The sequence below is a fragment of the Pseudomonas panipatensis genome (assembly GCF_900099785.1).
In the GTDB taxonomy this organism is placed as follows: domain Bacteria; phylum Pseudomonadota; class Gammaproteobacteria; order Pseudomonadales; family Pseudomonadaceae; genus Pseudomonas; species Pseudomonas panipatensis.
Window position 1 is genome coordinate 389,651 of sequence record NZ_FNDS01000005.1, and the last position, 53,108, is coordinate 442,758.

Below are 53,108 nucleotides of genomic sequence, written 5' to 3' on the forward strand. Positions count from 1 at the left end.
CGGTTGACCTGTAAGGGGTGTAACCGTATAATTTCGCACCAGCTTTGACGCGGGGTGGAGCAGTCTGGTAGCTCGTCGGGCTCATAACCCGAAGGTCGTTGGTTCAAATCCAGCCCCCGCAACCAGTTTTGGCAGAGCCCCTTTTCAGGGGCTTTTTGCTAGCTGGACAGTCTGCGCCGCCAGTTAAGGGCGGTCACTTAGGGATGGGCGTTTCGCCCATTTTTTGTTTCTACGGCATACGCGAGGCGATCAGGTGTCGAGCAAGCTAGAACAGTTGCAGGCCTTGTTGGCCCCTGTGGTAGAAGCGCTCGGCTATGAGTGCTGGGGCCTGGAGTTCATTTCCCAGGGTCGCCATTCCCTGCTCAGGGTATATATCGATCGCCCTGAAGGGATTCTGATCGACGACTGCGAGATCGTCAGTCGCCAGGTCAGCGGGGTTCTCGACGTCGAGGACCCGATCAGCGGTGAGTACACCCTCGAGGTGTCGTCGCCGGGCATGGATCGACCGCTGTTCACCCTCGAACAGTTTGCTCGCTACGTCGGTGAGCAAGTGAAGATCAAGCTGCGTACGCCCTTCGAGCGGCGACGCAACTTCCAAGGCATTCTCCGTGGTGTGGAGGAGCAGGATGTGGTGGTCCTGGTGGATGATCACGAGTACCTGCTGCCGATCGATTCGATCGATAAGGCCAACATCATTCCCCGATTTGAGTGAGCCGCGAGACTGCGGATTCCAATGGATTGAAAGGCGAGGCGTACGATGAGCAAAGAAGTACTGCTGGTTGTTGAGTCGGTATCCAACGAAAAGGGTGTACCGCCCGGCGTGATTTTCGAAGCGCTGGAACTGGCTCTGGCGACTGCCACCAAGAAGCGTTTCGAAGACGAGGTCGATCTGCGCGTGCAGATCAACCGCGCCAATGGCAACTACGACACCTTCCGCCGTTGGACCGTTGTCGAAGACGAAGACTATTCCAACCCGGCGGCTGAACTGACCGTCGAGGACGTCCAGGAACAGCACCCCGGCATGAAGGCCGGCGAAGTCATCGAAGAGAAGATCGAGTCCATCGAGTTCGGCCGTATCGCTGCGCAGACCGCCAAGCAAGTGATCGTGCAGAAAGTCCGCGAAGCCGAGCGCGCCCAGGTGGTCGACGCCTACCGCGAGAAGGTTGGCGAAATCATCTCCGGCACCGTCAAGAAGGTGACCCGCGACAACGTCATCGTCGACCTCGGCAACAATGCTGAAGCACTGCTGGCCCGCGATCAGATCATTCCGCGCGAAACCTTCCGCGTCGGCACCCGTGTGCGGGCCCTGCTCAAGGAAATCCGCAGCGAGAACCGTGGCCCGCAACTGGTGCTGTCGCGTACTGCCCCGGAAATGCTGATCGAGCTGTTCCGCATCGAAGTACCGGAAATCGCCGAACAGTTGATCGATGTGATGGCCGCCGCCCGTGATCCGGGTTCGCGCGCCAAGATCGCCGTACGCTCCAAGGACAAGCGCATCGACCCGCAGGGTGCCTGTATCGGTATGCGTGGATCGCGTGTCCAGGCCGTGTCCGGCGAACTGGGCGGCGAGCGTGTGGATATCGTCCTCTGGGATGACAATCCTGCGCAGTTCGTGATCAACGCCATGGCACCGGCCGAAGTGGCGGCTATCATCGTCGACGAAGATACCCACACCATGGATATCGCCGTCGCCGAGGACAACCTGGCCCAGGCCATCGGCCGCAGCGGGCAGAACGTTCGTCTGGCCAGCCAGCTCACCGGCTGGACCCTGAACGTGATGACCGAGTCCGACATTCAGGCCAAGCAACAGGCTGAAACCGGCGACATCCTGCAGCGCTTCGTCGACGAGCTGGATGTCGACGAGGAACTGGCCCAGGTACTGGTCGAGGAAGGTTTCACCACCCTGGAAGAAATCGCCTACGTACCGATGGAAGAGATGCTCAACATCGACGGCTTCGACGAGGACATCGTCAACGAGCTGCGCTCGCGCGCCAAGGACCGTCTGCTGACCAAAGCCATCGCAACCGAAGAAAAACTTGCCGACGCTCAACCGGCCGAAGACCTGCTCAGCCTTGATGGCATGACTAAAGAGCTGGCCTTGGACCTGGCGCTGCGTGGCGTAACCACCCGTGAAGATCTTGCCGAGCAGTCGATTGACGACTTGCTCGACATCGACGGCATGGACGAAGAGCGTGCCGGCAAGCTGATCATGGCCGCCCGGGCCCATTGGTTCGAGTAAGCATTCGCGGCCTGAGGAGAGAAATGCATGACGCAAGTCACGGTGAAAGAACTGGCCAAAACGGTCGATACGCCGGTCGAGCGCCTGCTGCAGCAGATGCGCGAGGCGGGACTGCCGCACAGCAGTGCCGAGCAGGTGGTAACCGATACTGAGAAGCAGGCTCTGCTGGCATACCTGAAGGGTAGCCATGGCGATCGCCTGGAAGAGCCGCGCAAGATCACTCTGCAGCGTAAGACCACTACCACTTTGAAAGTGGCTGGCAGCAAGACGGTGAGCGTCGAGGTTCGCAAGAAGAAGACCTACGTCAAGCGCAGTCCGGATGAAATCGAAGCCGAACGTCAGCGCGAGTTGGAAGAGCAGCGCGCCGCCGAAGAGGCTGCCCGCCTTAAGGCCGAGGCTGAAGCTCGTCAGAAGGCTGAAGCTGAAGCCCGTCGTCAAGCCGAAGAGGCTGCGCGTCGCAAGGCTGAGGAAACCGTGCGTCAACCTGCTCAGGCTGCTCCTGCTGCCGAGGCTGTAGTCGCTGCGGCGGCGGTTGAGGCTGCTGCCGCTGCACCGGTTGCTGCTGCTCCGGCTGCCACCGATGAGCGCAAGAAAGAAGCCGAAGTGCGCCGTCCGGCCAAGCGCGAAGAGGAAGACGAGCGTCGCGATCGCAAGCATGCCCAGCATCGCCCGTCGATCAAGGAAAAGGAAAAGACTACTGCTCCGCGCGTCGTTCGCACTGGTGTAGATGACGAGGACAGTTTCGGTCGTCGTGGCGGTGGTCGCGGCAAGGCGAAGCTGAAGAAGCGTAACCAGCACGGGTTCCAGAACCCGACAGGACCGATTGTGCGCGAAGTAAGTATCGGCGAGACCATCACCGTGGCTGAGCTTGCTCAGCAGATGTCGGTGAAGGGTGCCGAAGTCGTCAAGTTCATGTTCAAGATGGGCACCCCGGTGACCATCAACCAGGTCCTCGACCAGGAAACCGCTCAGCTGATCGCCGAAGAACTCGGTCACAAGGTCAAGCTGGTCAGCGAGAACGCCCTGGAAGAGCAACTGGCCGAGTCGCTGAAGTTCGAAGGCGAGGCTGTACCGCGTGCGCCGGTAGTGACCGTGATGGGCCACGTCGACCACGGTAAGACCTCGTTGCTCGACTACATCCGTCGTGCCAAGGTCGCTGCTGGCGAAGCCGGCGGCATTACCCAGCACATCGGCGCTTACCACGTGGAAACCGACCGCGGCATGGTCACCTTCCTCGATACCCCCGGTCACGCCGCGTTCACCGCGATGCGTGCTCGTGGTGCCCAGGCCACCGACATCGTCATTCTGGTGGTAGCGGCGGACGACGGCGTGATGCCGCAGACCCAGGAAGCCGTCCAGCATGCGAAAGCGGCTGGTGTTCCGATCGTGGTCGCGATCAACAAGATCGACAAGCCGGATGCCAACCCGGACAACATCAAGAACGGCCTGGCCGCTCTGGACGTGATTCCGGAAGAGTGGGGCGGTGACGCACCCTTCGTACCGGTGTCGGCGAAGCTGGGCACGGGGGTCGACGAACTGCTCGAAGCCGTGCTGCTGCAGGCCGAAGTGCTCGAACTGAAAGCCACTCCTTCGGCTCCTGGCCGTGGCGTGGTGGTCGAGTCCCGTCTGGACAAGGGCCGCGGCCCGGTAGCCACTGTGCTGGTTCAGGACGGTACTCTGCGCCAGGGCGACATGATTCTGGTCGGTGTCAACTACGGCCGTGTCCGCGCCATGCTCGATGAGAACGGTAAGCCGATCAAGGAAGCGGGTCCGTCGATTCCGGTCGAGATCCTCGGCCTGGATGGCACTCCGGATGCCGGCGACGAAGTGACCGTGGTCGCCGACGAGAAGAAGGCGCGCGAAGTTGCGCTGTTCCGTCAAGGCAAGTTCCGCGAGGTCAAGTTGGCCCGCGCACACGCCGGCAAGCTCGAAAACATCTTCGAGAACATGGGCCAGGAAGAGAAGAAGACGCTCAACATCGTCCTCAAGGCCGACGTCCGTGGTTCTCTGGAAGCACTGCAAGGCTCGCTCAGCGGTCTGGGCAACGACGAAGTGCAGGTGCGCGTGGTCGGTGGCGGCGTCGGTGGTATCACCGAATCCGATGCCAACCTGGCCCTGGCTTCCAATGCCGTGCTGTTCGGCTTCAACGTGCGTGCCGATGCCGGCGCGCGCAAGATCGTCGAAGCCGAAGCTCTGGATATGCGTTACTACAACGTGATCTACGACATCATCGAAGACGTCAAGAAAGCCCTCACCGGCATGCTCGGCAGCGATGTTCGCGAGAATATCCTGGGTATCGCCGAGGTTCGCGATGTGTTCCGTTCGCCGAAGTTCGGCGCCATCGCCGGCTGCATGGTCACCGAGGGTCTGGTGCACCGTAACCGTCCGATCCGCGTACTGCGCGACGACGTGGTCATCTTCGAGGGCGAGCTGGAATCCCTGCGTCGCTTCAAGGACGACGTTGCCGAAGTCCGTGCCGGCATGGAGTGCGGTATCGGCGTGAAGAGCTACAACGACGTTCGCGTCGGCGACAAGATCGAAGTGTTCGAGAAGGTCCAGGTCGCTCGCAGCCTCTGATGGGGTGAGTGCAACCACAGCGCCCGGGTCGGCAATTTCGCCGCCCCGGGCGTTTGTCGCTTATTTGTCCGGTGGCTGCGGGCTACCGGAGGCAGGTTAGGAAAATGGCAAAAGAATATAGCCGCACCCAGCGGATCGGCGATCAGATGCAGCGCGAGCTGGCCCTGCTGATCCAGCGTGAGATCAAGGATCCGCGCCTGGGCCTGGTGACCATCACTGGCGTCGAGGTGGCGCGCGATCTGTCCCATGCCAAGGTGTTCATCACCGTCATGGGGCAGGACGACAACGCGGAAGTGATCAAGCAGAACACCTCGATCCTCAATGACGCCGCAGGCTTCCTGCGCATGCACCTGGGCAAGGCAATGAAGCTGCGCACCGTGCCACAACTGCATTTCAGCTACGACGCAAGCATCCGTCGCGGTGCCGAGCTGTCGGCGCTGATCGAGCGCGCGGTGGCTGAGGACCGTCGTCACGGCGGCGATTCCGAGGAGTAAGGCGTGGCCCAGGTTAAACGCATCCGCCGGGCGGTCAACGGCGTGCTGATACTCGACAAGCCGCGCGGCATGAGTTCCAACCAGGCGCTGCAGAAAGTGCGCTGGTTGCTCAACGCGGAAAAGGCCGGGCATACCGGCAGCCTCGACCCGTTGGCCACCGGCGTCCTGCCGTTGTGCTTCGGTGAGGCGACCAAGTTCTCGCAGTACCTGCTGGATGCGGACAAAGGCTACGAAACCGTGGCTCGGCTGGGTGTCACCACCACTACCGGCGATGCCGAGGGCGAGGTCATCGAGGAGCGTGAGGTTACCGTCGGTCGGGAGGCGCTGGAAGCCGTGCTGCCACGTTTCCGTGGCGAAATAGAGCAGGTTCCGCCGATGTACTCGGCGCTGAAGAAAGATGGCCAGCCGCTTTACAAACTGGCCCGCGCCGGTGAAGTAGTGGAGCGCGAAGCGCGTTCTGTTACTATTGCGCGCCTGGATTTGCTCGCATTCGATTCGCCCTGCGCAACCTTGGCCGTGGCCTGCAGTAAAGGTACCTATGTGCGTACCCTGGTCGAGGACATCGGCCGCGAGTTGGGCTGTGGCGCGCATGTCGCCGCATTGCGTCGGACCCAGGCCGGTCCGTTCGGGCTGGACCAGGCGATCAGCCTGGAGGAACTCGAACGAGTCCATGCCGAGGGCGGCAACGAAGCGCTCGATCGATTCCTGATGCCGGTGGATTCCGGCCTCGAACACTGGCCGCTGCTGCAGCTATCCGAGCACAGCGCCTACTACTGGCTGCACGGACAGCCGGTGCGCGCGCCCGAAGCGCCGAAGTTCGGCATGATGCGCGTGCAGGATCACCAAGGTCGCTTCATCGGTATCGGTGAGGTGACGGACGACGGGCGAATCGCCCCGCGTCGACTGATTCGGTCGTAAGGCCGGAAATCCGAGGATGGCTGTCAACAGGCACGGTCACTCCTCTTTTATGAACACAGGGAGAAGTCCCTGGCCTGTTACCTCAGAGGAAGCCCCATCATGGCACTGAGCGTCGAAGAAAAAGCCCAGATCGTTAACGAGTACAAGCAAGCTGAAGGCGACACCGGTTCCCCGGAAGTGCAGGTTGCCCTGCTGTCCGCCAACATCAACAAGCTGCAGGATCACTTCAAGGCCAACGGTAAAGACCACCACTCCCGTCGTGGCCTGATCCGCATGGTTAACCAGCGTCGTAAGCTGCTGGACTACCTGAAGGGCAAGGATACCTCTCGTTACAGCGCCCTGATCGGTCGCCTGGGCCTGCGTCGTTAAGACGGCAAGCCTGAAGTGGGAAGCTGGGAGTCTGGAGCAGAAGGTCGGTGTAAACCGGTTTTCGGCTTCGGGCTCCCGGCTTCTCGCTTTTTCAGGGAATGACAACGGGTCCGACTCCCGGCATTTCCACGATTTCCCCCAAGGCAACACAAAGAGAAGGTAAAGACACCGTGAACCCGGTAATCAAGAAATTCCAGTTCGGTCAGTCGACCGTCACCCTCGAGACGGGCCGCATCGCCCGCCAGGCCACCGGTGCTGTTCTGGTCACCATGGACGACGTTACCGTCCTGGTCACCGTGGTCGGCGCCAAGTCCCCGGCTGAAGGCCGCGACTTCTTCCCGCTGTCCGTCCACTACCAAGAGAAGACTTACGCCGCCGGCCGCATCCCGGGTGGTTTCTTCAAGCGTGAAGGCCGTCCTTCCGAGAAGGAAACCCTGACCTCGCGCCTGATCGACCGCCCGATCCGCCCGCTGTTCCCGGAAGGCTTCATGAACGAAGTGCAGGTCGTCTGCACCGTCGTTTCGACCAACAAGAAGTCCGATCCGGACATCGCGGCCATGATCGGTACCTCGGCCGCCCTGGCTATCTCCGGCATTCCGTTCGCCGGCCCGATCGGCGCTGCCCGTGTCGGCTTCCACCCGGAAATCGGCTACATCCTCAACCCGACCTACGAGCAGCTGCAGAGCTCCAGCCTCGACATGGTCGTGGCCGGTACCGAAGACGCCGTGCTGATGGTTGAATCCGAAGCCGACGAGCTGACCGAAGACCAGATGCTGGGCGCCGTGCTGTTCGCCCACGACGAATTCCAGGCCGTCATCCGTGCGGTCAAGGAACTGGCTGCCGAAGCCGGCAAGCCGGCATGGGACTGGAAAGCCCCGGCCGAGAACACCGTTCTGGTCAACGCCATCAAGGCCGAGCTGGGCGAAGCCATCTCCCAGGCCTACACCATCACCATCAAGCAGGATCGCTACAACCGTCTGGGCGAACTGCGCGACCAGGCCGTGGCCCTGTTCGCTGGCGAGGAAGCAGGCAAGTTCCCGGCCAGCGAGGTCAAGGACGTCTTCGGCCTGCTCGAATACCGCATCGTTCGCGAGAACATCGTTACCGGCAAGCCGCGTATCGATGGCCGCGACACCCGCACCGTCCGTCCGCTGAAGATCGAAGTCGGCGTACTCGGCAAGACCCACGGTTCCGCGCTGTTCACCCGCGGCGAAACCCAGGCTCTGGTCGTCGCCACCCTCGGCACCGCGCGTGATGCCCAGCTGCTCGACACCCTGGAAGGCGAGCGCAAGGACGCCTTCATGCTGCACTACAACTTCCCGCCCTTCTCGGTGGGCGAGTGCGGCCGTATGGGCAGCCCGGGCCGCCGCGAAATCGGCCACGGCCGTCTGGCCCGTCGTGGCGTCGCCGCCATGCTGCCGTCGCAGGACGCGTTCCCCTACACCATCCGCGTGGTGTCGGAAATCACCGAGTCCAACGGTTCCAGCTCCATGGCTTCCGTCTGCGGCGCCTCCCTGGCGCTGATGGACGCTGGCGTACCGGTCAAGGCGCCGGTCGCGGGCATCGCCATGGGTCTGGTCAAGGAAGGCGACAAATTCGCCGTTCTGACCGACATCCTGGGTGACGAAGACCACCTGGGCGACATGGACTTCAAGGTCGCCGGTACCGACAAGGGCGTTACGGCCCTGCAGATGGACATCAAGATCAACGGCATCACCGAAGAGATCATGGAGATCGCCCTGGGCCAGGCCCTGGAAGCTCGCCTGAACATCCTCGGCCAGATGAACCAGGTCATTGCCCAGCCGCGCGCAGAACTGTCGGAAAACGCCCCGACCATGCTGATGATGAAGATCGATTCGGACAAGATCCGCGACGTCATCGGCAAGGGCGGCGCGACCATCCGTGCCATCTGCGAAGAGACCAAGGCTTCGATCGATATCGAAGACGACGGCAGCGTGAAGATCTACGGCGAAACCAAGGAAGCCGCCGAGGCCGCCAAGCAGCGCGTTCTGGGCATCACCGCGGAAGCCGAGATCGGCAAGATCTACGTCGGCAAGGTCGAGCGCATCGTTGACTTCGGTGCCTTCGTCAACATCCTGCCGGGCAAGGATGGTCTGGTGCACATCTCGCAGATCAGCGACAAGCGCATCGACAAGGTCACCGACGTGCTGCAGGAAGGCCAGGAAGTCAAAGTCCTGGTGCTCGATGTGGACAACCGTGGCCGCATCAAGCTGTCCATCAAGGACGTTGCCGCCGCGGAAGCCTCTGGCGTCTAAGCGAGCGCAACAAAAAAAGAGAGGGCCCCTTGCGGGCCCTCTTTTTTTGCCCAGAGAATGGCGCCTTGCCAGCTCGGAAGGAACCCACGCGGCCATGGACAAGACCTACTGCCACTATCACCCTGCGCAGCCCGCCACCTGGCATTGCGCGCCCTGCGATCGGCACTTCGGCGACTGTTGCGTGCCGCTCAATGCCGAGGCGCCGGAGTACGCGCCGGCCTGTCCGTTGTGCCGAGGCGCCTTGCGTTACCTGGGCGCCGCGAATACCGCGCAACCCTTCTGGGAACGCCTGCCGAAGTTCTTCGCATACGCTCTGCAACCCGGCCCATTGCTGTTCGCCGCCGTGTTGGCCCTGGCCAGCTTGTTCATGCCCAGCATGATCGTGTTGTGGCTGGCGTTGTTCAGTGTGGCGACCAAATACCTGCACTCGGTGATCGAGTCCGTCAGCCTCGGCAGCAGCGAGGCGCCGAGCCTGGGCGAAGCCTTCCAGGGCGCCAGTTTCACCGCCTTCGTGCAGCAACTGGCGGTGTTCCTGGTCGCTTTCCTGCTGCTCTGGCTAGCCGCCGACTTCGACAACGAGGCGCTCTACTGGACGGTCAACGTGGCGCTGGTCCTGGCGCTACCGGCCAGCATCATTCGTCTGGCGCTGGATAAGTCGCTGGGCGCCGCTCTCAGTCCGCTGGAAGTCGGCCAGGTCATGCGCGCCATGGGTTGGCGCTACCTGATTCTCTGCGTGTTTCTGTTCATCCTTTGGCAATCGCCGACCTACCTGGCCTGGTTGCTCGCCTACGGTCTGCCGCGGGTGGTGTTGATGCCGATCCTGGTTCTGCTGCTGGGGTATTTCGGTGTCGTGATGTGCGCCATGATGGGCTACGCGGTGTTCCAGTATCAGGGCGCGCTAGGCTATGCGGTGGCCGACGACGAAGGTACACAGGGCTTCCCGGAGGCCGAATGGCGTCGGCGCAAGGCACTGGCCGAGGCCGAGGTGCGGGTCAAGGAGGGGCAGGGCGGCGCCGCCGTGGAAATCCTTAGCGCGGCGTTACGTCAGGACCCGGAGGACCTCAAGCTCAACGAGCGCTACCACCAGTTGCTGTTCGTGCTCAACGAGCGCGTTGACTGCCTGGCGCACCTGCCGCGCTATCTGCTCCTGGCCAGCCGCTTGAATCCGCAGCTGGCTGCCAACGCACTGCTCAATGCTCGCCAGTTGCACCCCGATTATCTCCCGGACGACCCCCAGGTTTGCGAGCAGGTCGCCGCCGTGCTGTTGGCGCGGCACAAGACGCGTGAGGGACTGAGCCTGTTGCGCAACCTGCACCAGCGCTTTCCGCAGTATCCGCATATTCCCCGGGCTTACCTGCTGGCGGCACGCGGTTTTGCCGAAGGGTTGGGGCAGTTGGAACCGGCGGGCAAACTCTTGGCCTTCATCCGCCAGCGTTATCCGGACAGCCCTCTGCTCGACGAGGTGACCAGCCTGGAGCGGGTGCTGGCCAAAATGGCGGCGCAGGGTTCCTGAGCACCTGGCCAGGCGCACGGCGGGCACGCACCGACGGCCAGCGGGCCATCGGTTTCCCGGTTTCCGGCCGGGCGATTCGAGCGGCGTGCCCGTTCAGCAAACGCCCGCCGCCGAGCGTCACCGGCGAGCACCACCAGGACGGTGGTGCGTCAGCGGGCCAGGCTCTGCTGGTACAGGGCCAACTGGCGGGTCTGCTCTGCGTCCGGATAGTGCGTGCGCAAGAACGCAGCGAGTTCCGGCAGGTTCCGGTTATCGCGCTGTGCGCTCAATTGCTTGGCCAGCAGCAGGGTCAGTTGCGGCAGTTGCGGCGGCCGTTGAGCACCCTGCGCAAGGCGCTGCCAGGCGGCCAGGGAGCGTCCGCCATCACTGGCTTGCAGCAGTTTCTGCAGCAGGTGCAGTTGAATCGCCGGGTGCTTGAGCAGGCGCTGTTCCGCTGTGGCGCTGTCGTCGGCCACGCGTTTCAGCAAGGCAGTGCCCTGCTGCTGGGGCAGGGCGAACAATTGTTTGAGCAGAGCGCTCATCAGGGGGGCGTCCTGGCGCGATTTCGCCACCCCGTAAAGGCGCTCGATCAACAGGAGGCGGCCGGGATAGCGTGCCAGCAGGTCCGGCCCCCGGAGCGCCGCCTGATCCAGGGCGAAGCGTCCGATCAGCTCATCCAGCGCGGCCAGTTCGCGCTTGAAGGGCGCATCCGGGTCTTCCTTGGCCAGGTAGGCCTCGTCGACCTTGATGCGATTGAAACGCCGCGGTAGCCAGACCATCAGGAAACCCGAGGCCAGCCCGCCGAGGTGGGCGTAATAGTTGACGTGATCCGCGGCGCGCAGCAGGCCGTAGAGTTCCTTGCCCATCCACAGTGGCAGCACCCAGAGCGCCGGTGCCGTGAAGTAGCCGATCAGCGGGCCCAGCCAATAGAAGAAGCGGATGCGCTTCAGACCATAGACGCCGATGTACATGCCCATCAACCCGGAAATCGCCCCGGAGGCACCGACGCCGGTCACCCACACTGGGTCGAGCGCCCACCAGAGCAGCCCGGAGCAGATGCCGCTGATCAGGTACAGGGCAAGGTACAGCGCGCGGCCCAAGGCCACTTCCAGGGCGAAGCCAAAGAGGAAGAGGAACACCATGTTGCCTGCCAGGTGCCAGAAGTCGCCGTGCAGGAACATGCAGCCGATCAGGCCTTGCAGGGTGAATTTCGCCGGAATGAAGCCGAAGCGCTGGGCGCTGATCTGGTCGCGCGCGGCTTCGGCCTTGGCCCGGGCGGCCTGCCACAGCGGGTCCTGCTGGTAAGCGGGGAGCTGGCGCAGCTCCTGGCCGAACTCCATATCACGCAGGATCAGCCAGGCCAGTTGTTGCCGGCGCAGGGCTTCCACGCTGTGCTTCTGGGATTCGTCGAGCTTTTCGCGGCGGCTGAAGGATTCGGCGAACAGTGGCCGTTCACGGCTGAGCAGGTCTTCTTCGAGGTAGACGCTGACCGCGTGCTCTTGGCGGGCGCGGTCACCGCTCTGGTAGCCGAAGTAGATCAGGCAGTTGAGCAGGATCAGCAGCAGGGTAACGACCGGCGGCTTTTTCCAGTCCAGCGGGTGTTCGGCGGGCACGATGAGCATGGGCGACCTGTCCTTGGCGGCAACGGTGGCGCGAGCCTATCACCGGTGCCTCTGGCTGTCAGTTGCTGCGCTTGCTCTGGATGGAGTCGAGGCGATTGCCCTGGAAACGCACGAAATACAACATGCCGTTCCAGGGCCCGTAGATCCATTCCTCGACCCGGACCTCTTCGCGCTGGCCCCAGTCTCCGACCACGATGCGGGTGCCCAGGTAGGAGCGGTCGACCGGAGCGCCGCAGCGCTCCAGGGCGTCATTGGTGGTGTCGCCGCTGCTGATCAGGCGGCTGCCGCAGCGCAGGCTGTCGGCCATGACCGGAGCGCCGGCGAGCAAGAGCAGGGGCAGTAGAGCGGCCGCAAGGCGCATGGGGACTCCGCAGGATCAATCGCGCTTGAATTCGATGCGCTTGAGACGGTTGGCCTCGAACGTGAGGATGTAGGTCGCGCCGTTGCTTGGGCCGTAGACCCACTCCTCGACCCGGTACTCGCGGTGGTCGTAACCCGCGAGGGTATAGCCGACTTCGTCGCGGTGGGCCGGTGCACCGCATTTCTGCTCCACTTCCCACTCGCGGTCGCCGACGCTGACCAGCGAGCTGCCGCAGCGCATGGTGTCGTCGGCGTGGACGGCGCCGCTACAGAGCAGCAGGGCGCCGGTCAGGAGGGGGAGGGATTTCATCGCGGGTAACCTCATTCGCTGTCGAGGTGGAGTTGCGTGGCGACCTCGCCGTTTTTCTCCGCCTCGCCCAGGCTGACATCGATCAGGTAGATGCGATCATCCCCCAGGCCGCCCCTGGATACCAGATAGTCCTTGATCCGCGCACCGCGTTCCTGGGCCAGCTTGCGGAGCAGCAACTGGCTCTGGCCCCAGGATTCGACCACTGCTTGTTTCAGCTTGGCCGTGCGCTCGTCTTTGCTGAGCTTCTGCCACTCGTCTGGTGGTTGCTTCTTCAGGCGTACCCGGTAGATGCCTTCGAGCAGCGCCGGTTGCAGGTCTTCTGGGACTTCCAGCTTGCTGGCATCGCTGGGCACCTTGTCGCCGCGGCGCTGCAGCATCTTGTAGTAGTTGTCGCGGTATTCCTGCTGCAGGCGTTGCTCGGCCAGCAGCGGGCCGTCGCTCGTGGCGGCGCTGACACCTTCGACTTCCAGCTTCAAGGCCGGCCGCTGCTTGAGCGCCTCGGCGAGTTTGTCCAGGCGGCCTTGGGCGTCGGGCGTCAGTTCGCTGGAACCGGCGGCGAAGGTGACATTGCTCAGGTCCGGCCCCTCGCCGCCACCGGCCAGGCCGGCGATGAACTTGAAGGGCGCCTGCACGGCGCGCAGCACCAGGTTGCGCAAGGTCTGCCAGACGATGGGCATGACGCTGAACTGGGGGTTGTTCAGGTCGCCTTCCACCGGCAACTGGATGTCGATGTTGCCGTTGGTGTCCTTGAGCAGGGCGACCGCCAACTTCACGGGCAGGTCCACGGCATCCGGACTGTCCACCTTCTCGCCGAGCTGCAGGTGTTCGAGCAGGACTTTGTTATCCGCTTTCAATTGCCCCTGGGTGATCTGGTAGTGCAGGTCCAGGTTGAGTCGGCCCTTGCGGATGCGGTAGCCGGCGAATTTGCCGGAGTAGGGGGTCAGGGTGGTCAGCTCGACGCGCTTGAAGCTGGTGGCGATATCCAGTTTCTCCAGCGGTGAGAAGGGGTTGAGGCTGCCCTTGATGCTCACCGGGGCGTACTTGTCGACCTTGCCGGTGATGTTCACCGCGGCGGGCTGCGGGTTGCGGTTGTCGATGCTGCCGATCTCACCGCTGAGTTGCTGGATCGCCGTGGCGAAGTCCGGGCGCAGGGTCAGGTCGGCGAAATTGGCCGAGCCATCGTTGATGCGGATACCGCCAATGTGGATACCCAGTGGCTTGCCGGACGCGCCGCTGGCTTTGCTGCCGCTGTCCTTGGCGGCCCCCGGTTGCGCTTGCGCGACCAGCAGTTCGCTGACGTTGGTGGTGCGATCCTCGTTGATGATGAAGCGCGCGTAAGGCTGCTCGAAGGTCACGCTCTGGATCGCCAGGCTGTCGCCATGCCGGTAGGCCAGGCCGTTGACGGTCACCTTCTGCCATTTGACGAAGTCGCGGCTCTTCAGCGTGTCCAGGGTGTGCAACTGGCTGACCTGGGCGCTGCCGTTGAGGCTGAAGGCCAGTGGATCGGTGCCTTTGAGGTCGACGTCCAGGTCGCTGGAAAGGAAGCCGCTGCGCAGCTCCAGGCGAATGAACGGCTCGATGTACGACTGCGCCAGGCGCAGGTCGATGTCGTTGGTCGCGACTTTCAACCTGGCGCTGACCGGACGCAGGCTGAGCTGGCCGCTGGCCGCCAGTTGACCGTGGTTGCCGAGGCCGGTCTTGAGGTTCAGTTGCAGCGGGCTGGCCAGCGAGCTGTCGATACCCTGCAGGTCGAGGTCCAGAGGACCGACGTCCAGGGTAACCGCCTTGGCTGGAGCGTGGTCGGCCAGGTGCGCCTTGTAGCCGCGCAGTTGCGTGTCACGCAGCAGCACATGCCAGGGCTTCTGCGGCTCCGTGGGCGAGGCTGGCGCCGGGGGCTGAGTGCTGGCGCTGGGCTGTCCGGCGGGAGCGGCCTCCTGGGCTGGCGTCGGCGCCGGCGTTTGCGGCTGCGCGGCTGCCGCGGCGGGCGTGGCCGTTGCGCTGAGCGGGGTTGGTGCCGCGCCCTGTGTCACCTTGGCCGGCACTGGCGCGACCGCTGCTGCCTCGTTGCCGATGGCCATTGCCGTAGCGGCCTTGCGGACCGGTGGCTTGAAGTTGGCGAACAGCTCCTGCCAGTCGAGTTGGCCATTCTTTTCGCGGGCGGCCCAGGCCTCCAGGCCCTGGCTGCGGATCTGGCCGACCAGCACTTCGCGCTTGGCCAGATCCAGGCTGGTGTCGGCCACATCGAGGCTGGCGAGGTTGACCAGGGGTTGTCCGGTCGGGCCCTTCAGGGCGATATCGCGCACCGACAGCGCGGCGTTCTGCAGGAGCAATTGGGTGTCCTTGCTCAGGTCCAGCCGGTAGTCCGACGACAGTTCGAGGGTGCCTTGCTGCAGCTCCAGCGGCGCGTTGTCGCGCACATAGGGCCACCATGCCCTGAGCGGAATGTCCCAGACCTTCAGGCTGCCCGACGAGGTGATCGGGGTCAGGCTCAGGCTGCCCTTCCAGTCGAGTTTGCCGCCGTTCGGACCTGTCGCGCCGAGGGTCATCTGTGCGCCGCTGTCCGGCTGGGTGCTGAGGTTGTGCAGTTCGAGGCTCAGCGGGTCAAGGACGAAGTCCACCGTCTCGCTCGGGCGATTGTCCTGGAAGTGCACGCTACCCTGGTTCAGGGCGATGCGTTCGATGCGCAGGGGGAAGGGTTTGCTGGGCGGCTGGTCTTTGCTCGGTGCGCTGGGCGGCAGTTTGAACAGGCGGGTCAGGTTGAGGCTGCCGTCTTCGGCGAACAGGACCTCGCCGTGCGGAGCGTCCAGCTCGACATCGCGCAGGTGCAACTGACGGGTCCAAAGGCTGTCCAGTTCGAGGTCGGCGTACAAGCGCTTGAGGCTGATCTGCTCCTGCCCGGCGTTGCCGATGCGCAACCCCCAGACAGTCAACTCCAGGTTGAGCGGGTTGAGTTCGATGCGCTCGATGTGCGCCGGCAGCATGGCGTATTGCGCCAACTGCTGGTTAGCCACGCGCAGAGCGATCCCGGGGAGGATCAGGAAACCCAACAGGCAATAGAGCAGGAACAGGAACAGCAGCGTGCCAATCGCACGAATCAATCCTTTGGACATGGTCAGCGTCGTCTTCCATCGTGGCGTGCCTAGGAGTATGGCACGGCTGTGAAGTTCCAGAATTTGCCCCGGAGCACGTGTGCGAACGGCGTCGGCGTCAGTTCGGCTCGCTCACTCGTGCAGATTGTGGCTGCGGGCGAACTCCACCAGATCCACCAGACTTTCCAACTGGAGTTTTTCCAGGATGCGGGTCTTGTAGGTGCTGACGGTCTTCTGGCTGAGGAAGAGTTCTTCGGCGATCAACTTGTTGCTCATGCCGCGCACCAGACTGCGCAGCACCACCAGTTCGCGTGGGGTCAGCGCCGCCACCGGGTCGTCGCCGGAAACGCCGCTCGCGCCCAAGGGCCGCTCGGGGAAGCAGCGGTAGCCGGAAACCAGCATGCGCGCGGCGTTGAGGATGGCGGTGGTGTCTTTGTTCTTGCTGACGAAGCCGTGGGCGCCGGCTGCCTCCACGCGATTGGCGTAAAGACGCTCGTCCTGCGAGCTGAGCACCAGCAGGCGGATGTTCTCGTCGAAGATGTGTACCCGCGCCAGCAGGTCCATGCCATCCAGTCCGGGGAGGTTGAGGTCGAGGATCACCAGGTCGGGGCGCTCCTGGCGGACCAGATTGAGGCCGGAATGCCCGTCCGCCGCCTCGCCGACGATCTCGAACTGTGGATCCTGCGAGAGCAGCGTGCGAATGGCCAGGCGCATGGCCGGGTGGTCTTCGACCAGTACGACACGCTTATTCATTGGCGACCCCCAAGTTCCTGAATATGTCCTTGAAGATAGCCCAGATGGCGCGCCCGTGGCGGAGGCGCGCCGGTCTTTCAGGGATTGGCCAGGGACTCAGCGCTCGATGGCCAGCGCCACACCCTGACCGCCGCCGATGCACAGCGTGGCCAGGCCTTTGCGGGCATCGCGGCGGATCATCTCGTGCAGCAGGCTGACCAGAATGCGGCAACCGGACGCACCGATGGGGTGGCCGAGGGCGATGGCGCCGCCGTTGACGTTGACCTTGGCCAGGTCCCAGCCAAGTTCCTTGCTCACCGCCAGGGCCTGGGCGGCGAAGGCCTCGTTGGCCTCGATCAGATCGAGGTCGGCCAGTTGCCAGCCGGCTTTTTCCAGGCAGTGGCGGGTGGCGGCTACCGGACCGATCCCCATGATCGCCGGATCGACGCCGGCGTTGGCGTACGCGGCGATGCGCGCCAATACCGGCAGGCCGAGTTCGCGGGCTTTGTCGGCGCTCATCAGCAGCACGGCGGCGGCGCCATCATTGAGGGTGGAGGCGTTGCCGGCGGTGACGCTGCCGTCCTTCTTGAAGGCTGGCTTGAGCTTGCCCAGCGATTCGGCGCTGGTGCCGGCGCGGACCTGTTCGTCGACCGCGAAGCGCAGCGGCTCGCCCTTGCGTTGGGGAATCTCGATGGGGGTGATTTCGGCGCTGAAGCGCCCGGCTTCGATGGCCGCGGCGGCCTTGCGCTGCGACTCGGCGGCGAAGGCATCCTGCGCCTCGCGGCTGATGCCGTATTTGTCCACCAGGTTCTCGGCGGTGATGCCCATGTGGTAGTCGTTGAAGGCATCCCACAGCCCGTCATGGATCATGCTGTCGACCAGCTTGGCGTGGCCCATGCGCAGACCGCTGCGCGCGCCCGGCATGACGTAGGGCGCCAGGCTCATGCTTTCCTGGCCGCCGGCGATCACCACCTGGGCATCGCCGCAGCGGATCGCCTGGGTCGCCAGGTGCAGGGCCTTGAGGCCGGAGCCGCAGACTTTGTTGATGGTCATCGCCGGCACGCTGTGGGGCAGGCCAGCCTTGAGCGCGGACTGGCGCGCCGGGTTCTGGCCGCTGCCCGCGGTAAGGGTCTGGCCGAGGATCACTTCGTCGACGCTCGCGGCGGCCAGGCCGGTCTGTTCGAGCAGGCGACGGATCACCGCGGCGCCCAGTTCGGGGGCCGGGATGGCGGACAGGGAGCCCTGGAAACTGCCGATGGCGGTACGGGTGGCAGCGACGATGACGACATCTTGCATAACGCGGTTCCTCTGGAAATGGCGGCGCGGGCCGTAGCGAGCGGCATGGTTGCACAGGCGGCCGCGGCCGACCACTAGCCGAACCGCTGAGTCACGCACCTAGCGCAGGGGCGGCAAGCCCATGCGTCGCCGCGCGCGATGCAGCGATCCATTGCGCACCGCCCAGCGCAACAAAGGCACGCTGCGCTTGACGCTGGCGCGGATCAACTGGCGTTGCAACGGGTGCAGCGACAGCCCGAGCATATCGGCGGCCCAGTCTGGCAGCAGGTCGATGCCGGCGCGCATCATCAGTGCGCCGAAGGGCTTGGCCAGCGAACTGGGGGCGGGCGCGGCCAGGAGGATCTCGACCACCTCGCGGGTGCGCGCGTCATAGCGCAATTGCGGGCGCATGCGCTCCAGGTAGTCGGCCACCGCCTGCCGCGAGCGCGGCACATTGCGTGCGCCCAGGCGTTCGGCGATCAGGGCGATCTCGTCGTAGTAGCGGTCCTGTTCGCTGCCGGGTAGCTCGGGATTGAGGTAACGCAGGTGCGACTTGAGGAAGCAGCTCACCTCGGCCACATGGACCCAGGTCAACAGCTCCGGGTCGCTGGCCGCGTAGGGCGTGCCGTCGGGCAGATGGCCGGTGACGCTCTCGTGGATGTGCCGCACGCGGGCGATCAGCTTTTCCGCGTCGGCCACCGAGCCGTAGGTGGTGGCGGAGATGAACTGGCCGGTGCGGCGCAGGCGCCCCAGCATGTCGTCGCGGAAGTTGGAGTGATCCCACACGCCACCCAGGGCGGCCGGGTGCAGCATCTGCAGGAGAAGGGCGCTGATACCGCCGATCAGCATCGAGCTGAAATCGCCATGGACTTTCCAGCAGGTCGAGTCGGGGCCGAACAGGCCGGGGTCGCCCTTCGGCGATTCGAAATCCACGCCACCCAGGGCGAGTCCGGTCAGGCTGAGCACCTGGCGTTCGATATGACGGCGAACAGCTTCCATGGGGGTAACGGCGAGCCTCTGGCGCAAAGCCTCAAGTTAGAGCGCGGTGGTCTCAGCTTACCCGCCCGCGGCTTCCCTTGCAGCTTGCGCCAGTGCTCCGGTCGCCGCGTTAGCGGTTCAGGCGCTTGTCGATCAGCCCCTGGACCACGCTGGGGTCGGCCAGGGTCGAGGTGTCGCCGAGGCTGTCCAGTTCGTTGCAGGCGATCTTGCGCAGGATGCGCCGCATGATCTTGCCCGAACGGGTCTTCGGCAGGCCCGGCGCCCACTGCAGCAGCTCCGGCCTGGCGAAGTTACCGATTTCCTTGCCGACCAGGGCCAGCAGTTCCTGCTTGAGCGCGTCGCTGGGTTCGATGCCGTTCATCAGCGTGACATAGGCGTAGATGCCCTGGCCTTTGAGGTCATGCGGGTAACCCACCACCGCGGCTTCGGCCACCGCATCGTGCAGCACCAGCGCGCTTTCCACCTCGGCGGTGCCGATGCGGTGGCCGGACACGTTGATCACATCGTCGACGCGGCCGGTGATCCAGTAGTAGCCATCTTCATCGCGGCGGGCACCGTCGCCGGTGAAGTAATAGCCGGGGTACGGCTTGAAGTAGGTATCGATCATCCGCTGGTGATCGCCGTAGACGCTGCGGATCTGGCTCGGCCAACTGGCCTTGATGGCCAGCACGCCGGCGCCGGGACCGTCGATTTCCTTGCCCTGTTCATCCAGCAGCACCGGTTGCACGCCGAAGAACGGCCGGGTCGCCGACCCCGGCTTGAGCGCGGTGGCGCCCGGCAGCGGGGTGATGAGGATGCTGCCGGTCTCGGTTTGCCACCAGGTATCGACGATCGGGCAGCGGGTCTCGCCGACCACGTGGTAGTACCACTCCCAGGCCTCCGGGTTGATCGGCTCGCCGACCGAACCGAGCAGGCGCAGGCTTGCGCGCGAGGTCTTCTTCACCGGCTCCTCGCCTTCGCGCATCAGCGCACGGATGGCGGTGGGTGCGGTGTAGAAGATGTTCACCTGGTGCTTGTCGATGACCTGCCAGAAGCGCGAGGCGTCCGGGTAGTTCGGCACGCCCTCGAACATCAGGGTGGTGGCGGCGTTGGCCAGCGGGCCGTAGACGATGTAGCTGTGCCCGGTGACCCAGCCGACATCGGCGGTGCACCAGTAGATGTCGCCGTCGTGGTAGTCGAACACGTATTTGTGGGTCATGGCCGCGCCCAGCAGGTAGCCGCCGGTGGTGTGCAGCACGCCCTTGGGTTTGCCGGTGGAGCCCGAGGTGTAGAGGATGAACAGCGGGTCCTCGGCATCCATCGGTTCCGGCGGGCAATCGTCGCTGGCTTCGCGCAGGGCCTCGTGGTACCAGAGATCGCGCCCCTCGACCCAGGGAATCTCGCCTTGGGTGCGCTCGACCACCACCACGGTGGAGACGTTCGGGCAGTCCAGCAGGGCTTTTTCGACGTTCTTCTTGAGCGGGATGTACTTACCGCCGCGCACGCCCTCGTCGGCGGTGATCACCACGCGGCAATCGGCGTCGAGGATGCGATCGCGCAGGGCGTCCGGGGAGAAGCCACCGAACACGACCGAATGGATGGCGCCGATGCGCGCGCAGGCGAGCATGGCGTAGGCCGCTTCGGGGATCATCGGCATGTAGATGCACACCCGGTCGCCCTTTTCCACGCCGCGGCTTTTCAGCACGTTGGCCAGGCGGCAGACATGGTGGTGTAGCTTGCGGTAGGTGATATGCGCGGACTCGGCAGGGTTGTCGCCTTCCCAGATGATCGCCACCTGCTCGCCGCGGGTTGCCAGGTGACGGTCGATGCAGTTGTAGGCGACGTTCAATTGGCCACCCTTGAACCAACTGGCCTGGCCACGGGACAGATCGCCGTGGTGCACCGATTGCCAGGGTTTGAACCAATCGAGCAGGGCCTTGGCTTGTTCGCCCCAGAAGACTTCCGGTTGCTCGATGGACTGGCGGTAGAGGCGCTGGTAGCCCTCTTCGTCCAGGTAGGCACGCTGGCGAACGGCATCCGGCACCGGGTGAACGGTGATTTCGAACATGACGGTGTTCCTTGTTTTTATGTTGTAGCGGAGAAAACGTCTGGTCCAAGACTGGGCCAATGCGCCGCCCGGTTCAAGTCCCGGAGGTACGACCGGAGCTGTCGTCGCGGCCAGAAACGACGAGCCCGGCGCAGGGGCCGGGCTTGGGGTGGGAGGCAGGGTTTCAGCCGCGGTGACGGCCGCGGAAGTAGTCGATCAGGCCCTGGGTCGAGCCGTCCTCGGCGGGCATCTCTTCGCTGCCGACCAGGCGTCCGTAGACCGCCTTGCCCAGTTCCTTGCCGAGCTCCACTCCCCACTGGTCGAAGGCATTGATGCCCCACAGGATGCTCTGCACATAGACCTTGTGCTCGTACATGGCGATCAGCGCGCCGAGGCGGCGGGCACTGATGCGTTCGAGCACCAGGGTGTTACTCGGGCGGTTGCCGGGAATCGCCTTGTGCGGCGCCAGGCGCTGCACCTCGGCTTCGTCCAGGCCCTTGGCGCGCAGCTCGGCCTCGGCCTCGGCGCGGCTCTTGCCGAGCATCAGTGCCTGGCTCTGCGACAGGCAGTTGGCGTACAGCCACTGATGGTGGTCGGCCACCGGGTTGTAGCTGGAGACCGGGACGATGAAGTCCGCCGGAATTAGGTGGGTGCCCTGGTGCAGCAACTGGTGGTAGGCGTGCTGGCCGTTGCAGCCGACGCCGCCCCAGATCACCGGACCGGTGCCGGCGGATACCGGCGTGCCGTCCTGGCGCACGCTCTTGCCGTTGGACTCCATGTCCAGTTGCTGCAGGTGGTCGGTGATGTTCCGCAGGTAGTAGTCGTAGGGCAGGATGGCGTGGCTGCGCGCGCCCCAGAAGTCGCCGTACCAGACGCCGAGCAGGCCCAGCAGCACCGGGATGTTGCGGGCGAAGGGCGCGCTCTGGAAGTGCTGGTCCATGCTGTAGGCGCCGGACAGCAATTCCTTGAAGTTGTTGATGCCCACCGACATGGCGATCGGCAGACCGATGGCCGACCACAGCGAGTAGCGGCCACCGACCCAGTCCCACATCGGGAAGATGTTTTCCTGGCGAATGCCGAAGGCCACCGCGGCCTCCTTGTTGCTGGACACCGCGATGAAGTGGCGGTACAGCTCCTCTTCGTTGCCGCCCTGGGCCAGGTACCAGGCGCGCGCGGCCTGGGCGTTCTTCAGGGTTTCCAGGGTGCTGAAGGACTTCGAGGAAACGATGAACAGGGTGGTCTCGGCGTTCAGCTTGCTGCTCAGTTCGCGGAACTCGCTGCCGTCGATGTTCGCCAGGTAATGGCAGCGTACTCCCTTCTGGGCGAACGGCAGCAGCGCCTCGGAAACCAGCTGCGGGCCGAGGAAGGAGCCGCCGATGCCGATGTTCACCACGTCGGTGATCGGCTTTTCGGTGTAGCCGCGCCACAGGCCGTTATGCACATTGCTGACCAGCTCGGTCATCTGGTGCAGCACGCGGTGGACTTCCGGCATCACGTCCTTGCCGTCCACCAGCACCTTGTCGCCGATCGGCCGGCGCAGGGCGGTATGCAGCACCGGTCGACGTTCCGAAGCATTGATCACGTCGCCGCGGAACATCGACTGGATCGCCTCACCCAGGTGGGCTTCCTCGGCCAGTCTGACCAGCAGACCGAGGGTGTCCTCGCGCATCAGGTTCTTCGAGAAATCGAGGAACAGGCCGCAGGCGCTCAGGGAGAAGCGCTCGAAGCGTTTCGGGTCGCTGGCGAATGCCTGGCGCATGCTGAAATCCTGCATGTCCTTGCGGTGAGCGGCGAGCGCCTGCCAGCTACCGAGGCGGGTGGCATCCAGCGGGGTGAGGTGGTGTTCCATGGCGTACCTTCGGAATTGAGACGTGCGTTTGAACGTGAAAAAGCCCGGCGGTTCCGGGCTTTTCTTCGGTCAGGCGAGCTGGACCGGGATCGCGTTGCTGGTATGGCTGAGCTGGTTGCCCGGCGCCATGTACAGCATGCGAGGCTTGAAGTCGGCCAGCTCGGCTTCACTGTAGTGAGCATATGCGCAGATGATCACTCGGTCACCCACCTTGGCCTTGTGCGCGGCCGCACCGTTGACCGAGATCATCCGCGAGCCTTCCTCGGCGCGGATCGCATAGGTGGTGAAGCGTTCGCCGTTGTCGACGTTGTAGATCTGGATCTGTTCGTACTCGCGGATGCCGGAGAGGTCCAGCCACTCGCCATCGATGGCGCAGGAGCCTTCGTAGTCGAGTACGGCGTGGGTCACTTCGGCGCGATGCAGCTTGGCCTTGAGCATGATGGTATGCATGGCGGGCGCTCCTTTCTTGTAGGGCTTGGCGCGAACGGCGGCAGAGTATGCCGAACCAGGAATCTGTGCTCAAGCCACGCCCGGCGCGGCCCGAGGCAGTGCGGTTCAGTCGAGGTGCAGGGGCAGGTTGTCGATCAGGCGGGTCGTGCCGAGGAAGGCCGCGGCGAGAATCACCAGCGACTTGTCCTCCTGGGTCGCGGGACGCAGGGTGAGCGCCTCGCGGATTTCCAGGTAATCGATGCGCAGGCCCGCCTGCTCGATCTGCCGCCGGCCTTCCTCGAGCAGCGCGGGGAAGTCGCGCGAACCGCCGCGCAGGCCTTCGCCGATCTGTTTCAGGGTGCGCTGGATCACCGGCGCAATGGCGCGCTGCTCATCGCTCAGGTAGCCGTTGCGCGACGACAGCGCCAGGCCGTCCTCGGCGCGCACGGTGGTCTCGCCGAAGATCTGTACCGGAATATTCAGGTCGCGCACCAGCTTGCGGATCACCGCCAGTTGCTGGAAATCCTTCTCGCCGAACAGGGCCATGTCCGGCTGCACCATGTTCAGCAGCTTGCAGACCACCGTGGCGACGCCATCGAAGTGCCCCGGGCGACTGCCGCCGCAGAGACCTTCGGAAACACCGGGAACGTGGACCTTGCTCTGGCCTTCCATGCCATCGGGGTACATCTCCTCGACACCGGGGGCGAACAGCAGGTGGCAGCCGGCTTCGAGCAGCTTGGCCTGGTCGGCGGCGAGGGTGCGCGGGTATTTGTCGAGGTCTTCGTTGGGACCGAACTGCAGTGGATTGACGAAGATGCTGGCGACCACGAAATCGGCGCGTTGCCCGGCCTTGGCGACGAGCGCGGCGTGTCCGGCATGCAGGTTACCCATGGTCGGCACCAGGGCAATGCGCTTGCCTTCGCTGCGCGCGCGGGCGATGGCGGCACGCAGTTCGCGGACGGTCTTGACGGTGTTCATGCGGAGAATCCGTGTTCGGGGGCAGGGAAGGAGCCGTCTTTCACGGCCTTGACGTAAGCGGCGAAGGCAGCCGGGATATCCGCCTGGCCTTGCATGAAGTTCTTGACGAATTTCGGCGTGCGGCCGGACAGCGACAGGCCGAGCATGTCATGCATCACCAGGACCTGGCCGTCGGTGCCGTTGCCTGCGCCGATGCCGATCACCGGGATCTTCACGGCTTCGCTGATCTCCTTGCCCAGGGCGGTGGGCACGCACTCCAGCAGCAGCATGGCGGCGCCGGCCTGCTCCAGGGCGATGGCGTCGGCGCGCAGCTGGCGCGCCTGGGCTTCCTGGCGGCCCTGGACCTTGAAACCGCCGAACAGGTTCACCGATTGCGGGGTCAGGCCCAAGTGCGCGCAGACCGGCACGCCCATTTGCGCCAGGCGGGCGATCGGCTCGGCGAGCCAGGCGCCGCCTTCGAGCTTGACCATATGGGCGCCGGCCTGCATGACCTTGACCGAGTCCTCGAGCAGACGCTGCAGCGAGGTTCCGGAGGCGAAGGGCAGGTCGGTAACGATCATCGAACCACGGTTGCCGCGCTTCACGCAGGCGGTGTGGTAAGCCATCTCCTCGACCGTTACCGGCAGCGTGCTGTCGTGTCCTTGCAGCACCATGCCCAGAGAGTCGCCGATCAACAGCATCTCCACCCCGGCCTCGCTGGCGGCGTGGGCGAAGGTAGCATCGTAGGCAGTCAGCATCGCGATCTTCTCGCCGCTTTGCTTCAGACCTTGCAGGGTGGTCAGGGTGACATCAGGCATGAAAAGTGTCCTCGTTGGGCCGACTTTCGCCGGCGCGGGGCAAACGGGCACCTATAGTCCGGATGGGGTGGGGTGAAGTCAATCGCAGGTGTTACCGGACTGTTACGACGTTACCGCCAAGGGAGGCGTCATTCAGGATAGCTTTTCGAGGCCGCTGAACGGGCATTCGGCCAGCAGTTCCGACAGCCTGCGGCCATCCGGCAGGCGCAGTCGCGGCGCCAGATCGGCCAGGGGGTAGAGCACGAACGCGCGGGCGTGCATGTGGTAGTGCGGTACGCGCAGGCGCGGTTCATCGATCAGGCGTTCGCCGAACAGCAGTATGTCCAGATCGAGGGTGCGCGGCCCCCAGCGTTCGTCCTTGCGCACGCGGCCTTGCTCCAGTTCGATGGCTTGCAACGCATCGAGCAGGGCCAGCGGCTCAAGTTCGGTGTCCAGCGCCGCCACGGCATTGACGTAACGCGGCTGGTCCGCTGGGCCGAGCGGGTCACTGATATAGAAAGGCGAGACGCCTGCCAGGTGCGTCAGCGGTATCGCGCGCAGGGCATCGAGGGCGTCCTGCAACTGGCGGCGGGGTTCGGCGAGGTTGCTGCCCAGCCCTAGATAGACGCGTTCGCTCACTCGTTACCGGCTCCCTCGCCGCTGTTACGCGGACCGCGCCGGCGGCGGTTACTGTTGCCGCCCCGTCGACGCTTGCGCGGCGCGGCGCCATCCTCCTGGCCGGCGGCCAGACCGCGAATCATGCCGCGGCGCTCGCCGTCACTGGCGTCCTGGTACTCGGTCCACCAGTCGCCCAGGCCGCCGGTCTCTTCGCCGGCGCTTTCGCGCAGCAGGAGGAAGTCGTAACCGGCGCGGAAGCGCGGGTTCTCCAGCAGCAGGTCGGCGCGCTTGCCCTGACGGCGTGGCAGGCGTTCCTGCATGTCCCAGATCTCGCGGATCGGGATGGTGAAGCGTTTCGGGACCGCGGTGCGCTGGCACTGCTCGCTGATCAGCTCGTGGGCGGCTTCCTGCATCGCCGGGATTGCCGGCATGCCGCGATCCTGCAACTGCGCGACACGTGCCGGCAGTGCCGGCCAGAGCAGCGCGGCGAAGAGGAAGGCTGGCGTTACCGGCTTTTCCTGGCGGATGCGGGCATCCGTGTTGGCCAGGGCCTGGCGGATCAGTTTGCCGGCGTATTCCGGATCACGCTCCAGGGCCTTGGCGCTGGCCGGGAACAGCGGGGCGTACAGGTCGTACTCGACCAGCAGCTCGAAAGTGCGCTCGCCGCGTCCGCTGAGGAACAGCTTGAGCACTTCGTCGAACAACCGTGCCGAGGGAATCTCGCGCAGCAGCGGCGCCAGTTTGCGGATGGGCGCGGCGCTGTGCTTTTCGATCTCGAAGCCCAGCTTGGCGGCAAAGCGCACGGCACGCAGCATGCGTACCGGGTCTTCGAGGTAACGCTGTTCGGGGTCGCCGATCAGACGGATCAGGCGGTTGCGGATGTCATGCACGCCATGGGCGTAGTCGAGGATGCGCTCGTCGCTGACATCGAAATACAGGGCGTTGATGGTGAAGTCGCGACGTTGGGCGTCGTCTTCCAGCGTGCCGTAAACGTTGTCACGCAGGATGCGTCCGGCCTCGTTCCGCGACGCCTGGTTGGTGTCGCCTTCGTCCTCGCTCTGCGGGTGATTGGCGCGGAAGGTGGCGACCTCGATGATCTCGCGGCCGAAGTGCACATGGACCAGCTTGAAGCGGCGGCCGATGACGCGGGCGTTACGGAATTCGGCGCGGACTTGCTCGGGGGTGGCGCTGGTGGCGACATCGAAGTCCTTGGGCGCGATGCCGAGCAACTGGTCGCGGACCCCGCCGCCGACGATATAGGCCTGGTATCCAGCCTTCTGCAGGCGTTCCACCACGCTGACCGCATGCCGACTGAACTGCTCGCGCCGCAGCGAATGCTGGCTGCTGCTGACGATTTCCGGAGTAGTGCGGATGGCGCGTTGACGGCGCAGGGGGGAGCGTAGGGACTGGATCAGCTTTTTCAGCATGGAGGCACTATGTGGGAACTTGTTGGGTGAATTGCGTTTCTCAACGCCATGGGTGCCTGTGTCGACCACGCTGACGCGATCTCAACCGACGTCTACCGACGGGCTGGCGGCCCCATCATGCTTGAAAGCATGCTTGGCGGAAACAAGTGGAGGCAAATCTGATGCCTTTTGTCATCCGCATGGAGTCGGATTCTAGCATCGAGGATCGGGATGGTGAACGAAGATGGCTACAGCGGAGAGGGTAACGGCGGGGTTGAAGCTACTGGGGGAGCCGAGGCTCCCCCCCAAAGTAGGTGCGTGCTTTGTTTTTATTATGATGCCGGGCTTGTTGTTTTTGTTTGTTGACCCGTCCCTCAAGGCCAGTTGCCTTGGGGCGTATCCCATGTCGGGACTTGTAAGAGCAAACGGATTGCTTTGGTCGCTGAGTGAGCGGTGATCTTGCGATCCAACCAGTTCCGGCGCTGCCTTCGGGCAGTTTTATTGTTCTCTGACTGGTTGCGGGACTGCTCCCGACTACTACTCTTCTCCAAAAGAATCAGTTAGCTGCGCCTCCGCGATTTTGTTTTTGTTGTGCTGGAGTCGTTACGTGTTGTTTTTATTTTCTAGGGTTCAGCTTGTTATTGTTGTTGTGCCAATAACAAAGCAGATGCCGTGCCAACTTTTGCAAATCCTTATTTTTCAAGGGTTTAGCTGTTTTCGTTGGGTTCGGTGAGGCACAAAAAAGCCGGGTTTTCGTTACCGATGAACCCGGCCTTTGTTACGCGGGATGTCCGCGGTAACAGGTGTGCGCCCTCAGGAGTCGGCCGAGGCCCCCGATTTGCGACGGGGAATACCCAGGCGCTGGCGGCGTTCCCACAGGCACTTGCGGCTGATCCCCAGCTTGCGCGCCAGCTCGGTCTCGGTCATGTGGTCCTGGTGCTCGAGGACGAAATGCTGGAAGTAGTCTTCCAGTGACAGATCCTCGGTGGGCTCGTGGCTGTTGGCGACGACGGCGCTACGGCTGTCCGTATCGTCGGCGAAGTCGTCTTCCAGATCGTCCAGCTCGACGTCGATACCCAGCAGGTCAGCGGGAATCTCCTGGCCTTCGCTGAGGATTACCGCACGCTCGATGGCGTTTTCCAGCTCGCGGACGTTACCTGGCCACGGATAGTGACGGATCGCTTGCTCCGCCTCATGGGAGAAGCTGAGCGGGGCGCGCCCCATCTGCGAGCACTGGCGCGCCAGAAACGCGCGGGCGATTTCCATGACGTCGGCGCCGCGCTCGCGCAGGGGCGGCAGCTTCAGCGAGATGACGTGCAGGCGGTAGTAAAGGTCTTCGCGGAACTGGCCGGTCTTGGCCAGCATCTTCAGGTCTCGGTGGGTGGCGGCGATCAGGCGCACATCGACCTTCTGCGACTGCACCGAGCCGACCCGGCGGATCTCGCCTTCCTGCAATACCCGCAGCAGGCGGGCCTGGGCTTCCAGCGGCAGTTCGCCGATTTCGTCGAGGAACAGGGTGCCGCCATCGGCGGCTTCCACCAGACCCGCGCGACCGGCGCTGGCGCCGGTGAAGGCGCCCTTCTCGTGGCCGAACAGTTCCGACTCGATCAGGGTTTCCGGAATCGCCGCGCAGTTCACCGAGATCAAGGGGGCCTTGGTGCGCTTGGACAGGTTGTGCAGGGCGCGCGCCACCAATTCCTTGCCGGTCCCGGATTCGCCCTGGATGAGGACGTTGGAGTCGGTCGGGGCGACCTTGCGGATTTTCGCGTAGAGCTCCTGCATGGGCGGGCAGGAGCCGATGATGCCGATGTCACCTTCGGCCGGGGCGTTACCGCTGCCGCGCTCAGCCGTCGCCTTACTGTTACCGCGCGCTTCGCCGCCGCTGCTGCTGCGGCCTTCCTGGCGGTCCTTGAGGATGCGCGCCACGGCTTGCAGCATCTCGTCGTGGTCGAACGGTTTGGCGATGTAGTCCATCGCGCCCATTTTCATCGAGTCGACCGCTGAACGCAGGCTGGCGTAGCTGGTCATGATCAGGACCGGGGTGCCCTGGGCCAGCTTGATCAGCTCGGTGCCCGGGGCGCCGGGGAGACGCAGGTCGCTGACGATCATGTCGAATGACGGGATGCTGTAACGCTCCTGCGCCTCTTGCACCGAACCGGCTTCGCTGACCTGGTACTGGTTGCGCTCGAGCAGCCGTCGCAGGGCGGAGCGGATGATGGTTTCGTCTTCGACGATGAGGATATGTGCCATGTATTCAGCTCTCTCGACGTGCTCGTCTACTGCTCGGCCGTCGGGCCAGGATGCCGCGGCAAGGTGACACGGATGCGGGTGCCGCATTCGCGTTCCGGATCGGCCGGGCTGTCTATGGTGATCTGCCCATAATGCTCTTCCACGATCGAATAGACCAGTGCGAGCCCCAGGCCGGTGCCTTTGCCCGGGTCCTTGGTGGTGAAGAAGGGCTCGAACAGACGGTCGATGATCGATTTGGGAATGCCGCTGCCTTCGTCTTCCACGATCAGGTCGACGGTGTTTTCCGAGGCTTCGGTACGCACGCGGATGGCGCCGCCGGGAGGCGAGGCGTCGCGTGCGTTGGACAGCAGGTTGATCAGCACCTGGGCCAGGCGCTGGGCGTCGCCCTCGACCCAGTGCGTCGGGTCGCAGAGGTTGAAGAACTGCACTTCGACGCTGCGCCGGTTCAGCGACAGCAGGCCGATGGCCTCCTGCGCGACGTCGGCCAGGCATACCGGCTCGGCTGCCACCTGCTTGCCGCCGGCATGGGCGAAGCTCATCAGCGACTGGACGATGCGCGAGACGCGTTTGGTCTGTTCGAGGATCTGCGCGCTGATTTCGGTCAGTTCCGCATCGCCCTCGCGCTCTTCGCGCAGGTTCTGAGCCAGGCAGGCGATGCCGGTGATGGGGTTGCCGATCTCGTGGGCGACGCCAGCGGCCAGGCGGCCGATGGACGCCAGTCGCTCGGAGTGGATCAGCTTGTCTTCAAGGGCCTGGGTTTCGGTGAGGTCCTCGACCAGCAGCACCAGGCCGCTGTTACCCGGCGCCAGGGGTTCTTCGATGGCGGCCTTGTGCAGGTTCAGCCAGCGGGTCTGGCCGTCGATCGCCAGGCGCTGCTTGTGCAGGTGCTGATCGGGCGCCTCGATGAAGCCTTCCAGCAGGCCCTTCCAGGGCTCCGGCAGCGCTGACAGGCGCGAGCCGACCACGCGTTGCGCAGCGACTCCGGTGAAGTCTTCGATGGCACGGTTCCACATGAGGATTTCCTGGTCCTTGGCCAGCGAGCAGACGCCCATCGGCAGGTCCTGCAGGGTCTGCCGGTGGTAACGGCGCAGGGCATCGAGTTCCGCGGCCAGGCCGGTGAGGCGCGAGTGGTAGTCCTCCAGCCGGCTCTCGATGAAGTGGATGTCCTCGGTGACATAGCTTTCGCCGGATTTGTACGGCAGGAAGGTCTCCACCATGTCCTGCGCCACACTCGGGCCCATCAGGCCGGAGAGGTTGGCTTCGATGCGGTCGCGCAGGCGGCGCAGGGCGTAGGGGCGGCGTTCGTCGAAGGGCAGGTGAAGGTCGCGCAGGGCCTGCTCGACTTCCTTCTGCGCGGTCTTGGCGCCCAGCGGCTTGGCCAACTGGCTGGCGAATTCCTGCGGCGAGTTGGCGATCAGTTCCCGGCGTTGCGGACGGCGTACGTTGTCCACCGCGCAGGCTTCGGCGGCGCCCTTTTCCTCGTCGCTGGCCTCGCTGAACAGCGATACCAGGGTGAATACCAGTACGTTGGCGGCGAGCGAGGCGAGGGCGGCCAGGTGCCAACTGGCGTCGTCGAGCACATACAGCGAGTCGAACAACGGCAGGTAGAGGCTTTGCAGGTTGCCCACCAGCGGGATCAGCATGGTCGCCGTCCATACCAACATGCCGGCGACCAGGCCGGCGATGAAGCCTCGGCGGTTGGCGGTCGGCCAGTAGAGCACGGAGAGCGCGCCGGGGAGGAACTGCAGGGTGGCGACGAAGGAGACGATGCCGAGGTTGGACAGGTCCTGTTCGGCGCCGAGCAGCAGGTAGAAGCCGTAACCGAGCAGGATGATGGTGGCGATCAGCGCCCGCCGAGTCCATTTCAGCCAGCGGTAGATGTTGCCCTCCGCCGGTGGCTGGTAAAGCGGCAGCACCAGGTGGTTGAGGACCATGCCGGACAATGCCAGGGTCATGACGATGATCAGCCCGCTGGCCGCGGAGATGCCGCCGATGAATGCCGCCAGTGCCAGGGCCGGGCTGTTCACGGCGATGCCCAGGCCGAGGGTGAAGTACTCCGGGTTGGTCGAGGCGCCCAGGTGCAGGCCGGCCCAGAGGATCGGCGGCACCGCCAGGCTCATCGGCAGGAGGAAAAGCGGCAAGCCCCAACTGGCGGTGAGCAGGGCGCGTGGATTGAGGTTCTCGGTGAAGGTCATGTGGAACATGTGCGGCATGACGATGGCCGCGGCGAAGAACACCAGCAGCAGGGTCCGCCAGGGGCCTTCCGCCAGCGGCGTGTGCAGGGTGCTCAGTGCTTCCTGGTTCTGCAGCAGCCAGACCTCCAGGCCATTGGGGCCGCCGAACACGCCATAGAGGGCGAACAGACCGATCGAGCCAAGGGCGATCAGCTTGACCAGGGACTCGAAGGCAATGGCCATCACCAGTCCTTCGTGGCGCTCGCGGGTGGCGATGTGGCGGGCGCCGAAGAGAATGGCGAACAGCGTGATCAGGGCACAGAAAGCCAAGGCGGTGCTGTTCGGTTCCGCCTCGCGGGTGAGGATGCTCACCGAGTCGGTCACCGCCTGGATTTGCAGCGCCAGCATGGGCAATACGCCGATCAGCATGAAGAGCGTGGTCAGCGCGCCGGCCCAGGTGCTGCGGAAGCGGAAGGCGAAGAGGTCGGCCAGTGACGACAGTTGGTAGGCGCGGGTAATCCGCAGGATCGGGTGCAGCAGCACAGGGGCCAGCAGGAAGGCGCCGGAGATGCCCAGGTAGATGGCGAGGAAGCCATAGCCATACTGATAGGCCAGGCCGACGGTGCCATAGAAGGCCCAGGCACTGGCGTAGACGCCCAGCGACAGGGTGTAGACCAGCGGGTGGCGTACCAGGCGGCGCGGCACATAGCCGCGCTCGGTGATCCAGGCGATCCCGAACAGGACCATCAGGTAGGCGGCGCTGATCAGGATCAGCTGGGTGAGGTTAAAGCTCGTCAGCATCGCGCTGGCTCTGCAGGATGAAGGTCACGACGATGAGGATCAGCCATAGCAGGTAAGGGCGATACCAAGCGCCGTTGGGGTCGATCCACCAGTCCATGATGGCGGGCGAGAACAGGTAGATGCCCACGACCAGGAGCAGTACCAGTCGATAGATGTACATGTCATGCCTCTCGTTGTCCGGCCGGCAGGCTACAGGCAGCCGATGGGCGCCTGCAAGACGGCGCGCATGGCCCTTCTTCAATCTTAGGTTCCGTACGAAAAGTCACCGGGCGCCGCTCGGGCGTGCGCGGTTCGTTGCCGCGGACTCTGCTGAGCTGCGCGGATGGCAGGTGTCCGGCGGCCTCTCGGGGCGAGCCTAGAGGCTGGCTTCTTCGAGCGTCGCGACTCGCGGGATGCGCGCGGCATCCCAGTGGGCGGTGCCCCAGGCGAGCACGTCGGCGGGGCGTGCGTTGCTCAGTTCAGCGACGGGTTGCTGTCCGAGTGCGCGCAACGCACGGACCAGCAGGGGGGCGGCCTGTTCGGCGGAGAGGGGCGGCGAGCGGTAGGACTTGCCCAGCTTGTGGCCGTCCGGCTGGATGATCAGTGGCACATGCAGGTAACGCGGCTGGGCAACCCCAAGCAGTTCCTGCAGGTAGAGCTGGCGTGGCGTGGAGTCGAGCAGGTCGGCGCCGCGGACGATATCGGTGATGCCTTGCCAGGCGTCGTCGAGGACCACCGCCAGTTGATAGGCATAAAGGCCGTCGCGGCGGCGGATGATGAAGTCGCCGACTTCGCGTCCCAGGTGCTGGCGGAACTCGCCCTGGACGCGATCGACAAAGGCATATTCCAGTTCCGGCACGCGGATACGGATCGCGGCGTTTTCCGGCGAATGGCGAGCGTCACGGCAGGTGCCGGGGTAGATGCCGTTGCTGCCTTCCAGTTGCTTGCGCGAACAGGTACAGGCATAGGCCAGGCCACTGCGTAGCCATTGCTCGACCACCGCCGCATAGGCGTCGTTGCGCGTGCTCTGGCGCGCCACCGGCCCATCCCATTCGAAGCCGTAGCGCTCCAGGGTGTCGAGGATCGCCGCCTGGGCGCCGGGGACTTCCCGTGGCGGGTCGAGGTCTTCCATGCGCACCAGCCAGCGGCCACCGACCGCGCGGGCATCCAGGTAGGAGGCCAGCGCGGCGACCAGCGAACCGAAGTGCAGGTAACCGCTGGGGGTGGGAGCGAAACGGCCGATGTAGCGGGAGTCGGGCATGGCGCGGGTCGTTACGAGTCTTGGCCTCGGCGGGTGCCGAGTCGGTGCGACACAAACACAACGGGGCGCCTAGGCGCCCCGTTCGCGAAAAGCCGTCGGCTCAGGAGCCGAGTTGCTTTTCCTTGATTTCCGCGAGGGTCTTGCAGTCGATGCACAGCGTCGCGGTAGGACGTGCTTCCAGACGGCGGATACCGATTTCCACGCCGCAGGAGTCGCACCAGCCGTAATCGTTCTCTTCGATCAGTTGCAGGGTCTCGTCGATCTTCTTGATCAACTTGCGCTCGCGGTCGCGGGCGCGCAGTTCGAGGCTGAACTCTTCTTCCTGGCTGGCGCGATCCGCCGGGTCAGGGAAGTTGGCCGCTTCGTCCTGCATGTGGTGCACGGTGCGATCGACTTCCTCCATCAGCTCAACTTTCCACTTGTTGAGGATAGAGGTGAAGTGAGCGCGCATGCGTTCACTCATGTACTCCTCGCCCTTGGTTTCCTGGTAGGGCTCGAAGCCACGAATCAGTTGGCTGCTCTGCTGTTTTGCTTTGGTGGGCATGGATGACCGCCTCTCACTCTCGCTAGTCCTGTCGCGGATGGTCCCTCTCCGGTTGGCACCGGCCCCGCGCTCGCAAGCGGGCGAACTTACCAGAACGATAACCGCGATGCTACTCCCGGTTGTCGAGCCTGCTGCCACCCGCCGATGGCTTGGTTAGAATCGCCTCTTTCCCGCAAAGTTCGGTATTCCTTATGGCCTCTTCCTACAGTGCGCGCAGTCGCGCCATCGAGCCGTTCCACGTCATGGCGCTGCTGGCGCGGGCCAATGAGCTGCAAGCAGCCGGCCACGACGTCATTCACCTGGAGATCGGCGAGCCGGACTTCACCACCGCCGCGCCCATCGTCGCTGCCGGCCAGGCCGCGCTCGGCGCGGGTCACACCCGTTACACCGCCGCTCGCGGCGTGCCGGCGTTGCGCGAGGCCATCGCCGGCTTCTATGCCTCGCGCTACGGCCTGGACATCGACCCCGAACGCATCCTCATCACGCCCGGTGGCTCCGGCGCACTGCTGCTGGCCAGCAGCCTGCTGGTCGATCCGGGCCGCCACTGGCTGCTGGCCGACCCCGGCTACCCCTGCAACCGCCATTTCCTGCGCCTGGTGGAGGGCGCCGCGCAATTGGTGCCGGTGGGCCCGCAGAGCCGTTATCAGCTCACTCCCGAACTGATCGAAAACCACTGGAATCAAGACAGTGTAGGCGCTCTGCTGGCATCGCCGGCGAATCCTACCGGTACTTTGCTGCACAAGGATGAACTGGCGGCGCTGTCGCGGACGCTGAAGGCCCGTGGTGGGCACCTGGTGGTCGATGAGATCTATCACGGCCTGACCTATGGCGTTGACGCCAGCAGCGTGCTGGAGGTGGACGACGAGGCGTTCGTCCTCAACAGCTTCTCCAAGTATTTCGGCATGACCGGCTGGCGCCTGGGCTGGCTGGTGGCGCCGGCGGAGGCGGTGGGCGAGCTGGAAAAGCTGGCGCAGAACCTCTACATCAGCGCGTCGAGCGTGGCGCAATACGCGGCCCTGGCCTGTTTCGAGCCGGCCACCCTGGAGATTCTCGAAGCGCGGCGCGCCGAGTTCGCCCGGCGCCGCGACTTCCTCCTGCCGGCGCTGCGCGAGCTGGGATTCGGCATCGCGGTTGAGCCGGAAGGTGCTTTCTACCTGTATGCCGATATCAGCGCCTTCGGCGGCGATGCCTATGCCTTCTGTCAGCACTTCATCGAAACCGAACATGTCGCCTTCACTCCGGGAATCGATTTCGGCCGTTACCAGGCTGACCATCATGTGCGTTTCGCCTACACGCAGAGCCTGGAGCGCCTGCAAGAGGCGGTCGATCGCATCGCCCGCGGCCTGAAAAGCTGGAAGCCCTGATGCGTTTCGTCCCGGCGCTGGAGGAGGCGCGCTTGTTGCGCCGCTATAAGCGCTTCCTCGCCGATATCGAAACCGCCACGGGGGAGCGCCTGACCATCCACTGCCCGAACACCGGCTCCATGCTCAATTGCATGAGCGAGGGCGGCCGGGTGTGGTTCAGCCGTACCAGCGATCCCAAGCGCAAGCTGCCCGGCACCTGGGAACTCAGCGAAACGCCCCAGGGGCGCCTGGCCTGCGTCAACACGGCGCGCGCCAATCGCCTGGTGGAGGAGGCCTTGCTCGCCGGTGTGATCGGCGAGCTGAACGGCTTCAGCGAGCTGCGCCGCGAGGTGGCTTACGGTGTGGAGAACAGCCGTGCCGACTTTCGCCTGGACTTCCATGGCGAGCCGGTGTTCGTCGAGGTGAAAAGCGTGACCCTGGGCTTCGCCGGCACTTCGCAGGCGGCCTTTCCAGATGCCGTGACCCTGCGCGGCGCCAAGCATCTGCGCGAGCTGGCGGCGCTGGCTCGGCAGGGGCTGCGGGCCGTATTGCTGTATTGCGTGAACCTGTCGGGCATCGACGCCGTGCGCCCGGCCGAGGAGATCGATCCGGCCTACGCTGCCGCCCTGCGCGACGCCCGTGACGCCGGCGTTGAGTTACTGGCTTACGGCGCCGATATCAGCAGCCTGGAGATTCGCCTGGCGCGGCGCCTGGAGGTCTGCCTTTAGGCGCCGCAGGGGGTCAGGCTTCGGCTGAAGGCAGATCCACCCAGACGCCGCGCTCGTCCTCCTGGCAGCTCAGGGCTTCCAGGAACTCGCCCTGACAGGGGCCCTGGATGCATTCGCCAGACTCGATGAGAAATAGCGCGCCATGCTGCGCGCACTGCAGCAGGCCGCCGCTGGCGTCGAGGAAGCGGTCGGCTTCCCACTCCAGCGCTATGCCTCGATGCGGGCAGCGGTTGCGGTAGGCATGGACGCGGCCCTGCTTGCGCACCGCAAGCAGGCGTTGACCCTGGATCGAAAAGCCGCGGCTGCGGCCTTCGGCCAGCTGATCCGGAGTGCACAACAGCAGCATGATTGTCTCCACGGGTGATTGGCGTTGCCTGGAGCGCTGCGCGCAGGGGGGGAGGGAGCACGTCCCTGTGCTGAAGGCGATGGCGCGAGAGGCTGCGGTTTTGCGGTCGCCAGGGCAAGGCCTCGGCGACCGGCGGAAAAGCGGCGCCGACCTTAAACAGCGGCGGTCCGCAAGGCAAATAGTTATCGAGTGGAGATGTGTCCGCGTTTTGCGTGGCCAGCCCGCTGCGGCGATGCGCCGGACTGGCGGCTGCGTCGGTGGGCTCTTATCCTTCTGCCCATCCCTCTCTCTGGAAAACCGTCCTTGACCCAGGTTGTCTCCAACCGCTGCCTGTTCATCGCTCTCACGCTCTTGTTGCTATTGGTCTTCTGGCTGTCTCTGGCCCTGGGGTCGGTCAGCCTGCCGCTGGGCGACACATTGCGGGCACTGCTGCGCACGCTCGGATGGCCACTGGCGTCGGACGGGCATGCGCAGGCGGAGCTGATCGTTGGCCAATTGCGCCTGCCGCGCGCCCTGATGGGGCTGGCCGAGGGCAGCCTGCTGGCGCTCTGCGGCGTGGCCATGCAGGGTTTGTTTCGCAACCCACTGGCCGATCCGGGGCTGGTCGGCGTGTCCAGTGGTGCGGCGCTGGGCGCGGCCGCGGCCATCGTGTTCGGTGCGGCCCTCGGTGGCCTGCCACCGGCTTTCGCGCCCTATCTCTTGTCGCTCAGCGCATTCGCCGGCGGGCTGGGGGTGACCTGGCTGGTGTTTCGTCTCGGCCGGCGCGATGGCGAAACCCGTGTGGCGACCATGCTGCTGGCCGGCATCGCCCTGACCGCCTTGGCGGGCGCGCTGATCGGCCTGTTTACCTACCTGGCCGACGACGCCACCCTGCGGACCCTGACCTTCTGGAATCTCGGCAGTCTGAACGGCGCCAGTTATGCGCGGTTGTGGCCCTTGCTGCTGGTGACCCTGTTGGTGGCCGCTTGGCTGCCGCGCCGGGTCGATGCCTTGAATGCGCTGCTGCTGGGGGAGTCGGAAGCGCGCCATCTGGGCTTCGATGTCGAGCGCCTGAAGGCGCAGTTGATCTGTTGCACCGCGCTGGGTGTCGGTGCGGCGGTGGCGGCGGCGGGAATGATCGGTTTCATCGGCCTGGTCGTGCCGCACCTGCTGCGTCTGCTCGTCGGCCCGGATCATCGGGTGCTGGTGCCCGCGTCCATGTTCGCTGGCGCCATCCTGTTGCTGCTTGCCGATCTGCTCGCGCGCCTGGCGTTGGCGCCGATGGAGTTGCCCATCGGTATCGTCACCGCGTTGCTGGGCGCGCCCTTCTTCCTTTATCTGCTGCTGCGGGGACGCTTCTGATGCTGAGCGCGGAGCACCTGCGGGTGGCGCGCGACGGGCGCACCGTCCTGCATGAGGTATCGCTGGCGCTGAGCGCCGGTGAGGTGCTGGGCGTGCTTGGGCCGAATGGCGCAGGCAAGAGCACCTTGCTTGCGGCGCTGAGTGGCGAGTTGCGGCTCCGTGCGGGGCGCGTGAGCCTGCAGGGGCGGGAGCTGGCGGATTGGCCTGCTATCGAGCGCGCCCGGCGGCTGGCGGTACTGCCGCAGAACTCCACGTTGAATTTCGCCTTCCCGGTGGAAACGGTGGTCGGCTTTGGCCGCTTGCCCCACGCCAGCGGTCGCGAACGTGATGCCCGGATCGTTGCCGAGGCCCTGGCCGCGGCGGATGCCGCGCATCTGGCCGGGCGCAGTTACCTGGCCTTGTCCGGTGGCGAGCGTCAGCGCGTGCACCTGGCGCGGGTGCTGGCCCAGCTGTGGCCAGGGAGCCGCGAGCAGGTATTGCTGCTCGACGAGCCGACCGCGATGCTCGACCCGTCGCACCAGCACAGCATCCTCCAGGCGGTCCGCGCGTTTGCCGAGCGTGGCGCGGCGGTGCTGGTGGTCCTGCATGAGCTGAATCTGGCGGCCCGCTACTGCGATCGCTTGCTGCTGCTGCGCGATGGGGCCGTGCAGACGCAAGGCAGTCCAGACGCCGTGCTGCGGCCCGACACACTGCGCGAGGTGTTCGGCCTGGAGGTGCTGGTGCAGCGCCACCCTGAACGTGGCCATCCATTGATCATCGCGCGGTGAAAGGAGTCGCTATGCGTATCTGCTTGCTCGCCTTGTTGCTGCCGTTGGCGGCCTGCCAGAGCGTCTCGACGGCGCCGCCTTTACCAATCTGGCAAAGCCCGGATGGGCGCGACCATGCCGAGCTGGGCGTCATTCGCGATCTCAACAGTGGTGCGCAGTTGACCCCTGCACAGTTGCTCGATCGCCTGGCCGCCGCGCCACGGGTGCTGGTGGGCGAGCAGCACGACAATCCCGACCACCATGCCCTGGAGCTCTGGTTGGCGCGTGCGCTGGCCGCGCGCCGGCCGCAGGGCAGCGTGCTGCTGGAAATGCTCAATCCCGACCAGCAAGCGCGGGTCACCGCCGCTCAGGCGCAAAGCGCTGCCGGCGAGCCCGCGGCGGACCAGTATCAGGCCTTGGCCTGGCAACGTGGCTGGGACTGGTCGCTGTATGGCCCGCTGGTGACGTGGCTGGTTCGGCAACCGGCGCCGCTGTTCGCGGCCAATCTGGACCGCGCGGAAATCATCAGCGTCTATCGTTCCCGGCCGACGCTCACTGGCCCGGCCTCCACGGCGGCGCCGGTGCAAGCGGCCTTGCAGGCAGACATCCGCCAGTCCCATTGTGGGTTGCTGCCGGATAGCCAGATACCGGCGATGCTCGCGGTGCAGCAGCAACGGGATCGACGCATGGCCGAGCGCTTGAGCCAGGCGCCGCAGCCGGCACTGTTGTTCGCCGGGGGGTTCCATGTGCGCCGCGATCTGGGCGTGCCGCTGCACCTGCAGGACCTCGGTGCCGGGCAGGGCGCGCAGGTGCTGATGCTGGTTGAGGTCGGCGGCGCCGTCGGCAAGGCTCAGGCGGATTATGTCTGGTACACCCCGGCCTTGCCTGCGCAGGACCATTGTGCCGAGTTGCGTGGTAAGCGCTGAGGCGCACGGAGCCGGCTGTTTCAGCGGATAAGTGGCTTTCGCTGGGCAAAAAAAGACCCGGCGAGGTGCCGGGTCGAAACCGTGATTAGCCTGATGAGGAGATAACCTGAAGAGTCCGACTGCATTGGCGCTCTCAGCTTACCGGCTGGCCTCGCGACCAGTTGCGCTAATAATAACTATTATCATTTGTGAGTCAATAGCGCCTCTGCACTTTTTTCCTGGCGCATCGGGCGAGCACAAAAAAGCCCGGCTTGATGCCGGGCTCGGACGCGACGCGCGACCGCTTTCAGCTTTCGCTGTTCTGCCGCAGCTGGGTGACTTCCTTGTTCAGCAGGTCGATGCGGCGGGCCATGCTCTCGATCAGACTGTGGGCGATCCGTGGGTTGCTCTGCATCAGGCCGAGGAATTGATCCTTGGGAATCACCATGACGGTGCAGGGCTCGCTGGCGATCACGCTGGCGCTGCGCTTCTCGCGAGTGAACACGGCCATGGCACCGAAAATCTCATCCTTCTGCACATCGCCGACCTTTTGCCCATCGACGAAGGCCTCGGCGTGCCCATCGATGATGATGAACACATGTTCGGCGTCATCGCCCTGCTGGATCAGTTGGTCACCGGCGGCGAAGTGACGGAAGCCGGTGGAGGGGCGGATGTCCGGTTGCTTGAGATGCGCCAGGGCATCGGCGAGCAGGGCGGTATGGCCGATCAGGTAGCTCAGGAACAGTTCCTGGCGCTGCTCGTTGGCATAGATGTGCTGGAACACATCGCTGCGCGAGTAGGGAATCAGGCACAGCGGCTCTTCGCTGCTGTAGCGGCAGCGTGGCAGGTCGGTGTCCCGGCGCAGTCCCACCAGGTCGCCTTCCTGGAGGTAGAAGAGGGGGCGTTCGTCGACCAATGCATGCAGCAAGCCATTTTCAATCAGGAACAACTGGTTGGCGGGCAGTTCGGCATCCAGGTCTTCGGTACGCTCCAGGCGGATCGGTTCGCCGCACGGGGCGAGGCCTGCGAGCAATTGGGCCGGGATGCCCTGCAGGCGGTTGATCAGTTGGTCGGCATAGGCCGGTTGTTCACCGAGTAGATACATGAGCCGTAATTCCTTGGGCTGGCTGCAGTCGAAGGCACACGAAAGTCCCTGAAACGATAGGGGCTGCCAGGTCTATCCGTAAATCCCCTGCTGAGCAGCTTGTGAGCTAGCTCCGATTCCTGCTCGGAAATGTCTCAAGTTCACCCAGCAGGGCGGCTTTATGCGCGGGAGGAAGTTCGTTCCAATGCACGTCCAGCAAGGCGCCTTCGATGGCATACAGCAGCACCTTGGACGCGCGAAATCCACGCGCCCGCACGGCCCTGTAGGCGCCCACCGCGCCCAGACGGCGCAGATCGGAGGCATTGTGAATGCCCACGGCATGCAGCCATTGGGCTGAGGTCTTGCCAAGGTTCTTCAAGTGCAGCAGTTCATCGTTCATCGTCGCTCCTTGCGATGCGGCACACGGGGTGGGTCATGCATGGCGGCGAGGGCCGTGAACTGCGAAGGACGGCCGGCTCACTTGTCTGGAAAAGTGTAGCCGGCCTTAGAAATATTGTGGGTTTGCCAATGGCTCGCGCCGGCAGCCCGCAAGGGAGGGAAGGGGCCGCATCAGCGGCCCGCAGAGGGTGGCGGAGCGCTTCAGATTCCGGGCAGGCGCTGACGGATGCTTTCGACCAGTGCGTCGAGGCTGGCGCTGTCCTGGGTGTCGACGCGCTTGCTGCGCGCCTGTTCGTCGCTGTCCAGCGCCTCGCGCTCGGCTTGCTGGCTCTGCACCACCGCGAGCGTGGCGTCGGAGGGATCGCCACCGCTGGCCTGGCGCTGGGCGAGCCAGCCAGCGATCACGCTGTCCGGCGCCTGGCAGTCGATGATCAGATAGGGCACGCCGGTGGCGTCGGCGACCTGGCGGGCCGCCAGGCGCTGCGTGTGCTTGAGGAAGGTTGCATCGAGCACCACCGGGTAGCCGGCACGAAGGATGTCGCCGGCCAGGCCGTTGAGGCGCTCGTAGGTCGCGGCGCTGGCCTCCGCGCTATAGATGCCGGTCGCCAGCGCGCCTTGCTGGTTTGTCTGCTGTTCGCCGAACAGGCGCTTGCGCTCGACGTCCGAGCGCAGGCGAATGGCGCCGAGCGCTTCGACCAGGCGCAGCGCAACCGAACTTTTGCCCACCGCCGAAACGCCCATGGTCAGCGCCAGGAAGCGCGAGGGAATGGCGCTATAGCTTTCCGCGAGGTTGGCGTAGTTGCGGTATTGGCGCAGGGTCGCGGCTTTCTGCACGGCATCGTGCTGATGGGCCAGGCTGAACAGAGCGATCTTGGCGCGTACCAGGGCGCGATAGGCCTTGTAGAAGTTGAGGATTTCCAGCGACTGGTAGTCGCCGGTGCATTCCAGGTACTGGCTGACGAAGCGCCGCGCGTGACATTTCAGGCCGCGGTCTTCCAGGTCCATGGCGAGGAAGGCGAAGTCGGCGCAGACATCGGTGAAACGGAACGGCTCGTTGAATTCGATGCAGTCGAAGAGCACGACCTTGCCGTCGATGAGCGCGGCATTGCCCAGGTGGATATCGCCGTGGCACTCGCGGATGAAGCCGTTCGCCTTGCGCGCCTGGAGGACCGGCAGCAGGCGCTCATAGGAGCTTTCCGCCCAGGCTTCCAGGGCATCGAGCTGGAGCAGGTCGGCCTTTTCGCCGAGCAGCGGACGGATCTGCTCGAAATTCTGCCGCACCGGTGCCATCACGGCTTCGGCCGTGCCCAGTGGGTTGTCCTGGGGCACCTGTGGCGTCATGCGATGGAATTCGGCGATCTGCCGGGCCAGGGCATCGATGTGCGCCGCGTGCAGTTCGCCACGTGCCTGCACTTCGCTGAGCAGGCCGGTTTGCGGGAACTCGCGACATTTCAGCGCATATTCGATGACCGGACCGTCGCCACCGATGTGCGGCTCGCTTTCGCTACCGGTAATCGGCAGCACCTCAAGGTAGAGGCCTTCGGTCAGGCGCTGGTTCAGGCGCAACTCTTCCTCGCAGAAGTGCTTGCGGGCTTCCAGGCTGGTGAAATCGAGGAAGCCGAAGTTCACCGGCTTCTTGATCTTGTAGACGTAGGTGCCGGTGAGCAGGACCCAGGAGATATGGGTTTCGATGACCCGTACCTGTTCCACCGCGTGGGGGTACAGGGCAGGGTTCTGCAGGGCAGCGATCAGAGTCTGGCTCACGGGATGGTCCTTGGCTGTCCGAATTTGAGAGGCAGGCATTATGGCGGCTGAGTGTCCGGGTGCAAACTTGTGGCCCGCGCAGGCAACCAAACGTGGGATGCGCGGTCGAAGCAGCGTCGCTGTGGCTGCGGCCCCGCCGCCGCTGTCTGCGAGTGAGCCCGGATGCCGCCTGGCGCGGTGTCTGTCCCCTGTGGATAAAGTACGTATAATGCGCCGCCATGACGCGTCCCCGATCTTCTCGTTCCCCTAAAAAAGGCAATTCGTCCCCTCTGCGCAAGTGGCTGGGCTGGGCTCTCAAGCTGAGTCTGGTCGGTCTTGTCGTACTGGCGGGCTTTGCTGTCTATCTCGATGCGGTTGTCCAGGAGAAGTTCTCCGGCAAGCGCTGGACCATCCCGGCCAAAGTGTATGCGCGGCCGCTGGAGCTGTTTGTCGGCCTGAAGCTGAACAAGGACGACTTCCTCCAGGAACTCGGTGCTCTCGGCTACCGTCGCGAAGCCGCGGTAAGCGGCCCGGGGGCGGTGACGGTGTCCGGCAATGCGGTGGACCTCAATACCCGCGGCTTCCAGTTCTACGAGGGCGCTGAGCCCGCGCAGCGCATCCGTGTCCGCTTCGCCGGCGACTCCGTGACCGGCCTCAGTCGCGCGGACGGCTCCGACCTGGCGGTCGCGCGCATGGAGCCGCTGCTGATCGGTGGCCTGTACCCGGCACACAACGAAGACCGCATCCTGATCAAGCTGGACCAGGTGCCGCCGTATCTGGTCGATACGCTGGTCGCGGTGGAAGACCGTGACTTCTGGAGTCACCACGGGGTGTCGCTGAAGTCCATCGCGCGTGCGATGTGGATCAACGCCAGCGCCGGCCAACTGCGCCAGGGCGGCAGCACCCTGACCCAGCAGTTGGTCAAGAACTTCTTCCTGACCAATGAGCGCAGTCTCAGCCGCAAGCTCACCGAAGCCATGATGGCCGTGCTGCTGGAACTGCATTACGACAAGCATGAGATTCTCGAGGCTTACCTCAACGAGGTGTTCCTCGGTCAGGATGGTCAGCGTTCGGTGAACGGTTTCGGCCTGGCCAGCCAGTACTTCTTCAGCCAGCCACTGTCCGAACTGAAGCTGCCGCAGGTGGCGCTGCTGGTCGGCATGGTCAAGGGGCCGTCGTACTACAACCCGCGGCGCAATCCGGAGCGCGCACTGGAGCGGCGCAACGTGGTGCTCGACGTGCTGGTCGAGCAGGGCGTGATCAGCGCCGATCAAGCCGCCGTGGCGAAGAAGGCTCCGCTGGGCGTCACCCAGCAGGGCAGCATGGCCAACAGCTCCTACCCAGCCTTCCTCGACCTGGTCAAACGCCAACTGCGCGAGGACTATCGCGAAGAAGACTTGACCGGAGAAGGCCTGCGCATCTTCACGAGTTTCGATCCCATCCTGCAGTTCAAGGCGGAAAGCGCCGTCGATGACACCTTCAAGCGCTTCGCCGGGCGCAAGGGGATCGATGAGACGGAAACCGCAATGGTCGTGACCAACCCGCAAACCGGCGAGGTGCAGGCCCTGGTCGGCAGCCGTGACTCGCGTTTCGCTGGGTTCAACCGCGCCGTGGACGCAGTGCGACCGATTGGCTCGCTGGTCAAGCCGGCGGTTTATCTGACGGCCCTCGAGCGGCCGAGCCAGTACACCCTGACCACCTGGATCCAGGACCAGCCGTTCTCCGTCAAAGGCAAGGATGGCCAGGTCTGGAGCCCGCAGAACTATGAGCATGAAGCCAATGGCACCATCTTCCTTTACCAGGGGTTGGCTCGTTCGCTGAACCTGTCCACCGCTCGTCTGGGGCTGGACCTGGGCGTGCCCAATGTACTCAAGACGCTGGAACGGCTGGGCGTGTCGGTGGACTGGCCTGCCTATCCGTCGATGCTGCTGGGCGCCGGGGCCATGAGCCCGATGCAGGTGGCGACCATGTATCAAACCATCGCCAGTGGCGGATTCAATACGCCGCTGCGGAGCATTCGCAGCGTACTCGCGTCCGACGGCCAGCCGCTCAAGCGTTATCCGTTCCAGGTACAGCAGCGTTTCGATCCGGGTTCTATCTACCTGCTGCAGAACGCCATGCAACGTGTGTTGCGCGAGGGTACCGCGCGCTCGGTCTACACCCAGTTGCCCTCGAGCCTGACCCTCGCCGGCAAGACCGGCACCACCAACGATTCGCGTGACAGCTGGTTCTCCGGCTTCGGCCAGGATCTGCTGGCGGTGGTCTGGCTTGGCCGGGACGACAACGGCAAGACGCCTTTCACCGGGGCTACGGGCGCATTGCAGATATGGACCAGCTTCATGCGCAAGGCCGACCCTCTGCCACTGGACACGCCGATGCCGGATAATGTTGTCATGGCATGGGTCGATCCGCATTCGGGCCAGGGCACTCAGTCGAATTGCCCGGGCGCTGTGCAGATGCCCTATATTCGCGGCAGCGAGCCGGCGGCCGGTCCGGGTTGTGGCAACAGCCCGCAAAACCCGGCGGGCGAGGTCATGGACTGGGTCCGTGGCTGGCTGAACTGAGTCGAGAGGATTCCAAGTGAGAAATTCGTGGTTTGCCGTGGCAGCCGCCACGGCCATGCTTTCCGGTTGTACCACCCCTCAGCAAGGCGCCATTCCGGTACAGGACGCCGGGAGCACGGTGTCCAACCAGGAACAGGTTGGTTATTCCGGCGCTCGGCAACCGACCTACAACAATGCGCCACGCAATGCGCCGCAGGCCGCCGCACCGGGTGTCACGGTGATGGTGCCCAAGGATGCCGGCGCGGCGCCGATCCAGACGTTCCCGGCGCAGAGCGGCGCAGCGCCCCTGTCTACGCCCAGCCCCATCACGCCGGGGCCGCAGTATGGCGCACCCGCCTCTCAGGCGACGCCTAGCAGCGTGACCGCCACTGGTGGCTTCTCGCAGCAGGTCTACCAGCAGCCTGCTTACCAACAGCCGGCCTACCACCAGCCCGCGCCGATCCCGGCTCCGGTACAGGCGCCTTCCGGGATTCCTTCGCGCAATGCCGCCCTGGCCGCCGACGAGCAACTCGACGGCCCGGTTCTGGCGTTGTTGACCACTGCACAGCAGCAACAAGGCAGTGGCGATCTCAATGGCGCATCGGCCAGCCTCGAGCGTGCGCAGCGCATCGCTCCGCGCGAGCCGCAGGTGCTCTATAAACTGGCTCAGGTCCGCCTGGCTCAGGGCGACGCCGGCCAGGCCGAGCAAGTCGCGCGGCGAGGCCTGTCTTTGGCCAATGGCCGCCCGGCGTTGCAATCCAGCCTGTGGGAAGTGATCGCCAAATCGCGTGAAGCCCAGGGTGACGCCGCCGGTGCCGCGGCTGCACGGCAGAGCGCCAAGGCGTCGCTGTGATGGACGACCGTCTCCTGGCGCTGGCCGATCAGTTGCTGCTGATCGAGCGTGAGCTTCGTCTTCTCGGATTGTGGGGCGAGCAGCGCCCCGCTGCCGAGGCATTGGCCAGCCTGGAACCCTTCTGCGTGGATACCCTGATGCTGGAAGAGTGGCTGCAGTGGATCTTCCTGCCGCGGATGAAGCTGATCATCGAAAGTGGCGCCGATCTCCCTTTGACTTCCGGAATCCGCGCCATCGCCGAGGTGGTTTACGCCAGCGAGGGCGAGCGGGTGCTGGCGCTGCTCGGAGCCCTGGGCGAGTTCGATCGGCTCATAGCCTTGACGCCCTGATCAGGGCGCCGGTTCAGTTGCAGTTTTTCTGCAGGTCCTGCTCGGCCTGGGTGATTCGCGCCTGACGCTCTTCCTCGGGCATGCGCCGCATGTCGCCATTGCTTTCGGCAATCCGCACCCGTGGGTTGTTCTTCAGTTGCGCCAGGTTGAGGCGCAGGTTGTCGCAGTACTTGGCGCGTTCGGCTTCCTGCTGGGCGACTTCCTGCCTGACTTTTTCGTCCACTGCTTTCTGCTTGTCGCTCGCCGTGGGTTGCGGCGCGGGTGCCGGCGTCGCTTTGGCAGGTGGTAGCGGAAAGCCCGAAGGCGGCTGCGCGACATTGGTGTTGACCGGGGCGGCGCGGGTGCCTTCCGGTGGTTGCGCGCCGAAGTGCGTGACGCCTTGGGCGTCGACCCATTTATAGACTTGAGCGGCCATCACCGGAGCACTCAGGGCGAGCATCAGGCTGCCCGTCAAAATCATCCGTCGCATGCTGTTTCGATCCTTGGGATTCGGAGTCTGCCGGTAACTATAACCAAAACCACCGACGCTTCTGCAGATAAAGGTCACAACCCGCGATAACGAGTCAATTCCATATATGGCTTGACTTGACGCGATTGAATCAGAAGAATCCAAGGTTCGCTGCAGTGGGCCGGCCGCAAGCTGGTTTTACTCGGCAGACAAGAGGCGCTACCCGCGCCGCTAAGTTTCACCCTGCTTCGCGTTACCTCGCGCTGGGTGGAGGTCCTCCGTAACACCAGGAGAGCCTCCAAGTTCTGCTCATTCGGCAGTCGACGTAGCCGGCGATCACAGTCGCCCAATGTCTGCCGGGCAGCCAACCAAATTTCGATCTCCCGCCCCTGGGGGGTCGTTTAGCGTTCTAGAGGTGACAACGTGGAGCTTTTATCCGGCGCTGAAATGGTCGTCCGCTCGCTGCGCGACGAAGGCGTTAAGTACATCTACGGGTACCCGGGCGGTGCCCTCCTGCACATCTACGACGCTCTCTTCAAAGAGAACGACGTGACCCACATCCTGGTGCGCCACGAGCAGGCCGCGACTCACATGGCCGATGGCTATGCGCGCGCGACCGGCAAGCCTGGCGTGGTCCTGGTGACCTCCGGTCCCGGCGCTACCAACGCCATCACCGGTATCGCCACCGCCTACATGGACTCGATTCCGATGGTGGTGATCTCCGGCCAGGTCTCCAGCAACATGGTCGGTACCGACGCCTTCCAGGAAACCGACATGGTCGGTATCTCCCGCCCGATCGTGAAGCACAGCTTCATCATCAAGCATCCCTCGGAAATCCCAGAGGTGATCAAGAAGGCCTTTTATATCGCCCAGTCCGGCCGTCCCGGTCCGGTGGTGATCGATATTCCGAAGGACATGGGCGATCCGACCCAGAAGTTCGAATACTCGTACCCGAAAAAGGTCAAGCTGCGCTCCTACAGCCCGGCGGTCCGTGGCCACTCCGGCCAGATCCGCAAGGCTGCGGAGATGCTGCTGGCCGCCAAGCGCCCGATCATCTATTCCGGTGGTGGCGTGATCATGGGCAATGCCTCCGAGCCGCTGACCGAAGTCGCTCGCATGCTCAATGTGCCTGTCACCAATACCCTGATGGGGTTGGGTGGTTTCCCGGGTACCGATCGCCAGTTCGTCGGCATGCTCGGCATGCACGGCAGCTACACCGCCAACCTGGCGATGCACCATGCCGACGTGATCTTCGCAGTCGGTGCGCGTTTCGATGACCGGGTGATCAACGGCGAAACCGCGGCCAAGTTCTGCCCGAATGCCAAGATCATCCACGTCGACATCGACCCGGCCTCGATCTCCAAGACCGTCAAGGCCGATATCCCGATCGTTGGTCCGGTGGATAGCGTGCTGACCGAAATGGTCGCCATCCTCAAGGAAATCGGCGAGACCCCGAACAAGGAAGCCCAGGCTGCCTGGTGGAAGCAGATCGAGGAATGGCGCGGCAACCGTGGCCTGTTCCCCTACAACAAGGGCGACGGCAGCATCATCAAGCCGCAGACCGTGATCGAGACCCTCTGGGAAGTGACCAATGGCGATGCCTTCGTGGCCTCCGACGTCGGTCAGCACCAGATGTTCGCTGCCCAGTACTACAGGTTCGACAAGCCCAATCGCTGGATCAACTCCGGTGGCCTCGGCACCATGGGCTTCGGCTTCCCGGCGGCCATGGGCGTCAAACTGAACTTCCCGGAGACCGATGTGGCCTGCGTCACCGGCGAGGGCAGCATCCAGATGAACATCCAGGAGCTGTCGACCTGCCTGCAGTACGACCTGCCGGTGAAGATCGTCAACCTGAACAACGGCGCGCTGGGCATGGTCCGCCAGTGGCAGGACATGCAGTACAACAGCCGTTACTCCCACTCCTACATGGAATCGCTGCCTGACTTCGTCAAGCTGGCCGAGGCCTATGGCCATGTCGGCATGCGCATCACCGAACTGAAAGACCTCAAGCCGAAAATGGAAGAGGCCTTCGCGATGAAGAACCGCCTGGTCTTCCTCGATATTCAGGTCGACACCAGCGAGCACGTCTACCCGATGCAGATTCGCGGCGGTGCGATGCGTGACATGTGGCTGAGCAAGACGGAGCGTACCTGATCATGCGACACATCATTTCCCTGCTGCTGGAAAACGAACCAGGCGCTCTGTCCCGCGTGGTCGGCCTGTTCTCTCAGCGCAACTACAACATCGAAACCCTGACCGTCGCGCCCACCGAGGATCCGACGCTGTCGCGCCTGACTTTGACCACTGTTGGTCAGGACGAAGTGATCGAACAGATCACCAAGAACCTGAACAAGCTGATCGAAGTGGTAAAACTGGTGAACCTGTCGGAAAGCGCCCACATCGAGCGCGAGCTGATGCTGGTGAAGATCAAGGCCACCGGCGCGCAGCGCGCCGAGGTCAAGCGCACCACCGACATCTTCCGTGGGCAGATCGTCGACGTCACCAGCAGCGTCTATACGGTGCAGCTGGCCGGCACCAGCGATAAGCTCGACAGCTTTATCCAGGCCATCGGTACCGCCTCGATCATCGAGGTCGTGCGGACCGGCGTCACCGGCATTGCCCGTGGCGACAAGACCCTCAGCATCTGAATTTGAAAGACGGCCCACGAGGCCAATTGACAGGGGAATTCCCAAATGCGCGTTTTCTACGATAAAGACTGTGACCTCTCCATCATCCAGGGCAAGAAAGTTGCCATCATCGGTTACGGTTCCCAGGGTCATGCCCACGCCTGCAACCTGAAAGACTCCGGCGTCGACGTCACCGTCGGCCTGCGTTCGGGTTCCGCTTCCGTGGCCAAAGCCCAGGCTCATGGCCTGAAAGTCCAAGACGTCGCCAGCGCCGTCGCTGCTGCCGATCTGGTGATGATCCTGACTCCCGACGAGTTCCAGGGCCGCCTGTACAAGGACGAGATCGAGCCGAACCTGAAGAAGGGCGCGACCCTGGCCTTCGCTCACGGCTTCTCCATCCACTACAACCAGGTCGTGCCGCGCGCTGACCTCGACGTGATCATGATCGCGCCGAAGGCGCCGGGTCACACCGTGCGTTCCGAGTTCGTCAAAGGCGGCGGTATCCCTGACCTGATCGCCATCTACCAGGACGCATCCGGCAATGCCAAAAACGTTGCCCTGTCCTACGCCTGCGGCGTTGGTGGCGGTCGTACCGGCATCATCGAAACCACCTTCAAGGACGAGACCGAAACCGACCTGTTCGGTGAGCAGGCCGTTCTGTGCGGTGGCTGCGTCGAGCTGGTCAAGGCTGGCTTCGAAACGTTGGTCGAGGCTGGCTATGCGCCGGAAATGGCCTACTTCGAGTGCCTGCACGAGCTGAAGCTGATCGTCGACCTGATGTTCGAAGGCGGCATCGCCAACATGAACTACTCGATCTCCAACAACGCCGAATATGGCGAGTACGTGACCGGCCCGGAAGTGATCAACGCCGAATCCCGTCAAGCCATGCGCAATGCCCTGAAGCGCATTCAGGATGGCGAATACGCGAAGATGTTCATCACCGAAGGCGCGGCCAACTACCCGTCGATGACTGCCTACCGTCGCAACAACGCGGCTCATGGCATCGAAATCGTCGGCGAGAAACTGCGCGCGATGATGCCGTGGATCGCAGCCAACAAGATCGTCGACAAGACCAAGAACTAAGGTCTTTCCGGCGCTCGAAAAAAAACGCGGCCTCGGCCGCGTTTTTTCGTTCTTGCACGCTGTTCTGGTATAAAGCGTGGGCGCCGGGGTGTCTGCGTCGTCAGATGGGCCCGGGCTATTTCGTATCCAGCTGAGTTCCCAAGGAAGTTTCCATGAGTGAAGGTCCCGAGGAGCCGAACAAGGTCTCCGAAGAAGCCGAAAGCCTGCTGCCAATCGATGAACACATCGAAGAGGGGCATGATGCGGACGGCCGCAAGGTTCGCCACCGCGGCATCTACCTGCTGCCGAATCTGTTCACCACCGCAGCGCTGTTCACCGGTCTCTACGCCATCATCAATGCGATGAGCGGTGACTTCTCCAATGCTGCTATCGCTATTTTCGTAGCCATGGTCCTCGACGGGCTCGATGGACGCGTTGCCCGTCTTACCAATACCCAGAGCGCCTTTGGTGCCGAATATGACTCTTTGTCCGATATGGTCGCCTTCGGTGTGGCGCCGGCGTTGGTCGCCTTCGAGTGGGCGCTGAGCAGTCTCGGCAAGGTCGGCTGGATGGTTGCCTTCATCTATGTCGCTGGTGCGGCGCTCCGGCTGGCGCGCTTCAACACCCAAGTCGGCAAGGCTGATAAGCGCTACTTCATCGGTCTGGCCAGTCCTGCCGCCGCCGCGCTGGTTGCCGGTACCGTGTGGGCCTTCGCCGACTTCCAGGTACAGGGCGCCAAAGTCTCCCTGCTGGTGGCGCTGATGGTTGCCGCAGCCGGCATGCTGATGGTCAGCAACATCAAGTACTACAGCTTCAAGGATCTCGATCTGCGCGGCCGTGTGCCCTTCATGGCCATCCTGGTAGTCGTCCTGGCCTTCGCTGTGGTCTTCACTGACCCGCCGCGTATCCTGCTGTTGCTGTTCCTCGCTTATGCGGCATCCGGCCCGGTGCAATACTTGTTGCAATTGCGCCGTCGCAAGCAGCCCGAATGATGTAATTTCTCCCGGGCTCCGCAGTCTATTGGCGCATCCAGCCAGTCGTTGCGGAGTCCGCCATGCTGATCAAGTCGTCTCGTCTTTCCGATTGCCACGAATCGGATGTAACACCCGAAGCAATCTATCTTTCCCGCCGCCGCTTCATGGCTGGAAGTCTGGCAGGTGCGGCGCTGGCCGGGTTGCCGGGGCTTGGCTTGGCCGATCCCGCCCGCTATGCCGACGTCGATGCGGCGTCGGCGGTCCCCGAGTGGTTCAGCGACAAGTTGTCCTCTGTGCGTTGGGATGCGGTCACCGTCAAAGGTGAGGCGATCACACCTTTCAAGGACGCTACCCACTACAACAACTTTTACGAGTTCGGTCCTGACAAGGGAGATCCGGCGTCCAACGCGGGGGCCTTGAAGACCGAGCCGTGGTCGGTCGTGATCGATGGTGAAGTCGGCAAGCCGGGGAAATATGCCCTGGAAGATTTCATCAAGCCCTATCAGTTGGAAGAGCGGATCTATCGCCTGCGTTGCGTAGAGGCTTGGTCCATGGTCATTCCGTGGATAGGTTTCCCGATCTCAGAGCTGATCAAGAGGGTGGAGCCGACTGGCAGCGCCAAGTATCTGCGCTTCGAAACCCTGGTCGATCATGAGCATATGCCTGGCGTGCAATCCAATTTTGCCCTGATCGATTGGCCTTATGTCGAGGGGCTGCGAATGGATGAGGCCATGCATCCGCTGGCGATACTCGTGGTCGGCATGTACGGGCGCATTCTGGCCAACCAGAACGGCGCGCCATTGCGTCTCGTGGTGCCTTGGAAATATGGCTTCAAAGGAGCGAAGTCCATCGTCAGGATCAGTTTCGTCGCGGAACAGCCGAAGACCACCTGGCAGAGCCTGGCGCCAGATGAGTATGGCTTCTACGCCAACGTCAATCCGAGCGTGGATCACCCGCGCTGGACTCAGGCTCACGAGCGTCGGTTGCCCAGTGGTCTGTTCAGTCCCAATATTCGTCCCACGTTGATGTTCAACGGCTATGCGGAAGAGGTGGCATCCCTCTATGCAGGCATGGATCTGCGGAAGAACTACTGATGCGTAATCCACTGTGGCGTTCTGCGGTATTTGGCTTGGCATTGCTGCCGCTGCTGTATTGGATTTATTCAGCCTGGGTCTTTGCGCTCGGACCTGATCCAGGCAAGGCGCTTGTCGATCGCCTTGGGCAAGGAGGGCTGATCCTGCTGCTCATCACGCTTGCGATGACCCCGCTGCAGAAACTCACGCGTTGGAATGGCTGGGTATCGGTTCGTCGTCAGCTAGGTTTGTGGTGCTTCACTTATATAGTGTTGCACCTGTGCGCCTATGGGATATTCATCCTCGGATTGGATTGGGCGCAGTTGGGTGTCGAATTGCGCAAGCGGCCATACATTTTGGTCGGCGCGCTTGGTTTCCTGGGGTTGCTGTCTCTGGCACTGACGTCCAACCGCTACAGCATTCGCAAGTTAGGACCTCGCTGGAAGAAACTGCACCGTCTCGTCTACATCATTCTCTGCCTTGGACTCCTTCATATGTTGTGGGTCGTGCGTTCGGACGTCGAGCGCTGGGCTCTCTACGCGACGGTGGGTGCGCTGTTGCTGCTTCTGCGGCTGCCGCCGGTAGCTCGGCAGTTGCCTCTTCTTCGGGGGCGTCTCACTCCGCACTGAAGATTCTTTCAGAAATGCGTTGACGGGGGATTTTGAGTCCCTATAATGCGCACCACTCTCAGCGAGAAGGCGATAAAAGAGCTTGAAAATCA

Annotated in this window: 46 protein-coding genes and 1 tRNA gene; 23 read left to right on the forward strand and 24 right to left on the reverse strand. The window is 64.0% G+C overall.

What is annotated here, in order from left to right; genetic code table 11:
- Nucleotides 1-48 precede the first annotated feature (48 nt).
- The 9 genes from BLQ74_RS14450 (at nucleotide 49) to BLQ74_RS14490 (ending at nucleotide 10,386) form a co-directional block, all read left to right on the forward strand.
- Nucleotides 49-125, forward strand: a tRNA-Met gene (locus tag BLQ74_RS14450).
- A gap of 128 nt (nucleotides 126-253) precedes the next feature.
- Nucleotides 254-712 carry a ribosome maturation factor RimP gene (gene rimP, locus BLQ74_RS14455; RefSeq protein WP_090263273.1) on the forward strand — a complete coding sequence of 153 codons (459 nt, stop codon included), beginning with the start codon at nucleotides 254-256 and terminating at the stop codon, nucleotides 710-712.
- 45 nt (nucleotides 713-757) lie between these two features.
- The gene (gene nusA, locus BLQ74_RS14460) at nucleotides 758-2,239 is read left to right on the forward strand and encodes a transcription termination factor NusA (RefSeq protein WP_090263274.1); all 1,482 of its coding nucleotides are present in this window, start codon (nucleotides 758-760) and stop codon (nucleotides 2,237-2,239) included.
- Nucleotides 2,240-2,266: 27 nt separating this feature from the next.
- Nucleotides 2,267-4,816: a translation initiation factor IF-2 gene (gene infB / locus BLQ74_RS14465; protein ID WP_090263275.1), complete on the forward strand. Its 2,550-nt coding sequence runs from the start codon at nucleotides 2,267-2,269 to the stop codon at nucleotides 4,814-4,816.
- 104 nt (nucleotides 4,817-4,920) lie between these two features.
- A complete protein-coding gene (rbfA, locus tag BLQ74_RS14470) occupies nucleotides 4,921-5,310 on the forward strand; it encodes a 30S ribosome-binding factor RbfA (RefSeq protein ID WP_090263276.1) in 390 nt (129 codons plus the stop codon).
- Nucleotides 5,311-5,313: 3 nt separating this feature from the next.
- Nucleotides 5,314-6,228, forward strand: a complete 915-nt coding sequence (gene truB / locus BLQ74_RS14475; RefSeq protein WP_090263277.1) for a tRNA pseudouridine(55) synthase TruB — start codon at nucleotides 5,314-5,316, stop codon at nucleotides 6,226-6,228.
- A 99-nt stretch (nucleotides 6,229-6,327) separates the two neighbouring features.
- Nucleotides 6,328-6,597, forward strand: coding sequence for a 30S ribosomal protein S15 (gene rpsO / locus BLQ74_RS14480; protein WP_090263278.1), 270 nt, complete (start codon nucleotides 6,328-6,330; stop codon nucleotides 6,595-6,597).
- 170 nt (nucleotides 6,598-6,767) lie between these two features.
- Nucleotides 6,768-8,873: a polyribonucleotide nucleotidyltransferase gene (gene pnp / locus BLQ74_RS14485; RefSeq protein WP_090263279.1), complete on the forward strand. Its 2,106-nt coding sequence runs from the start codon at nucleotides 6,768-6,770 to the stop codon at nucleotides 8,871-8,873.
- A gap of 94 nt (nucleotides 8,874-8,967) precedes the next feature.
- Nucleotides 8,968-10,386 (forward strand): DUF4013 domain-containing protein, encoded by a 1,419-nt coding sequence (locus BLQ74_RS14490; RefSeq protein WP_090263280.1) that lies wholly within the window; start codon nucleotides 8,968-8,970, stop codon nucleotides 10,384-10,386.
- 149 nt (nucleotides 10,387-10,535) lie between these two features.
- Here BLQ74_RS14490 and BLQ74_RS14495 read toward each other — a convergent pair whose 3' ends face one another.
- From BLQ74_RS14495 to dksA, 19 genes are all read right to left on the reverse strand, one after another.
- Complete coding sequence (locus tag BLQ74_RS14495) at nucleotides 10,536-11,987, reverse strand: rhomboid family intramembrane serine protease (protein ID WP_090263281.1); 1,452 nt, start codon at nucleotides 11,985-11,987, stop codon at nucleotides 10,536-10,538.
- Nucleotides 11,988-12,045: 58 nt separating this feature from the next.
- A complete protein-coding gene (locus BLQ74_RS14500) occupies nucleotides 12,046-12,348 on the reverse strand; it encodes a DUF2845 domain-containing protein (protein WP_090263282.1) in 303 nt (100 codons plus the stop codon).
- 15 nt (nucleotides 12,349-12,363) lie between these two features.
- Nucleotides 12,364-12,657, reverse strand: a complete 294-nt coding sequence (locus BLQ74_RS14505) for a DUF2845 domain-containing protein (protein WP_090263283.1) — start codon at nucleotides 12,655-12,657, stop codon at nucleotides 12,364-12,366.
- Nucleotides 12,658-12,668: 11 nt separating this feature from the next.
- Nucleotides 12,669-15,767 (reverse strand): DUF748 domain-containing protein, encoded by a 3,099-nt coding sequence (locus tag BLQ74_RS14510; RefSeq protein ID WP_090263284.1) that lies wholly within the window; start codon nucleotides 15,765-15,767, stop codon nucleotides 12,669-12,671.
- A gap of 111 nt (nucleotides 15,768-15,878) precedes the next feature.
- On the reverse strand, nucleotides 15,879-16,499 hold the full coding sequence (locus BLQ74_RS14515; protein WP_090263285.1) for a response regulator transcription factor: 621 nt from the start codon (nucleotides 16,497-16,499) through the stop codon (nucleotides 15,879-15,881).
- A gap of 96 nt (nucleotides 16,500-16,595) precedes the next feature.
- Nucleotides 16,596-17,774: an acetyl-CoA C-acetyltransferase gene (locus BLQ74_RS14520; RefSeq protein ID WP_090263286.1), complete on the reverse strand. Its 1,179-nt coding sequence runs from the start codon at nucleotides 17,772-17,774 to the stop codon at nucleotides 16,596-16,598.
- Nucleotides 17,775-17,873: 99 nt separating this feature from the next.
- The gene (locus BLQ74_RS14525) at nucleotides 17,874-18,752 is read right to left on the reverse strand and encodes an oxygenase MpaB family protein (RefSeq protein WP_090263287.1); all 879 of its coding nucleotides are present in this window, start codon (nucleotides 18,750-18,752) and stop codon (nucleotides 17,874-17,876) included.
- A 109-nt stretch (nucleotides 18,753-18,861) separates the two neighbouring features.
- The gene (acs, locus tag BLQ74_RS14530; RefSeq protein ID WP_090263288.1) at nucleotides 18,862-20,799 is read right to left on the reverse strand and encodes an acetate--CoA ligase; all 1,938 of its coding nucleotides are present in this window, start codon (nucleotides 20,797-20,799) and stop codon (nucleotides 18,862-18,864) included.
- Nucleotides 20,800-20,962: 163 nt separating this feature from the next.
- Nucleotides 20,963-22,627, reverse strand: a complete 1,665-nt coding sequence (pgi, locus tag BLQ74_RS14535; RefSeq protein ID WP_090263289.1) for a glucose-6-phosphate isomerase — start codon at nucleotides 22,625-22,627, stop codon at nucleotides 20,963-20,965.
- A 69-nt stretch (nucleotides 22,628-22,696) separates the two neighbouring features.
- Nucleotides 22,697-23,077 (reverse strand): aspartate 1-decarboxylase, encoded by a 381-nt coding sequence (gene panD, locus BLQ74_RS14540; protein ID WP_090263290.1) that lies wholly within the window; start codon nucleotides 23,075-23,077, stop codon nucleotides 22,697-22,699.
- A 105-nt stretch (nucleotides 23,078-23,182) separates the two neighbouring features.
- Nucleotides 23,183-24,034 carry a pantoate--beta-alanine ligase gene (panC, locus tag BLQ74_RS14545; protein WP_090263291.1) on the reverse strand — a complete coding sequence of 284 codons (852 nt, stop codon included), beginning with the start codon at nucleotides 24,032-24,034 and terminating at the stop codon, nucleotides 23,183-23,185.
- Nucleotides 24,031-24,831 (reverse strand): 3-methyl-2-oxobutanoate hydroxymethyltransferase, encoded by an 801-nt coding sequence (gene panB / locus BLQ74_RS14550; RefSeq protein ID WP_090263292.1) that lies wholly within the window; start codon nucleotides 24,829-24,831, stop codon nucleotides 24,031-24,033. The genes panC and panB overlap by 4 nt, the downstream gene beginning before the upstream one ends.
- A 132-nt stretch (nucleotides 24,832-24,963) precedes the next feature.
- Nucleotides 24,964-25,449, reverse strand: coding sequence for a 2-amino-4-hydroxy-6-hydroxymethyldihydropteridine diphosphokinase (folK, locus tag BLQ74_RS14555; RefSeq protein WP_090263293.1), 486 nt, complete (start codon nucleotides 25,447-25,449; stop codon nucleotides 24,964-24,966).
- Nucleotides 25,446-26,855: a polynucleotide adenylyltransferase PcnB gene (locus tag BLQ74_RS14560; RefSeq protein WP_090263294.1), complete on the reverse strand. Its 1,410-nt coding sequence runs from the start codon at nucleotides 26,853-26,855 to the stop codon at nucleotides 25,446-25,448. Before BLQ74_RS14560 ends, folK begins: the two co-directional genes overlap by 4 nt.
- 792 nt (nucleotides 26,856-27,647) lie before the next feature.
- Nucleotides 27,648-29,084 (reverse strand): sigma-54-dependent transcriptional regulator, encoded by a 1,437-nt coding sequence (locus BLQ74_RS14565; protein WP_090263295.1) that lies wholly within the window; start codon nucleotides 29,082-29,084, stop codon nucleotides 27,648-27,650.
- Between the two features lie 26 nt (nucleotides 29,085-29,110).
- A complete protein-coding gene (locus BLQ74_RS14570) occupies nucleotides 29,111-32,059 on the reverse strand; it encodes a sensor histidine kinase (RefSeq protein WP_090263296.1) in 2,949 nt (982 codons plus the stop codon).
- Nucleotides 32,043-32,219: a hypothetical protein gene (locus BLQ74_RS14575; RefSeq protein WP_003095129.1), complete on the reverse strand. Its 177-nt coding sequence runs from the start codon at nucleotides 32,217-32,219 to the stop codon at nucleotides 32,043-32,045. Before BLQ74_RS14575 ends, BLQ74_RS14570 begins: the two co-directional genes overlap by 17 nt.
- A 195-nt stretch (nucleotides 32,220-32,414) precedes the next feature.
- Complete coding sequence (gene gluQRS, locus BLQ74_RS14580; RefSeq protein WP_090263297.1) at nucleotides 32,415-33,299, reverse strand: tRNA glutamyl-Q(34) synthetase GluQRS; 885 nt, start codon at nucleotides 33,297-33,299, stop codon at nucleotides 32,415-32,417.
- A 100-nt stretch (nucleotides 33,300-33,399) separates the two neighbouring features.
- Nucleotides 33,400-33,843: an RNA polymerase-binding protein DksA gene (gene dksA, locus BLQ74_RS14585; protein ID WP_090263298.1), complete on the reverse strand. Its 444-nt coding sequence runs from the start codon at nucleotides 33,841-33,843 to the stop codon at nucleotides 33,400-33,402.
- 191 nt (nucleotides 33,844-34,034) lie between these two features.
- Between dksA and BLQ74_RS14590 the strand changes: the two genes are divergently transcribed.
- Nucleotides 34,035-35,207 (forward strand): pyridoxal phosphate-dependent aminotransferase, encoded by a 1,173-nt coding sequence (locus tag BLQ74_RS14590; protein ID WP_090263299.1) that lies wholly within the window; start codon nucleotides 34,035-34,037, stop codon nucleotides 35,205-35,207.
- Complete coding sequence (gene sfsA, locus BLQ74_RS14595) at nucleotides 35,207-35,914, forward strand: DNA/RNA nuclease SfsA (protein WP_090263300.1); 708 nt, start codon at nucleotides 35,207-35,209, stop codon at nucleotides 35,912-35,914. The genes BLQ74_RS14590 and sfsA overlap by 1 nt, the downstream gene beginning before the upstream one ends.
- A gap of 13 nt (nucleotides 35,915-35,927) precedes the next feature.
- Here sfsA and BLQ74_RS14600 read toward each other — a convergent pair whose 3' ends face one another.
- A complete protein-coding gene (locus BLQ74_RS14600) occupies nucleotides 35,928-36,260 on the reverse strand; it encodes a Rieske (2Fe-2S) protein (RefSeq protein ID WP_090263301.1) in 333 nt (110 codons plus the stop codon).
- A gap of 354 nt (nucleotides 36,261-36,614) precedes the next feature.
- Between BLQ74_RS14600 and BLQ74_RS14605 the strand changes: the two genes are divergently transcribed.
- Genes BLQ74_RS14605 through BLQ74_RS14615 form a run of 3 tightly spaced genes read left to right on the forward strand, consistent with a single transcriptional unit; the run spans nucleotide 36,615 to nucleotide 39,273 of the window.
- Nucleotides 36,615-37,601, forward strand: a complete 987-nt coding sequence (locus tag BLQ74_RS14605) for a FecCD family ABC transporter permease (protein ID WP_244507199.1) — start codon at nucleotides 36,615-36,617, stop codon at nucleotides 37,599-37,601.
- Between the two features lie 2 nt (nucleotides 37,602-37,603).
- Entirely contained in the window at nucleotides 37,604-38,368 is a 765-nt protein-coding gene (locus BLQ74_RS14610) for a heme ABC transporter ATP-binding protein (RefSeq protein ID WP_425287496.1), read from the forward strand.
- A gap of 11 nt (nucleotides 38,369-38,379) precedes the next feature.
- Complete coding sequence (locus BLQ74_RS14615) at nucleotides 38,380-39,273, forward strand: ChaN family lipoprotein (protein WP_090263304.1); 894 nt, start codon at nucleotides 38,380-38,382, stop codon at nucleotides 39,271-39,273.
- Nucleotides 39,274-39,559: 286 nt separating this feature from the next.
- Here the strand turns inward: BLQ74_RS14615 and BLQ74_RS14620 are convergent, their stop codons facing one another.
- The 3 genes from BLQ74_RS14620 to BLQ74_RS14630 form a co-directional block, all read right to left on the reverse strand.
- The gene (locus BLQ74_RS14620; protein ID WP_090263305.1) at nucleotides 39,560-40,357 is read right to left on the reverse strand and encodes a Crp/Fnr family transcriptional regulator; all 798 of its coding nucleotides are present in this window, start codon (nucleotides 40,355-40,357) and stop codon (nucleotides 39,560-39,562) included.
- 106 nt (nucleotides 40,358-40,463) lie between these two features.
- Nucleotides 40,464-40,736, reverse strand: coding sequence for a TfoX/Sxy family protein (locus BLQ74_RS14625; RefSeq protein ID WP_090263306.1), 273 nt, complete (start codon nucleotides 40,734-40,736; stop codon nucleotides 40,464-40,466).
- A gap of 200 nt (nucleotides 40,737-40,936) precedes the next feature.
- Nucleotides 40,937-42,499, reverse strand: a complete 1,563-nt coding sequence (locus BLQ74_RS14630) for a bifunctional aminoglycoside phosphotransferase/ATP-binding protein (RefSeq protein ID WP_090263307.1) — start codon at nucleotides 42,497-42,499, stop codon at nucleotides 40,937-40,939.
- A 218-nt stretch (nucleotides 42,500-42,717) separates the two neighbouring features.
- Here BLQ74_RS14630 and mrcB point away from each other — a divergent pair, with 218 nt between their 5' ends.
- Genes mrcB through BLQ74_RS14645 form a run of 3 tightly spaced genes read left to right on the forward strand, consistent with a single transcriptional unit; the run spans nucleotide 42,718 to nucleotide 46,203 of the window.
- Complete coding sequence (gene mrcB, locus BLQ74_RS14635) at nucleotides 42,718-45,042, forward strand: penicillin-binding protein 1B (protein ID WP_090263309.1); 2,325 nt, start codon at nucleotides 42,718-42,720, stop codon at nucleotides 45,040-45,042.
- A gap of 55 nt (nucleotides 45,043-45,097) precedes the next feature.
- Nucleotides 45,098-45,874 carry a tetratricopeptide repeat protein gene (locus BLQ74_RS14640; RefSeq protein WP_090263311.1) on the forward strand — a complete coding sequence of 259 codons (777 nt, stop codon included), beginning with the start codon at nucleotides 45,098-45,100 and terminating at the stop codon, nucleotides 45,872-45,874.
- The gene (locus BLQ74_RS14645; RefSeq protein ID WP_090263313.1) at nucleotides 45,874-46,203 is read left to right on the forward strand and encodes a YqcC family protein; all 330 of its coding nucleotides are present in this window, start codon (nucleotides 45,874-45,876) and stop codon (nucleotides 46,201-46,203) included. The genes BLQ74_RS14640 and BLQ74_RS14645 overlap by 1 nt, the downstream gene beginning before the upstream one ends.
- Before the next feature lie 13 nt (nucleotides 46,204-46,216).
- On the opposite strand, the gene BLQ74_RS14650 is transcribed toward BLQ74_RS14645, so the two are convergent.
- Nucleotides 46,217-46,672 (reverse strand): DUF4124 domain-containing protein, encoded by a 456-nt coding sequence (locus BLQ74_RS14650; RefSeq protein ID WP_090263315.1) that lies wholly within the window; start codon nucleotides 46,670-46,672, stop codon nucleotides 46,217-46,219.
- A 402-nt stretch (nucleotides 46,673-47,074) separates the two neighbouring features.
- On the opposite strand from BLQ74_RS14650, the gene BLQ74_RS14655 reads away from it, so the two are divergent.
- From BLQ74_RS14655 to msrQ, 6 genes are all read left to right on the forward strand, one after another.
- Nucleotides 47,075-48,805: an acetolactate synthase 3 large subunit gene (locus tag BLQ74_RS14655; protein ID WP_090263316.1), complete on the forward strand. Its 1,731-nt coding sequence runs from the start codon at nucleotides 47,075-47,077 to the stop codon at nucleotides 48,803-48,805.
- A gap of 2 nt (nucleotides 48,806-48,807) precedes the next feature.
- Nucleotides 48,808-49,299: an acetolactate synthase small subunit gene (ilvN, locus tag BLQ74_RS14660; protein WP_090263318.1), complete on the forward strand. Its 492-nt coding sequence runs from the start codon at nucleotides 48,808-48,810 to the stop codon at nucleotides 49,297-49,299.
- Nucleotides 49,300-49,344: 45 nt separating this feature from the next.
- Complete coding sequence (ilvC, locus tag BLQ74_RS14665; RefSeq protein WP_090263320.1) at nucleotides 49,345-50,361, forward strand: ketol-acid reductoisomerase; 1,017 nt, start codon at nucleotides 49,345-49,347, stop codon at nucleotides 50,359-50,361.
- A 152-nt stretch (nucleotides 50,362-50,513) separates the two neighbouring features.
- A complete protein-coding gene (gene pssA / locus BLQ74_RS14670) occupies nucleotides 50,514-51,332 on the forward strand; it encodes a CDP-diacylglycerol--serine O-phosphatidyltransferase (protein ID WP_090263322.1) in 819 nt (272 codons plus the stop codon).
- A gap of 62 nt (nucleotides 51,333-51,394) precedes the next feature.
- Nucleotides 51,395-52,408 carry a protein-methionine-sulfoxide reductase catalytic subunit MsrP gene (msrP, locus tag BLQ74_RS14675; RefSeq protein WP_090263323.1) on the forward strand — a complete coding sequence of 338 codons (1,014 nt, stop codon included), beginning with the start codon at nucleotides 51,395-51,397 and terminating at the stop codon, nucleotides 52,406-52,408.
- Nucleotides 52,408-53,016: a protein-methionine-sulfoxide reductase heme-binding subunit MsrQ gene (msrQ, locus tag BLQ74_RS14680; RefSeq protein ID WP_090263326.1), complete on the forward strand. Its 609-nt coding sequence runs from the start codon at nucleotides 52,408-52,410 to the stop codon at nucleotides 53,014-53,016. The genes msrP and msrQ overlap by 1 nt, the downstream gene beginning before the upstream one ends.
- Nucleotides 53,017-53,108: the final 92 nt, after the last annotated feature.

What these genes read in the sequence shown, in the direction of transcription:
- nusA (WP_090263274.1), top strand. Translation starts at nt 758, where the DNA reads ATGAGCAAAGAAGTACTGCTGGTTGTTGAGTCGGTATCCAACGAAAAG.
- infB (WP_090263275.1), top strand. Translation starts at nt 2,267, where the DNA reads ATGACGCAAGTCACGGTGAAAGAACTGGCCAAAACGGTCGATACGCCG.
- rbfA (WP_090263276.1), top strand. Translation starts at nt 4,921, where the DNA reads ATGGCAAAAGAATATAGCCGCACCCAGCGGATCGGCGATCAGATGCAG.
- rpsO (WP_090263278.1), top strand. Translation starts at nt 6,328, where the DNA reads ATGGCACTGAGCGTCGAAGAAAAAGCCCAGATCGTTAACGAGTACAAG.
- BLQ74_RS14490 (WP_090263280.1), top strand. Translation starts at nt 8,968, where the DNA reads ATGGACAAGACCTACTGCCACTATCACCCTGCGCAGCCCGCCACCTGG.
- BLQ74_RS14495 (WP_090263281.1), bottom strand. Translation starts at nt 11,987, where the DNA reads ATGCTCATCGTGCCCGCCGAACACCCGCTGGACTGGAAAAAGCCGCCG.
- BLQ74_RS14500 (WP_090263282.1), bottom strand. Translation starts at nt 12,348, where the DNA reads ATGCGCCTTGCGGCCGCTCTACTGCCCCTGCTCTTGCTCGCCGGCGCT.
- BLQ74_RS14505 (WP_090263283.1), bottom strand. Translation starts at nt 12,657, where the DNA reads ATGAAATCCCTCCCCCTCCTGACCGGCGCCCTGCTGCTCTGTAGCGGC.
- BLQ74_RS14510 (WP_090263284.1), bottom strand. Translation starts at nt 15,767, where the DNA reads ATGTCCAAAGGATTGATTCGTGCGATTGGCACGCTGCTGTTCCTGTTC.
- BLQ74_RS14515 (WP_090263285.1), bottom strand. Translation starts at nt 16,499, where the DNA reads ATGAATAAGCGTGTCGTACTGGTCGAAGACCACCCGGCCATGCGCCTG.
- BLQ74_RS14520 (WP_090263286.1), bottom strand. Translation starts at nt 17,774, where the DNA reads ATGCAAGATGTCGTCATCGTCGCTGCCACCCGTACCGCCATCGGCAGT.
- BLQ74_RS14525 (WP_090263287.1), bottom strand. Translation starts at nt 18,752, where the DNA reads ATGGAAGCTGTTCGCCGTCATATCGAACGCCAGGTGCTCAGCCTGACC.
- acs (WP_090263288.1), bottom strand. Translation starts at nt 20,799, where the DNA reads ATGTTCGAAATCACCGTTCACCCGGTGCCGGATGCCGTTCGCCAGCGT.
- pgi (WP_090263289.1), bottom strand. Translation starts at nt 22,627, where the DNA reads ATGGAACACCACCTCACCCCGCTGGATGCCACCCGCCTCGGTAGCTGG.
- panD (WP_090263290.1), bottom strand. Translation starts at nt 23,077, where the DNA reads ATGCATACCATCATGCTCAAGGCCAAGCTGCATCGCGCCGAAGTGACC.
- panC (WP_090263291.1), bottom strand. Translation starts at nt 24,034, where the DNA reads ATGAACACCGTCAAGACCGTCCGCGAACTGCGTGCCGCCATCGCCCGC.
- panB (WP_090263292.1), bottom strand. Translation starts at nt 24,831, where the DNA reads ATGCCTGATGTCACCCTGACCACCCTGCAAGGTCTGAAGCAAAGCGGC.
- BLQ74_RS14560 (WP_090263294.1), bottom strand. Translation starts at nt 26,855, where the DNA reads ATGCTGAAAAAGCTGATCCAGTCCCTACGCTCCCCCCTGCGCCGTCAA.
- BLQ74_RS14565 (WP_090263295.1), bottom strand. Translation starts at nt 29,084, where the DNA reads ATGGCACATATCCTCATCGTCGAAGACGAAACCATCATCCGCTCCGCC.
- BLQ74_RS14570 (WP_090263296.1), bottom strand. Translation starts at nt 32,059, where the DNA reads ATGCTGACGAGCTTTAACCTCACCCAGCTGATCCTGATCAGCGCCGCC.
- BLQ74_RS14575 (WP_003095129.1), bottom strand. Translation starts at nt 32,219, where the DNA reads ATGTACATCTATCGACTGGTACTGCTCCTGGTCGTGGGCATCTACCTG.
- gluQRS (WP_090263297.1), bottom strand. Translation starts at nt 33,299, where the DNA reads ATGCCCGACTCCCGCTACATCGGCCGTTTCGCTCCCACCCCCAGCGGT.
- dksA (WP_090263298.1), bottom strand. Translation starts at nt 33,843, where the DNA reads ATGCCCACCAAAGCAAAACAGCAGAGCAGCCAACTGATTCGTGGCTTC.
- BLQ74_RS14590 (WP_090263299.1), top strand. Translation starts at nt 34,035, where the DNA reads ATGGCCTCTTCCTACAGTGCGCGCAGTCGCGCCATCGAGCCGTTCCAC.
- sfsA (WP_090263300.1), top strand. Translation starts at nt 35,207, where the DNA reads ATGCGTTTCGTCCCGGCGCTGGAGGAGGCGCGCTTGTTGCGCCGCTAT.
- BLQ74_RS14600 (WP_090263301.1), bottom strand. Translation starts at nt 36,260, where the DNA reads ATGCTGCTGTTGTGCACTCCGGATCAGCTGGCCGAAGGCCGCAGCCGC.
- BLQ74_RS14615 (WP_090263304.1), top strand. Translation starts at nt 38,380, where the DNA reads ATGCGTATCTGCTTGCTCGCCTTGTTGCTGCCGTTGGCGGCCTGCCAG.
- BLQ74_RS14620 (WP_090263305.1), bottom strand. Translation starts at nt 40,357, where the DNA reads ATGTATCTACTCGGTGAACAACCGGCCTATGCCGACCAACTGATCAAC.
- BLQ74_RS14625 (WP_090263306.1), bottom strand. Translation starts at nt 40,736, where the DNA reads ATGAACGATGAACTGCTGCACTTGAAGAACCTTGGCAAGACCTCAGCC.
- mrcB (WP_090263309.1), top strand. Translation starts at nt 42,718, where the DNA reads ATGACGCGTCCCCGATCTTCTCGTTCCCCTAAAAAAGGCAATTCGTCC.
- BLQ74_RS14640 (WP_090263311.1), top strand. Translation starts at nt 45,098, where the DNA reads ATGCTTTCCGGTTGTACCACCCCTCAGCAAGGCGCCATTCCGGTACAG.
- BLQ74_RS14645 (WP_090263313.1), top strand. Translation starts at nt 45,874, where the DNA reads ATGGACGACCGTCTCCTGGCGCTGGCCGATCAGTTGCTGCTGATCGAG.
- BLQ74_RS14650 (WP_090263315.1), bottom strand. Translation starts at nt 46,672, where the DNA reads ATGCGACGGATGATTTTGACGGGCAGCCTGATGCTCGCCCTGAGTGCT.
- ilvN (WP_090263318.1), top strand. Translation starts at nt 48,808, where the DNA reads ATGCGACACATCATTTCCCTGCTGCTGGAAAACGAACCAGGCGCTCTG.
- ilvC (WP_090263320.1), top strand. Translation starts at nt 49,345, where the DNA reads ATGCGCGTTTTCTACGATAAAGACTGTGACCTCTCCATCATCCAGGGC.
- pssA (WP_090263322.1), top strand. Translation starts at nt 50,514, where the DNA reads ATGAGTGAAGGTCCCGAGGAGCCGAACAAGGTCTCCGAAGAAGCCGAA.
- msrP (WP_090263323.1), top strand. Translation starts at nt 51,395, where the DNA reads ATGCTGATCAAGTCGTCTCGTCTTTCCGATTGCCACGAATCGGATGTA.
- msrQ (WP_090263326.1), top strand. Translation starts at nt 52,408, where the DNA reads ATGCGTAATCCACTGTGGCGTTCTGCGGTATTTGGCTTGGCATTGCTG.